This window comes from Pseudomonas serbiensis, assembly GCF_030580745.1.
GTDB classification, from domain to species: domain Bacteria; phylum Pseudomonadota; class Gammaproteobacteria; order Pseudomonadales; family Pseudomonadaceae; genus Aquipseudomonas; species Aquipseudomonas serbiensis.
Genome location: NZ_JAUQOO010000004.1, coordinates 172,537 through 230,207, shown reverse-complemented (window position 1 = coordinate 230,207; position 57,671 = coordinate 172,537). Strand labels below are relative to the sequence as shown.

The window sequence follows — 57,671 nt, the reverse complement described above, 5'->3', positions numbered from 1 at the left end:
GATCCATTTGGCGGCGTAGATACGATCCAGGGATCGGTCGTTGGAATCGTTGACTTCCTTGTAGGAGCCATAGCGGGTCAGGGCCAGATTGATATTGAACTTGTCGATGCTCCAGTCGCCGCCCAGGATCAGCTTGGTCTTGGGCTGAATACCGGTCACATCGTTGCGGGCCTCACGGTCCATCAAGTCATAGGAAGTACCCAGAATGGTGGTGGAAGCCTTGTAGCTGAGGATTTCGGTCTGGTTCCAGTTGAACGCCGCGGTCCACTTCACCGAACCGAACGCGCCCAGGTCCTGGCGGTAGTTACCGACCACATCCACGCCCTTGGTCCGGGTGTCGGCACCGTTGATGAAATACTGGCCGCCCGACGTCGAATTGATGCCGTTATCCAACAGCACTTGAGTGACTTCACTGCCCAGCAGCGTGCCGGTCAGGGTGATGCGGTCGCGAATGTTGATCACATAGGCATCGGCGGTGAGGCTCAGGCGCTCGGTCGGCGTCAGGGTGAAGCCCAGGCTGAAGTTGGTGGAGCGCTCAGGCTTGAGGTCTTCGGCCCCCAAGGCTCTGGCCGCGTCCGAGGCAACCGGCAGCACACCGAAGTTGATGGACTGATAGACGCCATTCACCACGCCATAAGTGGTCGAGCGGGCACTGAACAGGCTGTTGGCCAGCGAAGGTGCCCGGAAACCGTTGCTCACCGTCGCCCGCACGGCGAACTCGGGGGTGAAGTCATAACGGGTTGTCAGCTTGCCACTGCGGGTCGCGCCCACACCCTGGTTGTAGTGCTCATAACGCAACGCCGTGCCCAGATACCACTGTGGTATCGGGTTGAAACCGACGTCGACATAACTGGCGACGCTGTTGCGCGTGGCGCTGCTGGCTTCGTCAGGAGAAATACCGTTGGTGACCTGCGCGCCGGAAGAAGCGCAATTGCCTGGCGAGACGCAATATCCACCGTTGGCATAGGAAGCCCAGTCACCTTCCTGAACTTCATATCCATCGCGTCGATGCTCGAAGCCGTAAGACAGATCCAGAGGTTTTTGCAGACCGATATCGAAGCCGCGCTTGAAATCCAGATTGGTGGTCAGTTCGGTGGCAATCCAGGTGCCGGAAGTAAAGTTGTTGGGCGTTGCCTCGCCCAGGGACGGGTTCTGGTTGCGCTCGGTGCCCTGCTCGGCCTCGTTGCGGCCATAAGTCGAAGACAAGTCCCAGTCCCACTCGCCGACCTGGCCCTTGGCACCGAATGCCGCCTGGAAGTCTTCTTCATCGATGTACCAGATTGGCACATACCCGCCGGGGTATCCGTTGGGGCCGGTCGTGATGGTATTGGTGATGGTGGGCAGGCGAAAGTTCTGACCCTGCTCGGCCTTGCGACGCGAATAGGTGGTGAACGAATAAAGGCTGAGATCATCGCTGACCGGCAATTCGGCGTTATAGCCCAGGGTCAGCAGGTTGATCTTCGGTGTGCCGTAGCCGCCATACGTGGACTTGCCTGCCAGATCCAGCGCCTGATCATAGGTGTAGCCGTTGGCACTGGCCTTGTTGTCATCGTTCTGGCTGCGGGCATCGAGCGCGAGCTGCACGATGCCGCCATCGCCGATCTCGAAACCCTTGTTCAGACTCTGCTGAACCGTCTGCTTCTTGCCGTCATAACCAATACCCGCGTTGGTAACGGCAGTGCCGCTGGTATCGGCCTTGAGAATGACGTTGATCACACCTGCGATGGCATCGGAGCCATATTGAGCGGCAGCCCCGTCGCGCAGCACTTCAACGTGGTCGATGGCGCTGATGGGAATGAAATCCAGGTCGGCAGGTGCCGCGCCGGTATTGATACCGTTGATATTCAAGGTCGCACTGGTGTGGCGGCGCTTGCCATTGACCAGCACCAACACTTCGGCGGCACTCAGCCCACGCAAGTTCGGCGCACGGGCCATGCCGCTGGCGTCCCAGCCGGTTTTTTCCGGCAGGGTCAGGGATGGAATCACGGCACTCAAGGCCTCCATCAGGCCGGGTTTGCCGGTGCTTTGCAGTTGCCTGGCGCTGACCACATCGATCGGCACCGGGCTGCTGGTGACGGTGCGCTGCTCGGCACCACGATTACCGGTCACCACCACCGTAGACAGGGTATCGCCACTCTGGGACGAAGCCTCCTGTGCCTGAACCGCCCCGGCCAGCAACACGCTCCCCATAGCCAAGGCCAACGGGTTCAAGCGCAGACTGCGCCTGGACACATGAACATCCTGTAAGACTCTCTGCACATCCACTCCAAAGGGCCGCCATTGCAGCCCGCTCATCCAGATTGCGCGGTCGGGCACTCACGCCGTCATCGAGACAGCGAGCCATGCGTTTATTCGTTGATGCCGACATTCAGTCCCGGTGCTTGAAAACACCCGAAACGAAACGCGAGCTAACTGTGCGCAGCTGAACGAGCAGGAGGCTGGAATACTGCAGAGCGCCTGTCAGCGACAGGGCGAGAAGAACCCGGATAACGGGATTGAAGTGGCAACATACATCGAACTCCCTTCCAACGATCCTGCAACAGGGGTCAGTGGTGGATCACCCTGGCATGCCTTGCAAACTCAGGCTCCTGGCCTGTTTGCGCGATGGCATGCGCGCAGAACCTTGATCACGATTGGTACCATCCGAGGTGAGGGGTAGGCTGTCGAAACCAAACATAACGGAATCAATCGCTCAAAAAAACTTCTATTTGGCTATAAGCTAATATGATAAATATTGATTTTTAATTTGATACATAATCCAAAAAATGAATATAAGCAGGACCATGCGGGCGTAGGAGCGAATTCATTCGCGAGACGACATTGAAGGCGATGTCTTTCGTGGGATGTACCGGGCGGCATTGATGCAGGATTCTTCGCGAATGAATTCGCTCCCACACCGCAGAAAGCAAAAAAGCGACCCTAAGGTCGCTTTTCTGGTTGCTTCAAGGAGTTCAAGGGCCTTGAAGCTTAATATGGCGCAGCGGACGGGACTCGAACCCGCGACCCCCGGCGTGACAGGCCGGTATTCTAACCGACTGAACTACCGCTGCGCGTAACACTAAGAGAGAGATTGGTGGGTGATGACGGGATCGAACCGCCGACCCTCTGCTTGTAAGGCAGATGCTCTCCCAGCTGAGCTAATCACCCTTCACTCTCGGTGTGGCGCGCATTCTACGGAGCGACCCATACTCTGGCAAGCACTTTTTTAAATAATTTTTATAATCCTTCCAAAGGCTTAGCGCAGGGTTGGCCCGGACGGCCGAGCAGCGAATAATGCCCTCCTTTGTATGGAAGGAGAGATTCACCTCATGTGGTTCAAAAACCTGCTTATCTATCGCCTGACCCAGGATGTGCCTTTTGACGCCGAGGCGCTGGAAACTGCATTGGCGACCAAGCCGGCCCGCGCCTGTGCCAGCCAGGAGTTGACCACTTACGGTTTCGTCGCACCATTCGGCAAGGGCGAGGACGCGCCATTGGTACACGTCAGCCAGGACTTCCTGCTGATTGCTGCGCGCAAGGAAGAACGCATTCTGCCCGGCAGCGTGGTACGTGATGCATTGAAGGAAAAGGTCGACGAGATCGAAGCCGAACAGATGCGCAAGGTCTACAAGAAAGAGCGTGACCAGCTAAAGGATGAAATCATCCAGGCCTTCCTGCCTCGTGCCTTTATCCGTCGCTCGGCCACTTTCGCCGCCATTGCGCCGAAACAGGGCCTGATTCTGGTCAACGCTTCCAGCCCCAAGCGTGCCGAAGACCTGCTGTCGACCCTGCGTGAAGTGATCGGCTCGTTGCCGGTGCGTCCGCTGACCGTCAAGACCGCGCCAAGCGCAATCATGACCGACTGGGTCAAGACCCAGAAAGCCGCCGACAACTTCTTTGTACTGGACGAATGCGAACTGCGCGACACCCACGAAGATGGTGGCATCGTGCGTTGCAAGCGTCAGGACCTGACCAGCGATGAAATCCAGTTGCACCTGAACACCGGCAAGGTCGTCACCCAGCTCTCGCTGGCCTGGCAAGACAAGCTGTCGTTCGTTCTGGACGACAAGCTGGTGGTCAAGCGCCTGAAGTTCGAGGATCTGCTGCAGGATCAGGCCGAACAGGACGGCGGCGACGAAGCCCTGGGCCAGCTGGACGCCAGCTTCACTCTGATGATGCTGACCTTCGGCGAGTTCCTGCCTGAGTTGTTCGAGGCACTGGGCGGAGAGGAAATCCCGCAAGGGATCTGATTCCTCCGGCTGGACTGTAACAGGATGACGCCGCCTATATAGGCGGCGCCTCTTTTTCATGGATACAGGAAAAAGGAACAAGACATGCGGGCATTGGTAGCCTTGAGCCGTTTTGTAGGGAATACGTTTGCGTACTGGGTGCTGTTGTTCGCTATTCTGGCGTTCCTGTTCCCTCAGGTGTTCATCGGTCTTAAAGGCTGGATTGTCCCGTTGCTGGGGCTGGTCATGTTCGGCATGGGCCTGACACTCAAGCTTGAAGACTTCTCTGAGGTGGTGCGTAACCCGTGGCGCGTGGCGCTGGGTGTGGTCGCGCACTTCGTCATCATGCCGGGCGTCGCCTGGCTGTTGTGCCAGATTTTTCATCTGCCACCGGAAATCGCAGTGGGTGTGATTCTGGTGGGTTGCTGCCCGAGCGGCACCTCATCCAATGTCATGGCCTGGCTGGCCAAGGGTGATCTGGCGCTGGCAGTGGCCATCGCAGCCGTCACCACCCTGCTCGCTCCGTTGCTGACGCCCACCCTGATCTGGTTCCTGGCCTCGGCCTGGCTGCCGGTATCCTTCACGGATATGTTCTGGTCGATACTGCAACTGGTGATGCTGCCGATCTGCCTCGGCGTCGCCGCCCAGCGCCTGCTCGATGCCCGGGTCAGCCATGCGGTCGACGTACTGCCGCTGGTCTCGGTGGTCAGCATCGTGCTGATCGTCTGTGCCGTGGTGGCCGCCAGCCAGGCGAAGATCGCCGAGTCCGGCCTGCTGATCATGGCGGTGGTGATCCTGCACAACACCTTCGGTTTCCTGCTGGGTTACTTCACAGGCAAGGTATTCAAGCTGCCGCTGCCGCAGCGTAAATCCCTGGCTCTGGAAGTCGGCATGCAGAATTCCGGGCTGGGTGCTGCGCTGGCCAGCGCACACTTCTCGCCACTGGCGGCAGTACCCAGCGCGCTGTTCAGCGTCTGGCACAATATTTCGGGTGCCCTGCTCTCCACTTACTTCCGCAAGATGCCGGAAGAAAACACTCAACAGCCCGCTGACAAACCTGTCGCTCATTAAGGCCAGGCGTTCATCAATGCCCGGACTGTTTCCATAACCGTCCGGGCAACTAACCCCCCCTTATAAAACAGACCGTTTCCTTGACCCTGATCAAGGCAGCCTGGTTAGTTTTTGTCGGACAAACTATCCAGCGCAAAATAAAAATATAAAAAACGACCTCCCGCCTAAATCCCCAGTAACATGCGCCGACACATGTAACGCGAACTATAACGACCCCACTCTGTCGCGCGCCAAGATTTCACACATCAAGGGAGCTTCACAAAAATGCTCAAAAATGCACCGCTAAGGATAAAACTCTTATTGATTTTGCTGCTTCCCTTATTGGGCTTCCTGATATTGGCCGGAGTATTTGTTTCAAATAATTACAAAACTTTGAACGACATGAACAAGACAGTAACGGCCAGTGCTACAGCCCAGAAACTGAGCCGTCTTATCACGACGCTGCAACGCGAGCGTGGCGCCAGCGGCGTGTTCCTGGGCAGTCGCGGCACGACCATGGGCGACCGGCTTATCGAATTGCGCAAGGATTCGAATCTCACTATAGAGGCCGTACGCGAGTTATCTACATCCGGAGCCTCCGAACTCGACCCTGTACTTCGCGCACTCGACAGCGTGATACAAACTCGCACTAACGTCGACAAGCAGGCTATCAACAGTACCGAGTCGGGAGCACGTTATACCCAGGTCATTCAAACACTTATTGGTTATACCCACTCTCTGGAGGCCAGCGTCAATAATGCGACTATTGTTCACGCCCTCAGTGCGCTGAATCAATTCATCGAAATGAAAGAGCGAGCCGGCCGCGAACGTGTCGTACTTGGCCTGGTGTTCAATCAGGATCGTTTCGACGAAAAACTATTGTCGAGCTTCAGCCGTAATCTCGGAGAGTTCATCGCTTATTCCGAGTCATTCAGCCGCAAGGCGCCGACAGACTCTTTGAAGGAGTTCAATGAGAAAATGCAGGCCCCGGCAGCATTGGAAGTCGGCAAGTTGCAGCGTCTGGCATTTGATGTGCCGATGGGGCAAGCACTGGGCATCAAGCCGCAAGCCTGGTTTGAAACCTCTACGCGCCGTATCGACATGATGAGCGATATTGAAGAGGACCTGGGCCAGAGTGTCAGCAAGCTTGCCATGCATGAACGCAATGTCGCCAACCGCGCCCTGTGGCTGACCATCGGTGCTGCCATCGCCGCACTGCTTGCGGTATCGGCACTGTCGTATCTGATCATTCGCAATATCAACCTGGCGGTCAGTGATGTGAACAAGGTGCTGGACGACCTTGCCGGGCGTGATCTCACTGCAAGAGCGACCTACGAGAGCAAGGACGAGTTCGGCCAGATCTCACGTAACCTCAACCGGATGGCGCAAGAGATCCGAGATATCGTTCAGGAAATCGGCAATGCCACCGCACAGGTAGCGACCGCAGCCGAGGAGTGCTCCACCGTCACCTCAGAAACCAGCCGCAGCATCGAGCAGCAACGCCAGAGCACTGAGCTGGTAGCCACGGCGATCAACGAGATGAGCACAACCGTCAGGGAAGTGGCGCTCAGCACCAGCGATGCAGCGCAAATGTCCCAACAGGTCAACACCAGCACAACGCAAGGCCGTGGTGAAATCGAGAGCACCATCGAACTGATTCGCCAGTTGTCGGGGCAGGCCGAGCAGACAGCTTCCATTATTGGCGACCTGAAACACGAGAGTGACGCGATTTCTTCAGTGCTTGATGTCATTCGCGGGATTGCCGAGCAGACCAACCTGCTGGCCTTGAACGCCGCCATCGAAGCCGCGCGCGCCGGCGACCATGGCCGTGGCTTTGCAGTAGTGGCCTCAGAGGTGCGCACCCTGGCGCAGAAGACTCAGGAATCCACCGGCAGCATTCAGCAGATGATTACCAATCTGCAGACAGGTTCTGACCGGGCGACCACCTCGATGCAGGAAACCCTGGGCAAGGCGCAGTCCGGAGCTCTCAAGGTCGAGCGCGCTGGCGAACTGCTGACGGAAATCGCCGAAGGGGTGACCAGCATCAGCGACCGCAACATTCAGATCGCCTCGGCGGCGGAAGAACAGAGTGCGGTGTCCGAGGATATCAACCGCAACGTCAACGAGATCAACGATCTGGTCATTCAGGTCAGTGCCGGTGCTGAACAGACAGCCATTACCAGCCAGGAACTGGCGCGACTGGCCGAACACCAGCAGCGTCTGGTCAGCCGCTTCAAGGTTGCCTGACACTCGCATGCAAGGGGCGTATCGACCGCCCCTTGCATATCCTCTAGCGCCCAGCCCCTCTCAACGCTTTCACCTGCTCTCGCACATCGGCAGGTTTAGCTGCATCGGCCGCAATCGCAGCGCCTGCAACCAGCACCACTCTCGACCACAGGCGACGAAACAGCTTCTTGTCCGGCGCATAGCTGAAGAAGCTGCCCCACAAACCTTGCAACGCCAGCGGGATCACCGGCACCGGCGTCTCCTCGATCACACGGGTCATGCCGCCCTTGAAGCCACTGATTTCGCCATCGCGGGTCAGTTTGCCTTCCGGGAAGATGCAGACCAGTTCACCGTCCGCAAGGTATTGGGCAATCCGTTTGAACGCCTGCTCGTAGATTTCCAGGTCTTCGTTGCGCCCCGCAATCGGGATGGTACCGGCCGTGCGGAAAATGAAGTTGAGCACCGGCAGGCGATAGATCTTGTAATACATGACAAAACGGATCGGCCGCCGCACGGCGCCACCGATCAGCAACGCATCAACAAAGGACACATGGTTGCAGACCAGCAAGGCCGGGCCTTCTTCAGGGATCAGGTCAAGGTTGCGATGCTCGACGCGGTACATGGAATGGCTAAGCAGCCAGATCATGAAACGCATGGTGAACTCGGGGACGATCTTGAAGATGTAGGCGTTGACCGCGATGTTCATCAGCGAGATCACCAGGAACAACTGCGGGATCGACAGTTTGGCGAAGCTGAGCATCAGGATGGAAACGATGGCCGACACCACCATGAACAGCGCATTGAGAATGTTGTTGGAAGCAATGACCCGCGAGCGCTCCTTCTCCGGGGTTCGGGACTGGATCAGCGCGTACAGCGGCACGATGTAAAAGCCACCGAAAACCCCGATCCCGAGAATATCCAGCAATACCCACCAGGCCTGCCCATAGGAAAGCACGGCCAGCCAGTCGTTGGCCTGCACGTTCTGCGGGAATCCGCCCGAATGCCACCACAGCAACAGGCCAAACACCGTCAGCCCCATGGAGCCGAACGGCACCAGACCAATCTCGACCTTGTGGCCGGACATCCGCTCACAAAGCAACGAGCCCAGAGCAATACCGATGGAGAACACCGTCAGGATCAGTGTGACAACGGTTTCGTCGCCGTACATCCACTCCTTGGCGTAGGCCGGGATCTGTGTCAGGTAAATAGCCCCCACGAACCAGAACCAGGAGTTGCCGACAATCGAGCGCGACACCGCAGGTGTTTGCCCAAGCCCCATGCGCAAGGTAGCCCAGGACTGGGTGAAGATATTCCAGTTCAGCTTCATTTCCGGGGAAGCCGCTGGCGCTTTCGGAATGCCGTAACTGGCCACGAAACCCAGGCATGCCACCAGCACAATGGCGGCAGATACCACGAAGGCGTAATGACTGGAGGACATCATGATCCCGGCGCCGATGGTGCCCGCAAGGATCGCCAGGAAGGTGCCCATTTCCACCAGCCCGTTCCCGCCGACCAACTCGTTCTCACGCAGGTGCTGCGGCAGGATCGAATACTTGACCGGCCCGAACAGTGCCGAATGAGTGCCCATGGCAAACAGCGCCAGCAACATCATCCACAGATGATCAAACAGAAACCCGGCAGCACCGACCACCATGATGCCGATCTCCGCAAGCTTGATAAGCCGGATCAGCGCATCCTTGGGGTACTTCTCGCCAAACTGCCCGGCCAAGGCCGAAAACAGAAAGAACGGCAGGATGAACAACAAGGCGCACAAGTTGACGTAGATCGAACGGTCGCCGTCGATGCTCAGCTTGTAAAGGATGGCGAGAATCAGTGACTGCTTGAAGATATTGTCATTGAATGCCCCAAGGGACTGGGTGATGAAAAACGGCAGAAAGCGCCGTTTTCCGAGCAGGCTGAATTGTGACTGTTGGCTCATCGTCCGTGGTCCTGAATGGCTTGGCTAATTGGAAGTTCTGAATCCAATCCGGAGCACATTGAAGACGTAACGTTGCCGGATGTCGATAGGCCCGCTCCTGCAACCTGGAAATACGTCTCCTGCGACATAACACCACGCTCGACCTTGGTCGAGAAAGACGAACGCCAGGCATCGTGCGAGACTGCCGGTTCGAGATCGATACACTCTGGAAATTCATATGTCGCTGTCCAGCGGGCTGATTGCTGCCGTTGCCCTGACCTATATGGCCATCATGTTTGCCATTGCCTTCTATGGCGACCGGTACAGCGCCTCGCTGCGCCCGACCATGCGTGCCTGGGTCTATAGCCTTTCGCTGGCTGTTTATTGCACAAGCTGGACCTTCTTCGGGGCCGTAGGCCAGGCGGCCGAGCAATTATGGTCGTTCCTGCCGATCTATCTGGGGCCTATCGTATTGATGCTGCTGGCACCCTGGGTGTTGCAGAAGATGGTGCTGATCAGCAAACAGGAAAACATCACTTCGATTGCCGACTTCATTGCTGCTCGCTACGGCAAGTCGCAGCCGCTGGCGATCATGGTGACACTGATCTGCCTGATCGGGATGCTGCCGTACATTGCCCTGCAGCTCAAAGGCATCGTGCTGGGAGTCAATATCCTGATCGGTGCCGGCCCCGACTCAACCGGCACTCGCGCCCAGGACACAGCGCTGGTGGTCTCGGTGGTTCTGGCGCTGTTCACCATCGTGTTCGGTGCCCGCAACCTCGACGTCACCGAACACCATCGCGGCATGGTGCTGGCGATTGCCTTTGAAGCGCTGGTCAAGTTGCTGGCGTTCATGGCGGTCGGGGTGTTCGTCACCTTTGGCCTGTACGATGGCTTCGATGACCTGTTCAATCAGGCAAAGCTCGCCCCGCGCCTTGAGGAATACTGGAAAGAAACCATCAACTGGCCAGCGATGATTGTGCAGACCGGCGTGGCGATGATGGCGATTGTCTGTCTGCCCCGGCAGTTCCACGTCACCGTGGTCGAGAACATCGAACCCCAGGACTTGCACCTGGCCAAATGGGTATTCCCCGCTTATCTGGCCCTGGCCGCGCTGTTCGTGGTGCCCATTGCTCTGGCCGGGCAAATGCTGTTGCCAAGCTCCATGCTGCCCGACTCGTTCGTCATCAGCCTGCCGCTGGCCCATGCGCATCCATCACTGGCGTTGCTGGCATTTATCGGTGGTGCTTCGGCAGCCACCGGCATGGTGATCGTCGCCAGTGTCGCGCTGTCGACCATGATCTCCAACGACATGCTGCTGCCCTGGCTGCTGAGGCGCAAGAATACGGAACGGCCGTTCGAGGCGTTCCGCTACTGGATGCTATCGGTACGCCGCATCAGCATTGTGGTGATCCTGCTGCTGGCCTATGTCAGCTATCGCATGCTGGGTTCCACGGCGAGTCTGGCAACCATCGGCCAGATTGCCTTTGCCGCCATCACCCAACTGGCTCCTGCCATGTTTGGTGCGTTGTACTGGAAACAGGCCAACCGCCGAGGCGTATTCGCTGGTCTCGCGGCGGGGATTTTCATCTGGTTCTACACCCTGGTACTGCCGGTCGTGGCCCACGGCATGGATTGGTCGCTGGACAACTTCCCCTTGCTGAGCTGGCTGCACAGCAACCCCCTGGACTTGCCAATCACGCCAATGACCCAGAGCGTCGTGCTGTCAATGCTGGGTAACTGCACGCTGTTCGTCTGGGTATCGATGCTGTCGCGCACCCGCGTTTCGGAACACTGGCAGGCAGGCCGTTTCATTGGTCAGGAAACCCATGTGCGCCCTGGCAGCCGCCCGTTGCTGGCTGTTCAGGTCGAAGACCTGCTGAGCCTGTCATCGCGCTTTGTCGGCGAAGAACGAGCCCGGCAGAGTTTCATCCGCTTCTCCTATCGTCAGGGCAAGAGCTTCAACCCGAACCAGAACGCCAACGGCGAATGGATCGCCCATACCGAACGGCTGCTGGCCGGGGTGCTGGGCACTTCATCGGCCAGAGCCGTGGTCAAGGCGGCCATCGAAGGCCGGGACATGCAGCTTGAAGACGTGGTACGCATCGCCGACGAAGCGTCGGAAGTGCTGCAATTCAACCGCGCTCTGCTGCAAGGCGCCATCGAGAACATCACCCAGGGCATCAGTGTCGTCGATCAGTCCCTGAGGCTGGTGGCCTGGAATCATCGCTATCTGGAGCTGTTCAATTATCCGGACGGTTTGATCAGCGTCGGACGCCCGATTGCCGACATCATCCGCTACAACGCCGAACGTGGCCTGTGCGGGCCGGGCGAAGCCGAGGTCCACGTTGCACGTCGACTGCACTGGATGCGTCAGGGCCGGGCACACACATCAGAGCGGCTGTTCCCCAATGGCCGGGTTATCGAGCTGATCGGCAACCCGATGCCTGGCGGCGGGTTCGTGATGAGCTTCACCGATATTTCTGCATTCCGCGACGCCGAGCATGCCCTCAAGGGCGCCAATGAAAGCCTTGAACAACGAGTCGCAGAGCGGACCCACGAGCTGTCGCAACTGAATCTGGCATTGACCGAAGCCAAAGGAATAGCCGAGTCCGCCAACGAATCCAAGACTCGCTTTCTCGCCGCCGTCAGCCACGACCTGATGCAACCGCTGAATGCCGCCCGGCTGTTTTCCGCTGCGTTGTCTCATCAGGAAGAAGGCATCTCCAGTGACGCGCAGCAATTGATCCAGCACCTGGACAGTTCGTTGCGTTCTGCCGAAGACCTGATCAGCGACTTGCTCGATATATCGCGTCTGGAAAACGGCAAGATCACGCCTGATCGGCAACCTTTCGCCTTGAATGCGCTGTTCGACACACTGGGCGCAGAGTTCAAGGCGCTGGCTCAGGAGCAGGGTCTGAAGTTTCGGGTCAGGGGCAGCAAACTGCGGATCGACAGCGACATAAAACTGCTGCGCCGCGTCCTGCAAAACTTCCTGACCAATGCCTTCCGCTATGCCAAAGGCCCGATATTGCTGGGTGTCAGGCGTCATGGTGGCAACCTGAGCCTGGAAGTCTGGGACCGCGGCCCTGGTATTCCCGAAGACAAGCAGAAAGTGATTTTCGAGGAATTCAAACGCCTGGACAGCCATCAGACCCACGCTGCAAAAGGTCTGGGGCTTGGTCTGGCGATTGCCGACGGCCTGTGTCGAGTGCTCGATCACCCGTTGCAGGTCAAATCATGGCCGGGCAAAGGCAGCATGTTCAGTGTCACCGTTCCTCAGGCTCAACCACTGGCGTTGGTCCCCCACACACCAACCGAACCCAACCGTGTGGTGATGAACGGCATTCAGGTCCTGTGTGTCGACAATGAAGACAGCATTCTGATCGGCATGAACAGCCTGCTGTCACGCTGGGGCTGCCAGGTGTGGACCGCCCGCAATCGTCAGGAGTGCGAAACCCTGCTCAACAACGGCATTCGCCCGGAACTGGCGCTGGTGGACTATCACCTGGACGAAGGTGAAATCGGTACGGAATTGATGGCCTGGCTGCGTACCCGGCTGGGACAACCCGTGCCGGGAGTGCTGATCAGCGCCGACGGTCGCCCGGAGCTGATTGCCCAGGTGCATGCGGCCGGGCTGGATTACCTGCCCAAACCGGTCAAGCCTGCGGCCCTGCGGGCGTTGTTGAGCAGGCATGTGCAACTGAGTTGAATACTCAGGAGTAATGCGTTCAGTCAAGGTCATGAATAACTTTGTGGGAGGCAGCTTGCTGGCGACTTGAGCGTACAGACGCAGAATATCTGCCGGCTTCCAGGCCTCTTCGCCAGCAAGGCTGCCTCTTGTGCCTTAACTGATAGGCATTAGGCTGTAAGCGAATTCATTCGCGAATGAATTGGCTCCTGCACCGCCGATACGGGAACACATCGATCACCTTGCCGGCCCGAATCTCCGCTTGCAGCCCTTTCCAGTACTCGGCGTCGTACAGCTCGCCATGCAGGCTGTCGAACAGGCGGCGCTGTTGCAGGTCGGCAAACAGAAAAGGCGGAAACTCCTCGGGGAATACATCCATCGGGCCAATGGAATACCAAGGCTCGCAGGCCATTTCATCCTCGGGCGTACGCGGCGTCGGAATGCGGCGAAAGTTGGCTTCTGTGAGAAAGCAGATTTCGTCGTAGTCATAGAACACCACACGGCCATGGCGGGTTACGCCAAAGTTCTTGAGCAACATATCGCCGGGAAAAATGTTCGCTGCCGCCAGTTGCTTGATCGCCAGCCCATAATCATCCAGCACCTCGCGCATCTGTTCAGGGCTGGCCTGTTCCAGATAGAGGTTCAATGGAATCATGCGCCGCTCGGTCCAGCAGTGGCGAATCAACACTCTGTCCCCATCCTCCACCTCAACGGTGGAAGGTGCCACCTGCAACAGCTCGGCCAGGCACTCGGGCTCGAACTTGCTCAAGGGAAAGCGAAAATCGGCAAACTCCTGGGTATCCGCCATGCGCCCTACCCGGTCGACGCTTTTCACCAATCGGTACTTGTCGATTACGGTCATGCGATCAACATTCTTGGAGGGCGAAAACCGGTCCTTGATGATCTTGAACACCGTATTGAAACCCGGCAGCGTGAACACGCTCATGACCATGCCCCGTACTCCGGGGGCCATGATGAAACGGTCGTCGCTACTGGCCAGATGATGAATCAGTGCGCGATAGAACTCGGACTTGCCTTGCTTGTAGAAACCGATGGAGGTGTACAGCTCGGCAATGTGCTTGCCGGGCAGAATACCTTTGAGAAACCCTACGAACGCTGCCGGCACCGGTACGTCGACCATGAAATACGAACGGGTGAAGGAAAAGATGATCGACACCTCAGCCTCATCGGTGATCAGTGTATCGATCAGGACCCCGAGACCTTCGCGGTGTACCAATGCAATGACCAGCGGCCATTGTTCCTCGCGGGTGTAGACGCGCCCCACCAGATAGGCGCCCTTGTTGCGATAGAAGACCGATGAAAACAGTTCGACGCACAGCGTTGGGTCCTTGCACACCCAATCGGGCAGGTTTTCCCGCAGTCGGGCCTGTATTCGCTGTAGATCTGCGCCAAGATCCGCATAAGGCACCTCAAAGCGGTAATCGGCAAATATGCTCTCGAACATGGCCGCGATATCACCCAGCGGCCGGTAGCTGCGAATCTGCGCCATATGCTCATGAGCCTGTGCCGCAGGCCGTGTGCTATGGATGAACATGCGCTCGTCACTGATCAGGTCATGACTGAACAGGCCGAAGAAAACCGAGTTGAACCAGGTTTCAGACAGCTCATCGTCCAGTCGCGAATCGATCAGCTCGATATAGACACTTTTGACGTCAGGCCATGCCCTGACGTCCAGAGGCTGGGCACTGGCGATTGCGACAGCCTCCAGGCGCCCGATCACTTCGTTGACTTTCTGCTCATAGAGATTGATCCGCCCTGCCGAAGCGCTCTGGATCAACTGCCATTGCGCACGCTCGAAACGCTCCCGGGCACCGGCGGTTATCTGCCGGAAGTGCTCACGGTAATCATCGAAGCCGTCGAGGATCAGACGGGCAATAGCGATAGCGGACATGGACGAGCCTCACGTCGAGACACTCAAAGCCTAGCCCAGTCACTCAAAAGCCTGACCCTGCCTTGCGTCAATGGCAAAAACCATAGCTGTGTTACACAAGACCATGTCGAGTGCAGCCCGGAACCCATACAGGCTCTGGCACCACTTAACGGGGACATAGCCATAAATCCGCCATCATTTATAAACCTGCGATCCTCGCATCCCGATAACATGATGGCTCGAAGATATTACTCATACCTTCTCCCACTCAAAAAAAACAATCAGGGAGTTTTTACGACACAAGGAGCGGTCAATGTTTATCAGAAACATGCGTATTGGGATCAGAGCCTGTCTCGGCTTTGGATTAGTGGCTGTCTTACTCGCATTTGTAGGAATCTTCTGCCTGGGCAAAATGGCAGAACTGCGCTCAAGTGCAGAAATCATAGAACAGTCCTGGATGCCGGATATCGAGAACATGCACGATGCGGGCGCTGCTATCGCGTCCATTCGTATGGAGTCCCTTCGGCTGATCGCCATGCCGGCACCTGACAGCCAGTTACGCAGCAAGAAAGTCATCAACGACGCCAGAGGCGAACTGTTCACCCGCCTGCAAAGGCAAAAAGCCAAAACCACCGACAGCCAGGAAACCACGTTGCTGGGCGACCTTGAAAGCAGCGCGACACGCTACCTGACACTGGTGGACAAGATCATCGCGCAAATAGACAGTCAGCATTTCGATGACGCCAGGGCGATCCTTACCGACGAACTCACACCTCAGGGCCGCCTACTCGATGCCAGCCTGGAAGCCATGATCGGTTTCAGCCAAAAAGGCGCCGACAATGCTGCCAACGAGGCAGCCGAACTGTATGACTCCACGAAAACCATCGTGTCCCTGATCATTTCCGTCGCCTTGCTGGGGACCGTGTTGCTGGCATGGCTGCTGACCCGCAGCATCGTCAAACCGATCAGCGAAGCATTGGCTGTTGCGCAGACCATCGCCCAAGGCAACCTGCGCGCCTCGATCCAGATTGAAGGCTCGGATGAGCCGGCACAGTTGCTGAAGGCATTGTCGGCCATGCAGACCAACCTGCGCTCGACCATCCAGAGCATCAGCGAGTCGTCATCACAACTGGCCTCGGCAGCCGAAGAGATGAGTTCGGTCATGGAGCAGAGCACACGCGGCCTGCAGGCACAGAATGATGAGATCGAACTGGCGGCCACTGCGGTCAACCAGATGAGCGCTGCGGTGGATGAAGTGGCCAGCAACGCCGTATCGACCTCACAAGCGTCCAAGGCCTCGGATGCCGACAGCCAGCATGGTCATCGTCAGGTTGCCGAAACCATCGAGTCCATCGAAGGGCTGGTCACCGAAGTGCTGGGCGCATCGGAACAGGCACAGGAACTGGCGACACAAGCGCAGGACATCACCAAGGTACTGGAAGTCATCAGGGGCATCGCCGACCAGACCAACCTGCTGGCACTCAACGCAGCCATCGAAGCCGCACGAGCCGGTGAAGCCGGTCGGGGGTTTGCAGTAGTCGCCGATGAGGTGCGCTCGCTGGCCAAACGCACGCAGGACTCGACGCAGGAAATCGAGCAGATGATCAGCAGCATTCAGAACGGCACCCATCAGACAGTCGGTGCCATGCAGAACAGCGCACAACAGGCCGGACAAACCCTCAAGCGTGCCAGCAGCGCAGGTCAGGCCCTTGAGAAGATCACGGCGGCCATTTCTGAAATCAACCAGCGCAATCTGGTGATCGCCAGCGCTGCTGAACAGCAGTCGCTGGTAGCGCGGGAAGTGGATCGCAGCCTGGTGAGCATTCGTGACCTGTCTACACAAACCGCCGCAGGAGCGACCCAGACCTCGGCAGCCAGCCATGAACTGTCACGCCTGGCCATTGGCCTGAATGGCTTGGTAGCGCGCTTCGCGTTGTAACAGGCAACCCCGGTAGGAGCGAATTCATTCGCGACCCGTCTCGCGAATGAATTCTCCTACCGATAAGGCATTCGGCTTATCCGAACAGCCATTTCCATAGCAAGACTGCCACCACCACAGCCAGCACCGGGCGCATGACGCGGTAGGCCTTGGGGTTCTGGCGTTTGAACTGTTTGACCTTGCCGCTGAAGCTGTCGCTGAAACGCTTGCTGAAGGCATAAGCCCGGTTGATGCCGCCTACGCGCTCGTCATCCAGGTTCTGCGGCGCGGTGGCGCGGCCAAGGAAGGCGCTGACACTGCGGTTGATACGGGTCATGAAGCCATTGGTCAGCGGGCGCTCCACGTCACAGAACAGGATCACGCGCGTGGTCTGTGTTTCGTTCTTGACCCAGTGTACGTAGGTTTCATCGAACATCACGTCTTCACCGTCGCGCCAGGAATACTCCTGGCCATCGACGAAAATCCGGCAGGCATCGGAGTTGGGCGTGGACAGGCCCAGGTGATAACGCAATGAGCCGGCAAACGGATCACGATGCGGATTGAGATGACTGTCGCCCGGCAGCAGCGCAAACATTGCGCCTTTGACATTCGGAATGCTGTTGACCAGGGCCACGGTTTTCGGACAAAGGGTTTCGGCAGACGGCAGCGCCTTGTCGTACCACTTCAAATAGAAACGCTTCCAGCCTTTCTTGAAGAACGAACCGAAACCGGCGTCGTTGTTCTTCTCGGCCGCCCGGATATAGCCCTCATCGAACAGATGCATGGCTTCATCGCGAATGGTCTCCCAGTTGTCCTTGAGGATATCGAGCTCAGGAAACTTGCTGCGGTCCAGATACGGCTTGGACGGCACGCGGGAAAACAGGTACATCAAGGTGTTATAAGGAGCAAAAAGCGCCGAATGGTTCACGAACTGACGCAACAGAGGCAATCGCGCCTTGCCACGTAAATGCACATACAGCGTGCTGCACAGAAACAGCATCAGGATCGATGCCTTGGCAGCAAATGAAAGGGTCATGAAACTCTCCTAGTAACGGACAGGTAGCTGAACTGCCGTCATGTCAGGGGGCGCTCAGTAGCCGGGCATCATAAACACTTGTCGACTCAGTACAAAGTCGACAAGGCAAAGATACGTTTACTGTTGCAATTCCTGCTCGGTGAACAGATCGCTGAACAGCATGCTCGACAGATAACGCTCGCCGGAGTCTGGCAGAATCACGACGATCGTCTTGCCCTGCATCTCGGGCTTTTCCGCCAGACGCACCGCAGCCGCCATCGCCGCACCGCAGGAAATGCCGCACAGAATGCCCTCTTCCTGCATCAGCCGCCGCGCCATGGCCTTGGCTTCCTCATCGCTGACCCGCTCGACCCGATCAATGAGCGACAGGTCCAGGTTGCCGGGAATGAAACCGGCGCCAATACCCTGAATCTTGTGCGGGCTGGGCTTGATCTCTTCGCCAGCCAGCGCCTGGGTGATGATCGGCGATACATCCGGCTCGACCGCGACAGACTGGATAGGCTTGCCCTGAGTGTTCTTGATGTAACGGGAAATACCGGTGATCGTACCGCCCGTCCCCACGCCTGCCACCAGCACATCAATGGCGCCTTCGGTGTCTTCCCAGATTTCAGGACCGGTGGTCTTTTCATGGATTGCCGGGTTGGCCGGGTTATCGAACTGCGCCGGCATGAAGTATTTCTCGGGATCGCTGGCCAGAAGCTCTTCGGCCTTGGCGATAGCCCCTTTCATGCCCTTGGCCGGCTCGGTCAGCACCAGTTCTGCTCCAAGCGCCTTGAGCACCTTGCGGCGCTCGATGCTCATGGATGCCGGCATGGTCAGCGTCAGTTTGTAGCCACGGGCAGCGGCAACGAACGCCAGGCCGATCCCGGTATTGCCCGATGTGGGCTCAATGATGGTCATGCCGGGCTTGAGCTTACCGCTGCTTTCAGCGTCCCAGATCATGTTGGCGCCAATCCGACACTTCACCGAATAGCCCGGATTGCGCCCTTCGATCTTGGCCAGAATCGTTACACCCCGCGGCGCGATACGGTTGATCTGCACCAGGGGCGTATTACCGATTGAATGGGCGTTATCAGCATAAATACGGCTCATGATCGTGTCCTTGTACGCATGCGTTAAAAACTCAAAGCCTATGCTTACCGCCAGTGCGCGTCCAGTTACACCGAACGGATGCAAGCCTTGGGAGTCAACCATTCAACAAATCCAGAGGCTCAGGCCATGAAACCTCGCTACCGCTGGCTGCTATGGATACTGGCCACTGCTGTCGTATTGCTGGTCGTCATCAATGCCGCCCTGCCCTATATGGTGCGTAACTACCTCAATGAAAAACTTGCGGACATGGGCGATTACCGTGGCCAGATCGCCGATGTAGACATCGCCCTGTGGCGCGGAGCCTACAAGATCAACGGGCTGAATATCGTCAAGGTGGATGGCAAAGTCCCGGTTCCGTTCGTCAAGGTGCCGGTCATCGACCTCGCAGTGAGCTGGCATGCCCTCTGGTATAACCATGCGGTGGTGGCCAGGATGGTGTTCATCGAACCGGAGCTGAACTTTGTCGACGGCGGTAATGACAAGCAGGCTTCGCAGACAGGTCAGGGCACGGACTGGCGCACGCAACTGAATAAACTGCTCCCCATCACACTCGATGAGGTCCGCATCGAGAGTGCCCGCATCACCTTCAACAACTTCACTTCCAGCCCCAAGGTCAAGATCGAGGCCGACAGGATCAATGCCAGCCTCTATAACCTGACCAACGTGGTCGATGTCGAGGGCAAGCGCGACGCACGTTTTGAAGGCAAGGGCCGGTTGCTGGGCAGTGCCGCCGTAGAAGCCACCGCCACCTTCGATCCGCTGAGCGACTTTCAGGATTTCGATTTTCGTCTGCGCGCTACAGGCATCCATCTGCGGCGGCTCAATGACTTTGCATCGGCCTACGGCAAGTTCGACTTCAACGCAGGCAATGGCGACCTTGTGATCGAGGCCCAGGCCACCAACGGCCAGCTCAGTGGCTATATCAAGCCGCTGCTGCGCAATGTCGATGTCTTCAACTGGCAACAGGATGTGGAGAACCAGAACAAGGGGTTCTTTCGTTCGATCTGGGAAGCGCTGGTGGGTGGCGGCACAACCGCTCTGAAAAACCAGCGACAGAATCAGTTCGCCACCCGGGTCGACCTCAGTGGCAGTGTGCGCCAGCAGGACATCAGTGGCTTCCAGGCCTTTATACAGGTGCTGCGCAATGCCTTTGTCCAGGCCTTCAACACACGCTACGAGAGCAATGAAGGCTCCTGAGCCCGCCCCGACCCTGTGAGCACAATCCTTCATTCAATGACTGAATGAGGCATCTGCGTTCACAGTCGGCGATCCTGCGCGCTATAGTCGTCACATTCCTTGCACCCATTGAGCCGCGCCAGCCAGAGGCTGCGCGTCACGTTAGAGGATTCACCGATGAAGTTCGAAGGTACTCACGCATACGTCGCCACCGACGACCTCAAGCTTGCAGTCAACGCTGCCATCACTCTGGAGCGACCGCTGCTGGTCAAGGGTGAACCCGGTACGGGCAAGACCATGCTGGCCGAACAACTGGCCGAGTCCTTCGGTGCCCGGCTGATTACCTGGCACATCAAATCCACCACCAAAGCCCATCAGGGCCTGTACGAATACGATGCGGTCAGCCGTCTGCGGGATTCACAACTGGGTGTCGACAAGGTTCACGACGTACGCAATTACCTGAAGAAGGGCAAGCTCTGGGAAGCCTTCGAGTCCGAGGAGCGGGTGATCCTGCTGATCGACGAAATCGACAAGGCCGATATCGAATTCCCCAACGACCTGCTGCAAGAACTCGACAAGATGGAGTTCTACGTTTACGAGATCGACGAAACCATCAAGGCCAGAAAACGCCCGATCATCATCATTACCTCCAACAACGAGAAAGAACTGCCGGATGCGTTCCTGCGCCGCTGTTTCTTCCACTACATCGCCTTTCCGGATCGCGCCACCCTGCAAAAGATCGTCGATGTGCATTACCCCGACATCAAGAAGGATCTGGTCAGCGAAGCGCTGGATGTATTTTTCGATGTTCGCAAAGTGCCGGGCCTGAAGAAAAAACCTTCGACCTCAGAGCTGGTGGACTGGCTGAAGCTGCTGATGGCCGACAATATCGGCGAGGCAGTGCTGCGTGAACGCGACCCGACCAAGGCAATCCCGCCGCTGGCTGGCGCACTGGTCAAGAACGAGCAGGACGTGCAGTTGCTGGAGCGCCTGGCATTCATGAGCCGTCGCGGTAATCGCTGACCGTCTTTATCCACCCTGCCACGAAAAAGGGCGACAGCCATGCTGCTCAACCTGTTCAACGAAATGCGTGCGGCAAAAGTGCCGGTGTCATTGCGTGAATTGCTGGACCTGATCAACGCGCTGAAACAACGGGTCGTCTTCGCCGATATCGATGAGTTCTACTTTCTGGCGCGTACCATCCTGGTCAAGGACGAACGCCATTTCGACAAGTTCGACCGGGCGTTCGGCGCCTATTTCAACGGACTGGAAAACCTCGACGATCACTTGCAGGCCCTGATCCCGGAGGACTGGCTGCGCAAGGAATTCGAGCGTTCACTGACTGAGGAAGAGCGCGCCCAGATCCAGTCTCTGGGCGGTCTGGACAAGCTGATCGAAGAGTTCAAGAAGCGCCTGGAAGAGCAAAAGGAACGCCACGCCGGGGGCAATAAATGGATCGGCACCGGCGGAACCAGCCCGTTCGGCTCGGGAGGCTATAACCCCGAAGGCATCCGCGTCGGTGAGGCCGGTGAGCGCAGAGGCAAGGCGGTCAAGGTCTGGGATCAGCGCGAGTACAAGAACCTCGACGATCAGGTGGAACTGGGCACACGCAACATCAAGGTCGCCTTGCGCCGCCTGCGCAAGTTCGCCCGTCAGGGCGCTGCCGATGAGCTGGATATCGACGGCACCATCGACCATACCGCTCGCGATGCAGGACTTTTGAATATCCAGATGCGCCCTGAACGGCGCAATACCATCAAGCTGCTGCTGTTATTCGATATCGGCGGCTCGATGGATGCCCATGTGAAAGTCTGCGAAGAACTGTTCTCGGCCTGTAAAACCGAGTTCAAGCACATGGAATATTTCTACTTTCATAATTTCATTTATGAATCGGTCTGGAAGAACAACCTGCGCCGTGGCTCGGAACGCACCTCAACCCAGGACCTGCTGCACAAGTACGGCGCCGACTACAAAGTGATCTTCATCGGCGATGCCGCCATGGCGCCCTATGAAATCACCCAGCCGGGTGGCAGTGTCGAACACTGGAACGAAGAGGCAGGCTATGTGTGGATGCAGCGCTTCATGGCCAAATTCAAGAAGATCGTCTGGATCAATCCCTATCCCAGAAATGCCTGGGACTACACATCTTCCACTCACATCATCCGTGATCTGATCGAAGACCAGATGTATCCCCTGACCTTGCGCGGCCTGGAAGAAAGCATGCGCTACCTGGCCAAATAAACCCTCTTTGCCTTTCGTCAAAGCCAGTCATCGACTGGCTTGTCGAAGGCGACCAATAACAGCGCCCTTTCAGCCTGCCAGACTAGCCTTGTCAATGCGGCACCCACCAGCAGTCATCACAACCACTCAGTTGTATCCCTGACTACTCCTTCGGCTAAAACGCCGTCGTCGAGACTTCGTGGGTTCCCCATGACCACTACACTGGGCATCATGCAGCCCTATTTCTTTCCCTACCTCGGTTACTTTCAACTTATCGCCTCGGTCGAACAGGGAATCCTCTTCGATATCGTCAAATACAAACGCAAGAGCTGGATGAATCGAAATCGAATGCTGGATGCCAAGGGTGGCTGGCAATACATAACCGTCCCCGTGAAAACCAGCGACGGCATGTTGATCAAGGACACAATGGTCATCGATCACGCCAGCACATTGAAACGCATCCGCGGTCAGCTTGAGCACTACCATGGCAAGGCCCCCTTCTTTCAACAGACCTTGCAACTGATTGACCTGACATTGAACCCCGCCCGCTCAAACAGCATTGGCGACCTGAATGCCTTATCCATGAAAGTCGTATGCGACTACCTCGGCATGGAGTTCAACTGGACACCCTGTTCAGAAATGCAACTGGAGTTGCCCGCCATTGAACATCCCGGCCAATGGGCACTGGAAATCAGCAGCCTGCTGGGCGCCCGACGCTACATCAACGCTCCCGGCGGACGCGAAATATTCATCCCCCGTGAATGGCACGAGCGGGAAATAGAACTGCGATTCCTGCAGCCCTCGGTACTGAGATACCCAACCGGCCCCTACACCTTCGTAGAGAATCTCTCCATCCTGGATGTACTGATGTGGAACGAGCCAGGGGCTATCACGGAGTACATAAGGTACAACACGGAGTGTGTGGTTTAAGAGCAGGCATCATGTTTATTTATAAACACCTTGTTGACAACGGTTCTTACCAGTGATTACGTCCTGACGATCAGTTGATAAACAACTGTCTGTCAGACGCCCTCAGTGCTTCTGTCTTAATTATTTTTGATATTTACAGCCTTACAGGCTGGGGACTTCGACGCCTCGACAATAGCGGCTGTGCGATATAAGGAATTTGTAAAATGGATATTTTCAAGAAAAAGGCCTTGATCATGGCACTGGTTTTTTCGGGGTTTAATATGAACCCGGCAAATGCCATGACAGATTCAAGCACGCCTGCAACCGCGCAAGTTATTGAGTTACCGGACAAACTCAATACGATCATTGATAGCCTCGCCAATGACGCTGACGTCAAGCATTACTCATTCACGGCAATTCGAGGACAAAGGGTACTGATCAACCAGATCGACCCGGAAAACTCGCCCTGGCTGCTCGAATATAAGGAAAGTGACACATGGAAAACCAAACATGGCGATGACGCTTATGCAACGCCAAATATGAATCCCGGGCAACAAGTCCAGCTAAGGGTGTCGAAAAAATCGCACCGTAACATTAAAAAAGATGAGCGCTACAAAATACTGTTCGGCTCGGCACCTCGCCTTGCCGACACAGAGGTGACCGGTGATGTCGAGCACTTCAATACACAATTTGGCAAACACAGGGCCTATCGAGTCTTGAACTGGCAAACGCGGGTTGTCGATTATAAGGGGCACCCACTTGAGGGAGTGCGGCTCACGCTTGAGCTAAATATAAATCAAGACCCAAATTCAAAACATAAATTATCTCAAGGCATCAGTAACAAGAGCGGCTTTTTCAGAACATCGCTCTCACTACCCGAATGTCAGGGGAGAGATAGAACCGAACCTTTCTGGCTATGGCAATACGGCTTCAGGACAAAATGGCAGTTGACCTATAACACAGGCTACTGGTTCGCTTACCCCGACAGCCATGAAGATGGCGGTGCAGGCAGTAAAACCGGGATCAAGACTCCGTTCGTACATATCTGCACCCAAAAAATAATCCGCTGAGAGTGATTGGCTTAACCGCTAACGGGTCTGTAGCCCGTTAGCCTTAAATCAGCTCTCTATTTCCTCTGGCACAAGATATCGCGCGTAAGGTGCATCCCACCCCTCCACCGTAAAATCCACCAGACTGAAAACCATCCGAACATATTGGCGAGCCATTTCCCTAAGGTCTTCGTCTTCATTCAATAGTTTTGTAAAAACACTGTCCACTTCTTCATGGGGCTTTCCAGATACAGAAGCCGGCTTGAATTCTCCCTTTTCATTTATCGAAAAGTTCAAGTCCTGTTCGTTAAAAGCTACCCCCGAAGCTTTTAGCTTTTCCTTGACTCCCTCAACAGCATCATTGATGTTCTTCGATAGCGACTCAGCCGCATAGACCCTGGCGTTAATTTTTGCTTGCTCATAGCTATCTCTAAGGGTCCAGCACTTGAAATAAGTACCCCCCGTATCCGAGACCCTGTTGCTGCTGACCATACTTGACTCATGGTAAATTGCAGCCGGTGGTGGACTATTGAATTCCTCCTGGCAAGCCGCCTCTGTTATTTCATCCAGCGTGCCGTCCTGCCTGGCTTTATCGTAGGCAATTTTCAATGCTTCCCTGTAGCTAAGGTGCTGCTCGACGGTCAAAGTAATATTCATGGGCATGGCCTCTTCTTGCTGTTGTCATCCCTGTCTATGACGGCTGACAACAGAAAAATCCGACCTGACTTCAAAGCATGAAAAGTCTGAGCACGTTGAGTGAAATGAACTACAAGCCCGCATAAAAAACCGGCTGTTCAACTTAACCTGGGGAACACACTCAACTGACTGGCATTACACAGTAGGAGCGACCGGGGTGATGCCGATCAACGCCACTCCCTGTTCAACTTTGGCTTGCGCCGGCCACCCGTCACCACCCAGCCCAACAGCAGGAAGAAACTTTCGATCAGCAGCGCCAGCAGCAATGCCGAGATGATGCCCCAGGCAATGACTTCAGGCGCCAGCAGCACTTGCCAGGTGTAGCCATTGAAGGTTTCGCGGCGGATATCGGCATCCGCGGAGGTTGCTACATACAAGGCTCTGGAATACCACGCGCCCTGCAAGCCTAGCCATTGGCGCTCAAGCGTGTGAGTGCGGGTCAACAATGTGCTGATAGTGTCGGCATCGCTGCGAAACACAGGGTCTTCGCTGTTGCGATAGTGCTGGATCAACGCCTGAATATCGCCCTTGAAGAACTGCTGCGCGGTCGCGTTGTAACCCTTGATGGCTTGTTGAGCCTCGATCAGATGCGCTTCGACTCGCTTGCTGTAGTCACTGATGAAACCCGGAACCTGAACCCCTACCAGCAGGCCAGTCGTGAACAAGACCAATCGCAGATAACTTCGCAGCATTTAGATCCCTCTTGTTGGTTAGGCAAGCTTCATACCGGAGTATCGGTTGAACCCTGGGTCACGCATTCGCCTTTGCGCCACAAGCTCCACTGGCCCGGCTCATAGCGATTCCAGGTTTCGTTCTCGGTCAACGGCTCGGTGGCAATGACAGTGACCACGTCATGGGGCGTGGTTTCTGCCTGAAAGTCGACGATCATGTCGACATCCTTCAAGCGGGCCGGACCAAAGGGCGCACGACGGGTAATCTGTACCAGTTTGGTGCTGCAGAAACAAAACAACCAGTCGCCATCACTGAGCAGGCAGTTGAACACGCCTTTGCCACGGTATTCGGAACACGCCTGAATCAGGGACGGCAGTATCTGTTCGATTTCCACCGGCTCCGGGAAAGCTTCGCGAACCCGGTTGAGCAGATCGCAGAACGCCGCTTCACTGTCGGTATCGCCCACAGGACGATAAAAGGTAGCACGCGGGCTGAAATCGGCCAGTTGGCCGTTATGGGCAAAGCACCAGTTGCGTCCCCAAAGCTCGCGTACGAAGGGATGGGTGTTGGAGAGGCAGACCTTGCCGACATTGGCCTGACGGATATGGCCAATGACCACTTCGCTCTTGATGGGGTAACGCTGTACCAACTGGGCGACTTCCGATTCGCTGCTGGCCGCCGGGTCCTGAAACAGGCGCAGGCCGCGTCCTTCATAGAAAGCGATCCCCCAGCCATCGCGATGCGGACCGGTGCGCCCGCCCCTCTGCATCAGCCCGGTAAAGCTGAAAACGATATCGGTCGGGACATTGGCGCTCATGCCCAGTAGTTCACACATGCTCAGGTTCTCGCTTCAATACGTGCTGCACGCTTGCCAACGAAGCGGGTTCTTACAAACGAGGTTCGACTCGCCCACGACTCACGGTGCTGGCTGGCGCTGCCGGCCGACGACCGTAGCGGTCGTCACTGGCAAAGGGCTCGTCATCGGCTTCTTCAGGCTCAGCCACCGGTTGTCTTGACTCACGGGCCTTGCGGTTTTTCTCGACAGGCCAGCGCACCAGTACGAAGACCAGATAGGCAACGAAGGCAAACATGCCATAGGTGGACAGATCGATGAGCGCGCTCCAGACGTTGCTGCCGACCTTGAACAGCAGGTCCAGCGCAGTAACGGCCACGGCAGGCGCGAATAATTCCTTGGCAGGATCGACGATGGTCGGCGTGAACAGCAGCACTGCGCCAATCACCCGCAGCGGCTCTTTCAGGTAGCGCCACATCCAGCGGGTCATCAGAAACCACACCAGCAGGCAGCCCAATGCTGCGAATGCATAGAGGCCCCAGGCGATCAGATAGTCGTTCTCGGTCATGACGTCCGTGGTAAGGCAAGTAAATAGGCGCTTATGATAACGACTTTTCACTGGCCCGGCTCGCCCGGCTTCAGTAATAGGTGCGCCATACTTGCAGCCACCGATACTTCAATGACCCGATGCCTTTAAAGAGAGCCCCGCATGTCCTTCTCGAATGCCACCTCCAGCGCCCCGATCGCTCGCAAGGCCGACGGCTCCGATCCCTATGCATGGCTACAGAATCGCGACAGCGATGAGGTGCTCGATTACCTCAAGGCGGAAAACGACTATCAGGAACAGCAACTGGCCGATCAGGCACAGTTGCGAGAAACCCTGTTCCAGGAAATCAAGGCCCGTATTCTTGAGACCGACCTGTCGCTGCCCTCCCCTTGGGGCCCCTACCTGTATTACACCCGCACCACCGAGGGCGATGAATATGCCCGGCACTATCGCTGCCCTCGCCCGGCAGACGACTCGAACACGGTGGATGAAAGCCATGAAGAGCTGTTGCTGGACCCCAACGTGCTGGCCAATGGCGGCTTTTTCTCCCTGGGCGCTTTCAGCATCAGCCCTGACCATCAGCGTCTGGCCTACAGCCTGGATACCACCGGCGAAGAGGTTTATCAGCTTTACGTCAAGGAACTGGGCACAGGCGAAGTCAGCAGCCTGCCGTTCGAGGATTGCGACGGCAGCATGACCTGGGCCAACGACAGCCAGACACTGTTCTTCGGTGAACTGGACGACACCCATCGTCCGCACAAACTCTATCGCCATCGCCTGGGCAACGACTCGGCCGACCTGGTGTTCAACGAACCGGACGGCCGCTTCTTCCTGCACTGTTTTCGCAGCAGTTCCGAGCGCCAACTGATTTTACTGCTCAACAGCAAGACCACCAGCGAAGCCTGGGTGCTTGATGCCGAGCATCCCGAGCAGGCCTTTGTGTGCATGGCCGAGCGGGTAGAAGGCCATGAATACTTTCCGGACCATGGCCAGCTCGATGGCGTCTGGAGCTGGTTTATCCGCAGTAATCAGAGCGGTATCAACTTCGCGCTGTATCAAGCCGCAGAAAAAGCCACGGGAGTGCCTACTCGCAATGAATGGCAAACCCTGGTCCCGCACAACGATTCAGTGATGCTTGAAGGTGTGAGCCTCAATGCCAAAAGCCTCACGTTGAGCCTGCGCGAAGGCGGTTTGCCGATCATTGAGGTTCGCCCACAAGGCCTGCCGGTCTATCGCGTGCAATTGCCTGATGCGGCCTACAGCCTGTATGTGCAGGACTCACTGGAATTCGACAGCAACAGCATTCGCTTGCGTTACCAGTCCCTCAATCGCCCCCCGCAGGTTCGCCAATTGACGCTGGCCACCGGCGAACAGTTGGTGCTCAAGGAAACGCCGGTGCTCGGTGAGTTCGATGCCGATGCCTACGTCAGCCAGCGTCTCTGGGCAACCGCCAGCGATGGCACGCAAGTACCCATCAGCCTGGTGGTCAAACGCGAGTTGCTGGGCCAGGCGACGCCGCTTTACCTGTATGGCTACGGCGCCTATGGCGAAAGCCTGGACCCATGGTTCTCCCACGCTCGCCTGAGCCTGCTGGACCGTGGCGTGGCGTTTGCCATTGCCCATGTCCGCGGTGGCGGCGAACTGGGTGAAGCCTGGTATCGCAATGGAAAACAGGAGCACAAGCAGAACACCTTCGGCGATTTCATTGCCTGCGCCGAACACCTGATCGATCAGGGCCTGACCCGTGCCGATCAATTGGTCATCAGTGGCGGCAGCGCCGGGGGCCTGCTGATAGGCGCCGTGCTCAACCAGCGCCCCGAGCTGTTCAAGGCAGCTATTGCCGAAGTGCCGTTCGTGGACGTGCTCAACACCATGCTCGACCCTGAGCTGCCGCTGACCGTTACCGAGTACGACGAATGGGGTAACCCGCAGGAGCCAGATGTTCATGCGCGCATCAAGGCTTATGCGCCTTACGAGAACGTCACGGCTCAAACCTACCCCGCCACACTGGTAATTGCGGGTTACAACGACAGCCGCGTGCAGTATTGGGAAGCCGCCAAATGGGTCGCAAAGCTGCGTGATACCAAGACTGACGACAACTTGCTTCTGCTCAAAACCGAACTGGGTGCCGGTCATGGCGGCATGAGCGGTCGTTATCAGGGGCTGCGCGATGTAGCGCTGGAATATGGCTTTATCTTCAAGGTTTTGCAGCTGGACTGAACTTGGCTGTAAAAGTCTGTCTTAGTAGCATCGGGGAGCACGGACCTGCTCCCCTCTTACTTGCACAAGATCGAACCATGTCAGAACAACTGTCACACCTGAACAATGCCATACGCGACATGCTGCTGGACTGCGGCCTGTTCGACACCCTGCTGCCCGCCGATTACCTGACCGTAGCGGGTTATTTCAGCATCAGTGATATCCCGCAAGGCCAGAGCATTTTCAACGAGGGCGATGCCGGAACCTTCATGTGTATCATCGACCGCGGCACGGTTTCGGTACAGAAACTCAACCCCGAAGGCCAACAGGTGGAAATCGCCACGCTGCGTCGGGGTCGGGCATTTGGCGAGATGGCGGTGCTCGATGGCGAACGCCGTTCGGCCAGTTGCATCGCTGCATCGGATTGCCAGTTGCTGAACCTGGGCCGGGACTCGCTGGACAAGATGCTCGACGAAGCGCCGAAAATCGCGGCGAAGATCATTCGTGCCCTGGCCATTTCCCTGTCCAAACGCCTGCGTATGGTCGACGGCCAACTGCTTTCCCAACAGGTGTGAGTTTCGTCATCTGGCGCTAAACTTGTGCGCATTCCCGCTATCAATGCGCACACGACACAGGTGACACCATGAGCACGGCCAACCCTCCTTCCAACACGTCCAAGCTGGACCGTATCCTGGCCGACGCTCAGCGCGACCGTGAAATGGGTTATCGCGACAAGGCCTTGCGCATGTACCCTCATGTCTGCGGCCGTTGCGCACGCGAATTCGCGGGCAAGCGTCTGAGCGAACTGACCGTTCACCATCGCGACCACAACCACGACAACAATCCTCAGGACGGCTCCAACTGGGAATTGCTGTGCCTGTACTGCCATGACAACGAGCACTCGCGCTACACCGACCAGCAGTATTTCTCCGACAGTTCCCTCAGCACCCCGAAAACCGCCAAGGCGACCCATAACCCGTTCGCGGCGCTGGCCGGGCTGATGAAAAAGGAATAACGCCCGATTCGCGGGGCGGGGTTTGCAACCTGACTGAAATGTAATCACCCGCCCTGCCCCGTTATGGCATCGTCCCGTCAGACAAGCACGCAACTGACTGGATACAACCTCTGCATGCACTCCAAGACATCAAGACGAACCTTTGTGAAGGGGCTGACTGCCGGCAGTCTGCTGGGCGGTATGGGGCTTTGGCAAAGCCCTGTCTGGGCCATCAACGGCGCGGATGAACCCAAGGTGCTGGCGGGGACCGAGTTCGATCTTTTCATCGGCGAAATCCAGGCCAATATCACCGGCACACCAAAAACGGCCATGGCCATCAACGGCGGCATCCCCGGCCCACTGCTGCGCTGGCGTGAAGGCGACACCGTGACGCTGCGGGTGAAAAACCGGCTCAAGGAAAACACTTCCATTCACTGGCACGGCATCCTGCTGCCCGCCAACATGGACGGCGTTCCGGGCCTCAGTTTTCAAGGCATCGAGCCTGATGGCATGTATGTCTATCGCTTCAAGGTCCGGCAGAATGGCACTTACTGGTATCACAGCCATTCGGGCTTTCAGGAGCAATCGGGGGTGTATGGCCCGCTGGTGATCGATGCCAGAGAGCCTGAGCCTTTCCAGTACGAACGCGACTACGTGGTAATGCTCACGGACTGGACGGATGACGATCCGGTCAAGCTGATGAAGAACCTGAAGAAACAGTCGGACTACTACAACTACAACAAACGCACGGTGGGTGATTTCATCCACGATGTCAGCGAAAAAGGCTGGGGCGAGGCGGTTGCCGATCGCACGATGTGGGCCGGGATGAAGATGAACCCGACCGACCTGGCCGACGTCAGCGCTGCGACCTACACCTACCTCATGAACGGCAAGGCACCGGACAGGAACTGGACAGGCGTATTCAAAGCGGGCGAACGGATTCGGCTGCGCTTTATCAACGGCTCGTCCATGACCTACTTCGACGTGCGGATTCCCGGCCTGAAAATGACCGTGGTCGCTGCCGATGGCCTGCACGTCAAGCCGGTCAATGTGGATGAGTTGCGCATCGCCGTTGCCGAGACCTTCGATGTCATCGTCGAACCGACCGAAGAGGCTTACACCCTGTTCGCCCAGTCCATGGACCGCAGCGGCTTTGCCCGAGGCACGCTCACTCTAAAAGCCGGTGCAACGGCACCTGTGCCGCCTCTCGACCCGCGCCCGCTGCTGAGCATGGACGATATGGGAATGGATCATGGCGGCATGGATCACGCAAAGATGGCCGCGATGGATCACAGCAACATGGCAGGCATGAATCACCATGACATGTCAGGCATGGGCAACATGCAGTCCCACCCGGAAACGGAGAAGAACAATCCGCTGGTGGACATGCAGGCCATGAAAACCACTCCAAAGCTGGACGACCCAGGCATCGGCCTGAGAAACAACGGCCGCAGGGTCCTGACCTATGGGGATCTGCGCAGCACCTTCGAGGACCCGGACGGGCGCGAGCCTGGACGCACCATCGAACTGCACCTCACCGGTCACATGGAGAAGTTCGCCTGGTCTTTCAATGGCGTGAAGTTCTCGGATGCCGAGCCACTGAAGCTCAAATATGGCGAGCGCATCAGGGTCGTGCTGGTCAACGACACCATGATGACTCACCCCATTCACCTGCATGGCATGTGGAGCGATCTCGAAGACGAGAACGGGCAGTTCATGGTCCGCAAACACACCATCGACATGCCGCCCGGCTCAAGACGCAGTTATCGCGTCACCGCCGACGCCCTTGGGCGCTGGGCCTATCACTGCCATCTGCTGTACCACATGGAAATGGGCATGTTCCGTGAAGTGCGTGTGGAAGAATGAGAACCTCATGATGAACAGAATCTTTCACCCTTCGCGCCTGTCCGGCCTGCTTGTGGCGCTGGCTCCCTTGATGGCAACGCCTGCTCTGGCTTCCGACATGAGCGGCATGGATCATGGCAGCCACGCCATGCACCATGACCACGCGCAGCCCGTGCAATCCACCTCAGACCAGAGCCGTACGCCAATCCCCGAACTGACGGATGAAGACAGAGCGGCCGTTTACACCAGCCATACGGGCCATATGGTCCACGATGCCGCCATCAACACCTTCGTCCTGGCCGACAAACTGGAATGGCAGGACGCAGACAAAGGCAGCACCCTGGCCTGGGATGTCAAAGGCTGGGTCGGCGGTGATATCGATCGTCTGTGGATACGCTCCGAAGGCGAGCGCACCAATGGCAAGACAGAAGATGCCGAAATCCAGGCGTTGTGGGGTCATGCGATCAGCCCATGGTGGGATCTGGTCGCGGGTGCCAGGCAGGACTTCAAGCCCGGCGATCCACAGACCTGGGCCGCATTCGGCATTCAGGGCATGGCACTTTCCAGCTTCGAGGCCCAAGCCACAGCCTTCATCGGCGAAGCTGGCCAGAGCGCCGCACGCCTTGAGGGCGATTACGACCTGCTGCTGACCAACCGGCTCATTCTGCAGCCCACGGCCGAACTCAACGTCTACGGCAAGAACGATCCACAAAGAGGCATTGGTTCTGGCCTGGCCAACACCGAAGTCGGCCTGCGGCTGCGCTACGAAATCCGCCGGGAATTCGCGCCTTATATTGGCCTGAGCTGGAACCGGACTTACGGCAAGACGGCTGATTATGCTCGTGAGGAAGGCGAAGACCGTAGCGAAGCGAAGTTGGTGATGGGTATCAGGATGTGGTTCTAGCGCTTTTACGTTCTGCCGTATACTTGCGCGTTTTACCCAGAGCATCCTCCAAGTGGCAAATAAACGGTACGCCTGCATCGGTCTTTACAACCCGAAATCTCCGGAAAACGTCGGCTCGGTGATGCGGGCGGCGGGTTGTTATGGCGTGGCTTCGGTCTTCTACACTGGCAAACGCTATGAGCGCGCGCGGGACTTCATCACCGACACCAAGAAGATTCATCAGGATATCCCGCTGATCGGCATCGAAGACCTCAAGAGCATTCTGCCGCTGGGCTGCATTCCGGTCGCGGTGGAACTGGTGGACGGCGCGCGCGCCCTGCCCGAATACACTCACCCGGATCGTGCCCTGTATATCTTCGGCCCGGAAGACGGCTCGCTGGATCAGGAAATCCGCGACTGGTGCGAAGACGTGGTCTACATCCCGACCGAGGGCTGCATGAACCTGGCGGCGACCGTCAACGTCGTGCTCTATGACCGCATGGCCAAGGGCGTGAACACCCGTTCCGGTCCACAATTCGGCCGGGAAAAGCTCGACCGCTGATGAAAATGCAGTGAACAGTTTCATCGATGGGCAGTCAGTTTCGTTGAAGCCGACTTATCACATCATGGAGAAGCATCATGAGCGACACCCCGATCATCGATAGAATCGACACCCCGCGGCTGCACAACCATCCACAGCAGAACGTCCAGGGCTGGGAGCGTGTAGGCTCTCTGGCGGGCGGTGTGACACTGATGGGCAAGGGACTTCGCCGTGGCGGCATCCTGGGCCTTGTGCAACTGGCCATCGGCGGTGCCGTGCTGGCACGCGGCATCACAGGACACTGCTCGGCCAAAAGCCTGATCGAAAAAAGCCGCAGCAACCTGCACAGTGCGCGCTCGGATATCGAACGCGCGGGAGCTGAGTTGAGACAACTCAAGGACAATGCAGAGCGGGCCGCCAGAAGCACGGTCATCAACGGCATCGATGCCTTGAAAGATCCGAAAACCGACGTCTGAACCCCTTAGCCGGCGCGGAAAATCAGATAGTCCTCCCAGTCTTCCTCGGGCACGCTGTTCTCACTGAGCATGCGGCCCGACTGGGAGATGCGCTCGTGATGCACAGCTTCGCGATCACCGCACACCAGATGGTGCCAGAGCGGTAGATCCTTCCCTTCGCTGACCAGACGATAACCGCAGGTGGGTGGCAGCCATTTGAACTCATCGGCCTGCCCGGCGGTGAGCTGGATGCAGTCAGGTACAGACGCCCGACGATTGCTGTAATCGGAGCACTGGCAGGTTTTCAGGTCCAGCAACTTGCAGGCGATTCGCGTGTAGTAAACGCTGTTGTCGTCTTCATCTTCCAGCTTTTGCAGGCAGCACAGGCCGCAGCCATCACACAACGACTCCCACTCGTCCTTGTCCAGTTGTGCGAGTGTCTTGCGTATCCAGAAGGGTTCAACTTTAGCGGCCATGGTTCGGACAACGGTATCAGCAATGAAAAGGCCGCCAGTCTAGTGTCACATTGGGTGCGGGCCAAGCAATTGCGACTACCGGTATCCAACAACTTCACTTGTCAGCCATAAAACAAAACAGTAGCGTTAAGGCGATTTTGACGGCTCAAGACGATGCCTGCCGACCACGGCCCATACGTCAGGCTCACTTCAACCCCTCGTAATGACAGGATGTTCATGAGCATTAATCCACGCATCGCAGACCATACCATCGCCCCACAATTCACCAATCGCTGGTCGCCTCGCGCCTTCACCGGTGAAAGCATTTCACAGGAAACACTGCTGAGCTTCTTTGAAGCCGCACGCTGGGCACCTTCGGCTTACAACTCGCAGCCATGGCGCTTCCTGTACGCTCGTCGCGACACGCCAAACTGGGAGCGTTACCTGGGCCTGCTCAATGAGTTCAACCGCAGTTGGGCACAGAGCGCTTCGGCACTGGTGATCGTCATCTCCAAGACAACCTTCGCCGCACCGGGCGCAACCGAAGAAAGCCCGGCAACCACACACGAATTCGATGCCGGTTCCGCGTGGGGATACCTTGCCCTGCAAGCGAGCCTGAGCGGCTGGTACACCCACGGCATGTCAGGCTTCGACAAGGAACTGACCCGCAAGGAGCTGAACATTCCAGAAGGCTATGCCCTGCATGCAGCCGTGGCCATCGGCAAGCTGGGCGACAAGGCGATCCTGCCCGAATACCTGCAAGGCCGCGAAGTCCCAAGCCCGCGTAAGCCAGTGACAGAGCTGGCGGCTGAGGGTGATTTTTCGCTCTGAAAATCCCGCTCCTGCAGAGCGATCCTGCAGGAGCGGATTTATCCGCGAAGACGGCAGAACTGACGATAAATATGCCGTGAATACACTACCTCTTCCCGGATAAATCCGGTCCTACACTGCGCTCGCTTCAATACCCCCGCGAAAAGTCCACTTCTCCGCGCAGCGGCTCACCCGCCTGAAATGCCTTGAGGTTATCGACGAACAATTCGGTCATGGCCACCGGCGATGTCGGTGCCGAGCTGTGGCCGGTCAGCAACAGGCCATAGGCGGTCCAGAAAGGATGACGCTGCGGCAACGGCTCCTGACGACAAACGTCAATCACCGCACCCGCCAGATGCCCTTCCTTCAAGGCCTCCACCAGATCCGCATCGACCACCGCCACACCGCGCCCGACGTTGATGAACAACGCCGAGGGCTTGAATGCCGCGAACAGTTTCGCGTCGTACAAATCGTGGGTTTCGGGTGTGTTGGGCAGCAGATTGATCACGTAATCCATGTCGCCAACCATCTGTTCCAGATCCGCCAGGGCACCGACTTCAATGAACGGCTCCTGCGTTCGTGCCTGTGAGGCGACGCCGTAGACCTGAACACCAAAAGGCACGAGGAACTGCGCGACACGCTGGCCGATATCTCCCGCGCCAACGATCAGTGCCTTGCGACCGAACAGGCTCTGGCCCGGACGGTTGTCCCATTTGCGCTCGACCTGGCTCATCAGGCGAGCCAGCACTTCACGTTCGTGACCGAGCATGTAGGTCAGCAGAAACTCAGCCATGACCTGACCGAAAATACCGACCGCCCGCGTCAACCGATAATCCCTGGATACGCCTTCAGCCAATAACGGAGTAATCCCCGCCCAGGTCGATTGCAACCATTGCGGCTTGTGGCCCTGACGTAACAGATTGGCCAGCAGATCAGGCTGTCCCAGCCAGACCTCGCACTCACCGGCCATGCGAGACAGCTCGGCCGAGTCGCCGCTGCTCATGATTTCAACTTCAGGCGCTACCTTGCGCAACAGTTGGGTGTAGATAGGGTAATCGTGTTCGGCAATCAGAACGCGCATGTTTCAAAAACCTTAAAAACGGGACAAACAACCTGCAACAGTCATGGGCCGGGCAAAGCCGGCGCCACCGTGCGGCACAACGGATCAGACAGGATCGTTGCGACGCAACAACTCTTCGGGCAAATGCTGGATGTATTCCTCTTCGGCAGGCGGCATCTGCAAGTGATAACCCTGCTTGTCGAGGTTCTCCAGCACTTTGTTGATATCTTCACGAGCCAGCGCACGCTCGGGGCTGAGCACCAGGTCGAAAGCATGCTGAGGCGTGCCGAACGCAGTCAGTAACTCTACCGGCACACGCTTGAGCACATCGCTCTTGAGCACATACAGGTACATCTCGTTCTTTTTCGGACTGCGATAAATGGAGCAAATACGTTTCAAGGCTGTTCTCCTGCATTGGCCAGGCTGTCGAGCAACGCCTGTCCCATTAACTCGCGGCGCCAGCCACGCAGCGAGTCTGGCAATGTATAGGGACCATCGGGGTAGCCGCTCTTGAGCAGCACTTCGAGAGTCTTCTTGCGCAGCATGACCTCGGGGGCAATATCCAGTTGCTCGGCGTACTGCTGACCGATGGCCCGCAAGCTTTTCAGAATGCCGGAAGCCTCGATCGGCAGCGGCTCGGGCAACGCCGCAGGCCATTGATCCGGCGGCAGGCTGCCGGACTTCCTGATCAGTTCCAGCAGGAACTCACCATCCTGACGCACCGTACGCGGATGCATGTCTTCGATTCTGGCCAGCGCTCCAAGGTTGTCTGGCTGAGTCCTGGCCAGCGGCCACAATGAGTGCTCACGCACAATGCGATTGCGCGGCAGATTGCGCGAACGCGCCTGTATCTCGCGCCACGCACACAGCTCACGCAATACCGCCAGTTGAGCACGCGACAACTTCCAGGCCAGCTTGGCGTCACGGTAAGTCTCGTAAGGATCGACTTCACGGCGCAGATTGGCGACCAGCTCCGCACCATCCTCAAGAACCCAGAGGTATTTGTCGTCCGAAAGACGTGGCCTCAGCAGAGTGAAAAGCTCAGCCAGATGCACGGCATCTTCTGCCGCATAGCTGATCTGGGTTTCCGACAATGGGCGTTGCAGCCAATCGGAGCGGGTTTCGCCCTTGGGCAAGTCGATGTTCAACACCTCCTGCACCAGACGCGAATAGCCCATGGAAAACCCGATGTTCAGGTAAGCGGCCGCCAGTTGGGTGTCGAACAGCGGAACCGGCAGGCTGCCCGTCAGGCGCAACAGGACTTCCAGGTCTTCGCTGCAAGCATGAACCACCTTGATGACGTCGGGGTTTTCAAGCAATGCGGACAGAGGCGTCCAATCGCTGATGAGCAGCGGATCGATCAGCCAGGCGCTGGAACCGTCGCCGATCTGTAGCAGCGCGGCAATAGGGTAAAAGGTGTCGACCCGCATGAACTCGGTGTCGAGCGCGACAAATGGCAGCGACTGCCACTGCGCGCACTGTCGGGCGAGGCTGTCGTCGTCGCGAATCCAATGAATATCGATGGCCACACGGCTCTCCCTTGATCAATGGCGCGCAGTATATATCGCCATAGGAGGTTTATCGCGCATCTGCCCTGAAACTCTTGGATATCTTCACCCAGATCGCCGACAAACAGCAGGTCGGCCATCCTGGCCGACGATGCGCTTCGGGCCGCGCCCTGCACCGCCATGTTCTTCACAGCGACTACCCGCGCCTCACGATCAGGGATATTGATTACCTGTTATCGGCCACACCATTACCGATCGAACTTCTGCAACCGGAAAACATATCAAGGCTCGGGTCATAGACCTTGGTGTCGACCTTCAACAAACCCAGCATGGAGTGAAAGAGATTATCCTGGCTCAGTGGCGCATTCCGCTCTTTTGCCAGGCATTCCGGATTGACGGCAAAAGACTTCTGATAGTTATCGGACAGCCACACCATCATCGGTACATGCTTCTGTTGATCCGGCGCCAACATATAAGGAGTGCCGTGCAGAAACAGATTATATTCGCCCAACGACTCACCATGATCCGAGAGATACAACATGGCGGTATCGACTTTATCCTGACGACTGCGCAATATATCGATCAATGTGGACAGCACGTGATCGGTATATAAGAGGGTATTATCATAACCGTTGACAATACTCTCACGGCTGCAGTTGTTCAGCGCATTGCTTTCACAGACAGGCGTAAACTTCTCGAACGCCTTTGGGTAACGCTTGAAATACTCCGGCCCGTGGCTGCCCATCTGGTGCAGTACCAGTACGGTGTCTTTATCCAGACTGTCGATAAACGTGTCGAGCCCTTGCAGCAGGATCTCGTCCCGGCATTCATTGTTGGCGCACAGTAACGGGTCCTTGAGGTTGCTGACATCCTGGAAAGCAACGCGGTCACACGTGCCTTTACAGCCAGACTGGTTATCGCGCCATATCACTTCAAGACCTGCACGTTTCAGCACATCCAGCAGCCCTTCCTGATTGCGCGCCCTGGTCGCGTTGTAATCCTTGCGTCCCATATTGGAAAACATGCAAGGCACCGACACTGCCGTCTCGGTGCCGCACGAATACACATCGGTAAATGCCACCAGACCGCTCTGTTTATTGAGCTTTGGCGTGGTATTGCGGCCATAGCCCAGAATGCCGAAATTCTCCGCCCGGGCACTTTCACCCACCACCAGGACCGTCAGGGATTTGCGAGTATGCGTCGACCAGTCCGGCGAGCGCCTGGCATCTTCGCCAATTGCCAGAAACGGACGCCGGGACGAAATGATCTGCTCGCTCAGATAGCCAACCGAGGCACCAATATAGTTGCTCGGCACGACCATCAGGCGCAGCTCATGGTGATTGCGAAACAGCGACGACAGCCCCTGATAATTCGCCAGCGCGACCCCACCAATCGACACCGAGCAGATAAAACAGACCAGCACCTTGCTGAACAGCTCACGGTGCCAGCGGCGATAGTTGATCGGGGTTTGCCACAGCAATACTGACGGCAGAAGCCCCAGCAGGACGATGTAAATCACCAGTTTCAGGGACAGCAGGCCTTGAACTTCGGTAGGATTGGTTTCCGCAAAGTTACGAAACATGCCGGCATCAATCATGACGCCGTATTCGCTCATGAAATAAGAAACAGCAGCACTGGCAAAAAACAGAAAAACCAACACCGGCTTGAGTACACGTCTGAATGAAAACAGTGTCAGAAAAACATTGAACACGCAAAAGATCATCACACCAAAAGCAATGCGCATGGCAATACCTTTACTGCTCCCTCCCGTGATTTCAAAAAGATGCTGCCAAAGATTGGCGTTATAACCGAACAACAAAAAGGCACTGGCAATCAACGTAACAACTTCTGGACGTACAGCCTTGATTTTCAGCATTGACAGTCTGCTTATATAATTTTTTATCGAGTATAGATTGAACCAGACGGCCCATCCATGCGCAGACTTTAGGCGGCATCCTATCAATTTTTTGTGAAAAGAACGCGAATAACTGGTCGAATTAAACTTATTTCATTGTAGGAAAAAACCTTCAAGAAACCCGCACCATAATCCCGGCATAAAAAATGGCCCTTCACGAGCACGCTCGCGAAGGGCCATTCAGTAGTAACGCTTACTGTCAGACGGAGCGACGACGGTAGCCGCGATACTCAGGCACCCAGAAGTTACGCTCGATGGCCTCCAGCAGTACTTCATCCGACGTCTCAAGGGCCAGACCTTCAGCCTGAGCCTCCTTGGCCACAGCCAGAGCGATCTTGCGGCTGACCTGCTGGATTTCCTTGAGCGGCGGCAGAACCGCATCGCCAAGCCCGGACACCATCGGCGAGCATTCGGCCAATGCATTGGAAGCCGCCATCAGCATCCGGTCGGTGATACGCGAAGCCTTGCAAGCCACCACACCCAGACCGATGCCCGGGAAAATGTAGGAGTTGTTGCACTGCGCGATATGCACGGTACGACCATTGATCTCCACAGGCGCGAACGGGCTGCCGGTGGCAACCAGCGCATTGCCATCGGTCCAGCGCAGGATCTCTTCTGGCGTGGCTTCGACTTTGGAAGTCGGGTTAGACAACGGCATGACCAGCGGCTTGGAACAATGCTTGTGCAATTCACGGATCACTTGCTCAGTGAACAGACCACGCTGGCCCGAAACACCGATCAGAACCGTCGCACCGGCGTGCGTCACCACATCGAGCAACTGCGGGAAAGCTTCACCGCCAGTAGCCCAACCCGCAACATCACCCGCCTTGTGAGCCAGGCGCTGCTGGAAGTCCAGCAGATTATCCATGCCCTCGGTCAGCAGGCCGAAACGGTCGACCATGAAAATACGCTGACGCGCTTCGCTTTCGCTCAGGCCTTCGATCTTCATCGCAGCAATGATGTGCTCGGCAATCCCGCAACCGGCAGAACCCGCGCCCAGGAACACGACCTTCTGCTGGCCAAGGGTCTCGTTCTTGGCCTTGCAGGCAGCCAGCAAGGTGCCCACGGCCACCGATGCAGTGCCCTGAATATCGTCGTTGAAGCAGCACAGCTCGTCGCGATACTTCTCCAGCAGCGGCATGGCGTTGGACTGAGCGAAATCCTCGAACTGCAACAACACATCCGGCCAGCGACGCTGCACGGCCTCAATGAACGTTGCGATGAAATCGTCATATTCCTTGCCGGTCACCCGCTCATGACGCCAGCCCATGTACATCGGGTCGTCGAGCAATTCGCGGTTATTGGTACCGACATCCAGCACGATCGGCAACGTATAGGCCGGGCTGATGCCACCACAAGCGGTGTACAGCGACAGTTTGCCGATCGGAATGCCCATGCCGCCGATCCCCTGGTCGCCCAGACCCAGAATGCGCTCGCTATCGGTGACAACGATGATTTTGATGCGGTCTTTGGTGGCGCTGCGCAGGATGTCGTCGATGCGGTCGCGTTCAGGGTAGGAAATGAACAGCCCGCGGTGCGTGCGGTAGATCTTGGAGAATTCCTGACACGCCTGACCGACCGTCGGGGTGTAGATAATCGGCAGCATCTCGTCCAGATGCGAGTCCAGCAGGCGGAAGAACAGAGTCTCGTTGTTGTCCTGGATCGAACGCAGATAAATATGCTTGTCCAGGTCGCTGGCGCACTGCTTGTACTGGCTGTACACCCTGGTGACTTGCTCTTCGATCGTCTCTACGTTCTGCGGCAGCAGCCCGATCAAATTGAATTCGACCCGCTCTTGCGGGGTAAAAGCACTCCCCTTGTTCAGAAGGGGCATTTCCAGCAGCGAGGGGCCGGCATAGGAAATGTACAAAGGTCGCGAAGTGTTGGTCATTTTTTCTAATCGCCTTTTTTCGTCTACTCATTAATTCTGGGTATCGACCGGGGCGGGCAGCCTGGCTCTCTGTTTCTTGTTCTTCTTCTGGTTGCCAGTTTTCTATCAGGCCATTCCGGGCATAAAAATCGAATGGCCCATATTACCTGCGATAGAGCCGGTTGCGGCATTTTGTCGCGCAAAACATGGCCAAATGATGTCTCAATGTAAAAAACAGACCTCGCTTTCTGACCCGCAAAGGGCATGATTCACGGGTGCACAAGAAGAAATAGTCCCCATGCTGATTCAGTCAGCTCCAAACAAAAAGCCCCGGAAATACCAGGGCCATTCTGCATTTCAGTGGGTCACTTTCGCGCAATGAGCCCGATGGTGAAGCCATCGACAGCGGCAATCCTGCCGCGCCACAGCACACCCGCATCGCAGATAGGGCTTTCATCGGTCGAGTACGTTCTGCAGTCCTTCAGATGGATGAAGTGGAACGCTGGAGTATCTTCATTGGACTCACCCGGCTTGAACGACAGGATCATCTCCTTCATCGACTCGTCAGTACCATTATTGAACTGGGTGAAAGGTGCAGAGATATCTGCGGCCAGTTGCTCAAAGTAGGCATCGTGGGAAATCAGATGGCCGGAAACGAGATTCCCGCCTACCGACAGGGTAATCCCCAACTCCACCTTGGTGTTTGCAACGAATTTGACAAGCCACTGAAGCAGCCAGTCGATCTGCTTGCCCTGCCACTTGAATTGGGCGATTACATCATCATGACTTTGGCTGGGAGACGGTTGCGATTGCGCCTGGTTTACGTCCGACATCTGATAGCTCCTTGCACCACAAAACGTGAGATTTGGCTCTACCACACCTTAGCTGAAAAAAAGTAAAGGAGCGGTGGGTGGGCGGGATTTTTCTGGGATTGTGAACGGGTGCTGATGTGCGGACCATCCCTCGCCTCTCAAACATCAATACACAGAAGCCTCATGGCTAAACACAAGACAAGGCCTTGTTTTCCAGGAAAAACACAGTTAATTATTTAATATTTAGGGACTGAGAATCGATTTCAGAAAGAGATAGATAATGATTTACCCATTTATTCGGACTGCGTAGATACTGAACAAATATTACAGGACTATCCGGTGTACTCTTCGCCCCACTAAAATCAACTAACTGCACCTCCATACAGTAGGGCTCGCGCCTAACAATTTCTGCGGCCAGGTAGAGATATTTTTGGTGTGCTTTGAGTTCAGGTTTGAGATATTCAGGAGAGATTGCACCATCAAGGATAGGAGCTAGGTTTTGTTTGTACTTGGGCGCAAAAGGGAAAGCATCTGGAATCGAGAGCGACTCCAACCTATAAGATGCAGGAGGACTAACTACCTGTTGATAGTCGATACTTCTACCAGCAAGCGTCTCCATAACAGATAATCTAGTAGTCTCAGGACACCGCAGGCCAAAATAAACGCTTTGGATCGCTCTGAAATCATGTTCGTGCATGCCATGCGGAGTAGTGACAACACGCACTTCTTGCTCATAGCTCCATGGGTTCGATTTGACACCTAATATTTTCTGTAATAATTTTTCTGGCGAGTCTTGATCTATCAAATCGTCGAAGTCAATTTGAGGCGCAGAATCACCGTAACTCACGTCTATGCAATAGTGAAGCTGCGGATCGAACTCCAGTAACTTTTTTAGATCGTAACCAACGCAAAATCCTTGATGAGAACCGCCATAGTGCGACCAAATCAGCTCATTAAGCGGATTGTAGCTAAGCGAAAAAACCCCACTCTTGTCCACATATCCCAATAGCTCGTTTGCCGCCAGCGAAACAGCATCGAAGGACGCCATCACACTTGGAATAAATTTAGAGCCTAGAGCGCTCAGCCCAGCTAACCTGCCGTCCAGGACCGTTCGATCAAAGCGTCCCTCGAATGGGTCATTCAGACAATCTCGCGGAGCAGCGTAGAAAGTTGCATCTCGTAGTGACTGAAGATCTCGTGAAAGCGTATTTTCATCACCACTCCGATATTTAAATGCAAGCTGTGACAAAGAATTGTTCTTAAAATGCATGGCTACGCCCATAACATGTCAGCAGATTATAAATCTCATGCATATCTCAGAAAAAACCTTATTTATTACCTTGATAAAAATTCGGCTCACTACAAAAGCACTTTGCACAACCGCCACTCAATAAGAAGGGCTACCTATAATTACTCGATCATAAAACTCTTTCCCAAAGCTGTTCCGCCCAAACTTAAAATTCTGACTAAATGATAAATTAGGAGAAAGCTCATCAACTTCTACCTCAATGAGACCATAACCCTCTAATAGCCTTGCTACCGAAAGACTAATATCTATATCTTGAGCCTCGTAAAACCGCTTCATCTGCCGTAAAACATAAGGATTCATCACCCTTACAACATGACAATATAAATCAAACTCATCTCTACTTATATCACCCCGCATTAAAAGCGCAAACGTTCTTCCTAACATTTTTGCAAGACATGGATAATCGAGTTTATCTAGAATCATCAGAGTGACCTCACCAACGCTTTCGACCCCCTCCTCATCTGCACAGTTTTTATCTAAAAACTCATCTCGTGTTGCTACGGGAACACTATCTACCTCAAGAAGAAAAGCCAACATCTTTTTGGCAAAAAAATAAGCTGCTACATTATTTCCAGCTTTATAGAGACTGACCGCTACATTCAAGATCGGAATATCTTTTAACACTCCATCAACACCAAATTTTCCAGACAGAACAGCATCAATGGCAACCTCCCCTAGATCTTTACCCAGATCTAGAGCTTGATCGCTATTCCTGATCGTCGTAAGAAATCCCCTGACAATATTCATACACCTCCTTCATTCCATTTATTATTTAACTCTGTATCCGTCAGTGAATCCAAATATCACTTTCCATCGCCTTGGAATTGAGATAATTGGTGATCGCGTCACTATGATAAGCCGAAGGTTTACAGTGACAGCCGAGAGTCTTACCTCTGAGCCTTTCGATGTTCTCATCAAATTTTTCGGGTAATTTCAAAAATAGCTTATCAAAATCATGCGCAAATTTGGCTATTGCTTCTTCTTAAAAGTAAAGGAGCGGGCGGGCGGAGGCGGGATTTCTTGAAGATCCGTGAAGCGCACCCCAGAAAACAGAAAAGCCCCGTAGACAGAATCTACGGGGCTTTTCAATGTAATGGCGGAGAGATAGGGATTCGAACCCTAGGTACCGGTGAAGGTACAACGGATTTCGAATCCGTCCCATTCGGCCACTCTGGCATCTCTCCAACGGCGCGCATGATAACAGCATCGGCGCGTAAGGCGAAGCCCTTTACGCTAATTTTTTTCGTGCTATCAAGCGCTTGCGTAACTTTTGCCTTAAAGCGGGACGCCCAGGCGGTTTGCGACTTCTTCGTAGGCTTCGATGACGTCACCCAGGCCCTGGCGGAAGCGGTCCTTGTCCATCTTCTTGCGAGTGTCTTTATCCCACAGGCGGCAGCCGTCAGGGCTGAATTCGTCGCCCAGGACGATCTCGCCGTGGAATACGCCGAACTCGAGCTTGAAGTCGACCAGCAGCAGGCCTGCGTCGTCGAACAGCTTGCTGAGGACTTCGTTGACCTTGAGCGACAGCTCTTTCATGCGGACCAGTTGCTCGGCAGTACCCCAGCCGAATGCCACGACGTGGGATTCGTTGATGAACGGGTCGCCCTTGGCGTCGTCCTTGAGGAACAGCTCGAAAGTGTACGGATCGAGTTTGGTGCCTTCTTCAATGCCCAGGCGCTTGACCAGGCTGCCAGCGGCGTAGTTACGCACGACGCATTCGACCGGGATCATGTCCAGCTTCTTGACCAGGCACTCGTTGTCGCCCAGCAGCTTGTCGAATTGAGTCGGAACGCCCGCCTCTTCCAGCTTCTGCATGATGAAGGCGTTGAACTTGTTGTTCACCATGCCCTTACGGTCCAGTTGTTCGATGCGCTTGCCGTCGAACGCCGAGGTGTCGTTACGGAACAGCAGGATCAAGCGGTCAGCGTCGTCGGTCTTGTAAACCGACTTGGCTTTGCCGCGGTAGAGTTCTTCACGTTTTTCCATGATGGGCTCCGCTTGCTAAGTAGTTGGGCTAGGCGATATGTCGCCAGTCGAGCCCTGAATCTTGATCGGCCAGCTCCAGCCAGTCCGGGTCACACCCCAGAGTGTCGGCAAAACATTGCCGGGCCAGATACGGCAGGTTGTTCTTGCTGCTGAGATGGGCCAGCACCAGATGCTGCAAATCCCTCCACCCCAGTTCGCTCACCAGGTTTGCAGCCTGATGATTGTTCAGATGTCCCGTTTCGCCTCCCACCCGCTGCTTGAGAAAGACCGGGTAACGGCCTCGGGCAAGCATGTCGCGGCAGTGGTTGGCTTCAATCATCAAGGCATCCAGGCCATGATAGCTTTGCAGCACTTTCGGGCAGTAAGACCCAAGGTCGGTCAGCAGGCCAAAGCGTCGGCGCCCGTCATTGAAGACGAACTGGGTAGGCTCCAGCGCATCGTGAGAGACAGACACCACATCGATGCCCAGCGACCCCACCTGCAGCTTTTGACCACCCTCCACCACCCCGGCGGCTTCGACCGGCTTGCGCATCCCGCGCAAGGTCCCGCGACTGAGATAGACCGGCACATTGTACTGCCGAGACAGCAAACCCACGCCATGCACATGATCTGCATGTTCGTGGGTCACCAGAATGGCACTCAACTGTCTGGCGCTGACTCCCAGTCGCGCCAGACGCCGTTCGGTTTCCCGCAGGGAGAAACCGCAATCGACCAACACGTACGTATCGTTGCTTGCGACCAGCGTGCCGTTGCCACGGCTGCCGCTGCCCAGTACAGCGAAACGCACTTAACCCAGGTTGTCTTGAATGACACTCAAGACCCTGCGAGCGACGTCGGCCGGCGCAACGGTATTGATGTTTTTCTCGACAGTAACCTGCACGCTGTCACCCACCTTGCTCAGGCGGACCTGATAGCGCTCGGCACGGGCTTCGATTTCTTCCTTGCTGGACTTGCTGCCAAACAGGCGACCGAAGAAACCAGGCTCGTTCGCAGGCGTATTCGCCTTTTCTGCCAGGTTGATGTAGTACAGGCCGAGGCTGCGGTTGATGTCTTCAACGCGCCATTCGCCCTGATCCAGAGCACGACCGACACTCGACCATGCGCGATCCAGATCGGCACCCACGCTCAGGACCGGGTTACCGCTGCCATCTTCACTCAGCGCTACACGGCTCGGCGTATCGTAGTCACGTGCGGCCACGAGGGATACGGAACCACCCTTCTCGGCGTTACGGCTCATGCTGGCCAGCAGATCGTCGGTCAGTGCGGCATCGAGACCGATATTGGTGGTGCGGGGCGGGAAACCGACATCGGCAGTGCTGCCAGCCGGACGCTCGACGCTGACCACATAGACTTCACTGGTATTGCGCTGCACACCCGGCTCGATACGAACCCGCACGCGGGTTTCGGAACCGGCCGATACACCACTGGCCGTCAGGCGCTTGGCAACCGACGCGGACAGCTCGTCCAGACGCTGCCAGGTGGTGCTGAATTCACCGGTCTGCGGACGCTCTTCAGCGATACGGAAACCGTTGTCTTCAAAGTACTGATGCGCCACCGGCCAGACTTCGGCAGGTGGACGCTGAGCCAGAACCCAGTGGTTATCGCCGCTCTTCTGCAAGCTGAAATCGCTTGATTCGGAGGCTACCGACAGAGGCAGCGGACGAGGCACCTTGTACTCGCCCTTCACGGTGCTGTCAGCCACATTACGAGGAATCGGCAGCAGAGGGTCCAGACGCTTGGCGCTGGAGATGTCGGCAGGCACCTGCATCGGTGCTGTCTGGGATGCTTCCAGATAATCGCTACCGCGATCACGGAAGTAACCATCTTGCCCCCACAGCCAACCGCAACCACTGGTGCTGGAGATAATCAAGGCTAGTGCGGAAAGTCCGGCCAGTCGCTTCATTGCGTAATGCTTCCTCAATTAAACCAATACGCCGGACTGGCGCATGGCCTGACGCAGCGGTTCGTGACAGGCTTCGCTGAGCCAGGTGAGTGGCAGACGGATACCGTCCGGCATCAGACCCATTTCATGCAGAGCCCATTTCACGGGAATAGGGTTGGATTCGATAAACAGGGTGTTATTGACCGGCATGAGCTTTTCATGGATGGCCCGTGCCGTTTCGGCATCGCCACGCATCGCGGCAGCACACAGCTCGCTCATGGCGCGCGGAGCGATGTTGGCGGTCACGGAAATGTTGCCCTTGCCGCCCAGCAGCATCAGCTCAACGGCCGTGGCGTCATCGCCGGAGTACAGCAGGAAATCGCTGCTGACGCCTGCAAGGATGTCCTTGGCGCGTTGCAGGTTACCCGTGGCTTCCTTGATGCCGATGATGTTCTGGACCTTCGACAGGCGCACGACAGTCTCGGGCAACATGTCACAAGCTGTACGCCCAGGCACGTTGTAGAGGATCTGCGGGATGTCGACTGCCTTGGCGATGTGGCTGAAATGCTGGAACAGGCCTTCTTGCGTAGGCTTGTTGTAGTAAGGCGTTACCAGCAGGCATGCATCGGCGCCTGCGGTCTTGGCGTTGGTCGTCAGTTCGACGGCTTCGCGCGTGGAGTTCGCACCAGTACCTGCAATGACAGGGATACGCCCTGCAACCTGAGTGACCACACGACGAATGACTTCGATGTGTTCGCTCACATCGAGTGTCGCCGACTCACCTGTAGTGCCGACGGCAACAATGGCGTTGGTGCCCTCTTGCAAGTGGAAGTCCACCAGTTTGCTCAGGCTGTCCCAGTCCAGACGACCTTGTGCATCCATAGGTGTGACCAGTGCCACCATACTGCCCGCAATCATGCAACCGCTCCTGCCGGAAAAAGAGAGCCGTAATGGTACTGGCGCCATCAGCCTTGTACAAGCGAAGTACCGCACTGTGAGCATTCCCCTGAGCGATGGTTTTCGCTACCCTTCGTCCTTTGATCGGTACTGGTCATCTGCGCACCACGTTCAATCGATCGTTTTTTGCCGCCAACCCCCTTGCGCCAGCGCGTTGCAGCCCTACCATGGCCATGCCATGCAGGCGTACGACGACGCAGCCCGGGTTGGTGTCTTGCAGTCACGATCGTCGAAACAGCCCGGCAGAGCCCAAAAAGTACCGACCGCTCATCGTTTAGGAATGCTGCATGTCGTCCACCCCCACAGTTCGCGAACAATTCCTTGTTATCAGTGCCCTTGGCGCAAACCCTATGGAGCTGACCAACGTCCTGTGCCGCGCCAGCCATGAAAACCGCTGCTCGGTCGTCAGCTCACGCCTGACCCGCCACGGTGAATGCAGCGCGCTGATCCTTCAGGTCTCTGGTAGCTGGGATGCCCTGGCCCGTCTTGAGACAGGCCTGCCGGGGCTGTCGAAAAAGCACGCCTTCACTATCAGTGTCGTGCGCAGCGCCACGCTTGAGAGCCGCCCGGAAGCCTTGCCGTACGTGGCTTACGTCAGCTCGGCCTATCGCCCGGACATCATCAATGAACTGTGCCAGTTCTTCATCGACCACAACGTCGAGCTGGAAAACCTGATCTGCGATACCTACCAGGCACCGCAGACCGGCGGCACCATGCTCAACGCCACTTTCACGGTCACGCTGCCGGCAGGTACGCAGATCAGCTGGTTACGCGACCAGTTCCTGGACTTCGCCGACGCACTGAACCTCGATGCGCTGATCGAACCATGGCGCCCGCAAGCCCCCATGTAAGGAGTTCTCATGGCAGTTGCAGTAGATCAATCCGTTCCCGATTTCCAGGCGCCCGCCACCAGCGGGCAGGCTGTCAGCCTTTCCGGGCTAAAGGGCCAGCAGGTCGTCATTTATTTCTACCCCAAGGACAATACGCCGGGCTGCACCACCGAAGGTCAGAACTTCCGTGACAGCATTGCGCAGTTCCAGGCGGCCAATACCGTGGTCTTCGGCGTATCGCGCGACAGCCTCAAGACCCACGAGAACTTCAAGGCCAAACAGGAGTTCCCGTTCGAGCTGATCTCGGACAAGGACGAAGCCCTGTGCCAGCTGTTCGACGTCATCAAGCTCAAGAAGCTGTATGGCAAGGAATATCTGGGCGTTGATCGCAGCACCTTCCTGATCGACAAGAACGGCGTACTGCGCAAGGAATGGCGTGGCGTGAAAGTCCCGGGCCACGTGGACGAAGTACTGGCAGAAGCTCAGGCCCTGAACAAGGCCTGATCATCCGGCCACCTTGCTGCGGCGCGCAATGCGCCACAGCAAGCGCTACAACATCGGCGCTACGCTCGGCTCATTGCGCGGCCAGGCGTCGAGAACGGCCTTGAACAGGGTCGCCAGCGGAATCGCGAAGAATATCCCCCAGAACCCCCACAGCCCGCCAAACAGCAGCACTGCGCAGATGATCGCCACCGGATGCAGATTGACGGCCTCCGAGAACAACAGCGGCACCAGCACGTTGCCATCCAGCGCCTGAATGATGCCGTGTACCATCATCAGATAGATGAACTGATCGCCCCAACCCCACTGAAACAGGCCAATCAGTGCCACCGGCACCGTCACCACGACAGCCCCCACATAAGGCACTACAACCGACACGCCCACCAGCATCGCCAGCAGCGCGGCGTAATTGAGGCCCAGCGCCACGAACGCCACGTAGGTCACACCGCCGCAGATAAATATCTCGATGACCTTGCCGCGAATGTAGTTGGCGATCTGGCGGTTCATTTCCTCGGCAACCCGAGTCAGCAATGCCCGCTCACGAGGCAGGTAGCCGCGCACCCAACGACCGATCATCTGTCGGTCCTTGAGGAAAAAGAACACCAGGATAGGCACCAGCACCAGATAGATCATGAGATTGACCAGCAAAGGCAGGCTGGACAGGGAGAACGTCAGCGCCAGTTGGCCGATCTTGCCGATTTCGCCACGAGCCGCTTCGATGGCTTGCAGCACTTGCACGTCCGAAACCAGATGCGGGTAACGCTCCGGCAGCAACAGCAGGAGTGACTGCCATTTGGCGAGCATGCCCGGCAGCTCGTTGAACAAGGTGATCAACTGATGCCAGAGCAGCGGGACCAGCACCAGCAGGAAAACCAGCAACACCCCCATGAACAGGGTGAATACCAGACCGACCGCCCCCACTTCCGGCATGCGCAGGCGCTCCAGAAAGTTGACCACGCCCTGCATCAGGAAGGCCAGAACCAACCCGGCAAGAACAGGAGCCAGCATGCCCCCCAGAGTCAGGACGATGGTGAACGCCAGAAACAGCAAGACCGCCAGTACAACCGCTTCCTCATCGGAAAAATAAAGCTGCACCCAATTGCGAAGCACCTTGAACATCAAACATCCTTTTTAGGAGAAAAACGGGCAATGATTTACGCCTTGCGCAACCAATAGCTGTAGATGCCGTCATTGGCCTCTTCATGCAGCAACACATGCCCTGCCAGTTTGGCAAAGGTTCTGAAGTCACGCTGCGATCCCGCATCGGTCGCCGTCACTTTCAATACCGCGCCACTGGGCAGACGGTTGAGCTCCATCTTGGCCTTGAGCAACGGCAACGGGCAATTGAGGCCACAGGCATCGAGTTCTGCATCACAGGCTTCGGGCCGCATTACAGCGTCAGACATCGTTTCTCTCCAGGCGGACACATTGAATTGAAAAGTACTCGAAAAAACACATGCGGACATTTCAGACAGGACGGCAAGAATACCTCACTCTGGTCAGCACGCCATTGAGCCAGCTACAGTAAGGGTTCTCCAGCTCAGAGCCTCGTGCATGAATTTTTTGCGTCCTACACTGCTCACGCTTGCCTGCCTGTTCGCCACACCGAGCATGGCTGATGACTTACCGTCCCTGGGCGACGCCAGCTCTTCCATCGTTTCGCCCGAACAGGAACACCAGTTGGGCCGTGCCTGGCTGGGCATGCTGCGCGCCCAGGTGGGCCAACTGTCCGACCCGCAGCTCAAGGATTTCGTCGAAACCTCGGTCTATCGTCTCGCAGAAACCAGCCAGGTCCAGGACCGGCGCCTTGAGTTCATCCTCATCAACAGCCCACAACTGAACGCCTTCGCCGCTCCCGGCGGGATCATCGGAGTCAACGGCGGGCTGTTTCTCAACGCCCAGACCGAAGGCGAATACGCCTCGGTCATGGCCCACGAACTAGCTCACCTGTCACAGCGCCACTTCGCCCGTGGCGTCGAAGCCCAGCAGCGCATGCAGGTCCCCGTAATGGCGGCCATGCTGGCCGGTATCGTCATGGCCGCAGCAGGCGCCGGTGACGCAGGCATCGCAGCCATTGCCGGCTCCCAGGCCGCTGCAATCCAGGAGCAGCGCCGCTTCTCGCGCCAGAACGAGCAGGAAGCAGACCGTATCGGCATCCTGAACCTGGAAAAAGCCGGTTACGACCCTCGCAACATGCCAACCATGTTCGAGCGTCTCATGCGTCAGTATCGGTTCGATGCCAGGCCACCGGAATTCCTGCTGACTCACCCGGTCAGCGAATCGCGGATCGCCGACACCCGCAACCGCGCCGAACAGGCAAAGGCCGGCGGCAAGGAAGACAGCCTTCTCTATCAACTGATGCGTGCACGGGTCGCGCTGATCTATGAAGAAACCCCTGGCATATCCGCCAAGCGCTTCCGTGCCCAACTGGTTGAAAACCCCAACTCCGACTCGGCACGCTACGGGCTGGCAATCGCGCAGATCAAGGCCGGACAACTCAATGAAGCCCGTGAAGAGCTCAAGCCGCTGCTGGCCAAGACCCCCAACGACATCACTTACAACCTGACGCAGATCGATCTGGACATTACCAATAACCGCCTGGCAGATGCCCAGCAGCGGGTTGACCGGATGCTCACACTGTATCCGAACAACTATCCCCTGAACGATGTGCGAATCGACGTACTGCTCAAGCAGAACCGTACCGCAGAAGCTGAAAAGGCACTGGAGTCACTGCTCAAGACCCGATCCGACGATCCGGACATCTGGTACGTAGTGGCAGAAACCCGCGGTTTGAATGGCAACACCATTGGCCTGCATCAGGCCCGTGCCGAATATTTCGCCCTGGTCGGCGACTTTCGACAGGCTATTCAGCAACTGGAGTTCGCCAAACGCCGCGCCAGCAACAACTTCCAGCTGGCCTCACGCATCGATGCCCGGCAGAAGGACTTGATCGAGCAGGAACGAATGGTCAAGGACATGATGAACTGATCGTTCACCGCAACATGAAAATCCCGGCTCGATGGCCGGGATTTTCATTTCAGAAATACCTGTCAGGCATTGCCAGCCTGTTTCATGCGTGCCGCCTGGGTAAAGTCCAGCATGCGCTGCAAAGGACGCACAGCATGGGGGATCAGCGCAGGATCGACGAAAATCTCGTTGCCGCCCTCTCGCAGGCACTGCAAGGTACGCTCCAGGGTGTTCATCGCCATCCATGGGCAATGAGCGCAACTGCGGCACGCGGCACCATTACCGGCAGTTGGTGCCTCGATGAATATCTTGTCCGGGCACAACTGCTGCATCTTGTAGAAGATGCCTCGGTCGGTGGCCACGATAAAGGTCTTGTTCGGCATGCGCTGGGCAGCAGCAATCATCTGGCTGGTGGAACCCACGGCATCGGCCAGGGCAATGACTTCTTCAGGCGACTCGGGATGAACCAGCACGGCAGCTTCCGGATAAAGCGCCTTCATGTCTTGCAGTTGCTTGGACTTGAACTCCTCGTGAACGATGCAGGCCCCGTCCCACAGCAACATGTCGGCACCGGTTTCACGCTGGATATAACGCCCCAGATGCTTGTCCGGCGCCCAGATGATTTTCTCGCCGTTATCCATCAGGCTTTCAACGATCTCCAGGGCACAGCCGGAAGTTACCACCCAGTCGGCACGGGCTTTGACCGCTGCCGAGGTGTTGGCGTAAACCACCACGGTACGGTCCGGGTGCTGATCGCAGAAAGCGGAAAACTCGTCGACAGGACAGCCGACATCCAGAGAACAGGTGGCTTCAAGCGTCGGCATGAATACCCGTTTTTCCGGATTGAGGATCTTGGCGGTTTCGCCCATGAAACGAACGCCAGCCACCAGCACGGTACTGGCTGAGTGGTTATTGCTGAAACGGGCCATTTCCAGAGAGTCGGCCACACAGCCGCCGGTTTCTTCAGCCAGGGCCTGGATGACCGGGTCGCAGTAATAATGGGCAACCAGCACCGCATCCCGAGCCTTGAGTTCGGCAGCGATCTCGGCGCGGTAATGGGCTTGTTCTTCAATACTCAACGCTTTGGGCTGCTTGGCATCAAGGTGAGCCTGTACCAGAAAGCGTTCGGAAATCTGCGTCATTTTAGCGGGACCTGAATGCACTTGAGCGCGAGCGGCAAGTTTACACCGGAAAGGCATTCAAGAAAAAAGCCGAAGTAGCTGATTTTCAGGGGTTGTCCAACTTTTCAGTTATCACTCTCAGAGACTGCAAGCGACTGATTTCCCGTTGGTTTGGCAGTGGATTTCAATAACAAGAATCATTCACATAAATAATTCATGTCATGCCCGTCAAATAACTTGGCTCAATAACGACAAGTAAGGCCTGACCTCGGCCATTCATTAAATGAACGCCATAAAAAAACGCCAGTCGAAACCGGCGTTTTTTCATTTACATGCCAACTTACTGCGGCTTGCGACGCCCAAAACCAGGACGCTGACCGGAACCGGCCGGTGGACCACGGCGCTTGCCCGATGGAGCATCATCGTCGACCAGCTTGATACCTGCGCGCTTTGGCGAAGGCTTGGCTGGACGCTTGCTCACGTCACCTGGACGCTCGGCAACCGGCGTACCACGGCCGTTATCGGCAGGACGCGGCGAACGCGAACCTGGTTTACCCGAGTCCTTGCGTGGCGGACGCTGGGTGGAATCGCCACGAGGACGATCACGATCGCTGCCAGTGACCTGCGGCTGACGCGGTGCGCGCTCGCCGGTAGCCGGTGCGCCATTGGCCGGACGCAGGGTCCGCACACGCTCGCCCTTGCCCAATGGACGGGACGACTGGCGCTGCAAACGCTCCAGCTTGTCTTTGGTCTTGGCGTTCATCTGCGGCTGGGCCACAGGCGTAAGGCCGACTTCGGCAGCCAGGATATCGACTTCCTGCTGACTCATTTCACGCCAGCGGCCCATCGGCAGGTCCGAGTTGAGAAATACCGGCCCGTAACGAACGCGCTTCAGACGGCTGACCACCAGCCCCTGGGATTCCCAGAGACGACGCACTTCACGGTTACGGCCTTCCATCACCACGCAGTGATACCAGTGGTTGAAGCCTTCACCGCCCGGCGCCTGCTGAATGTCAGTGAAACGTGCAGGACCGTCTTCAAGGATCACGCCGTTCTTGAGGCGCAACAGCATGTCGTCATCGACTTCACCACGGACACGTACCGCGTATTCGCGGTCCATCTCGAAAGACGGGTGCATCAGGCGGTTGGCCAGCTCACCGTCGGTGGTGAACATCAGCAGACCGGTGGTGTTGATGTCCAGGCGACCGATATTGATCCAGCGGCCTTCCTTCGGGCGCGGCAGGCGGTCGAACACCGTTGGACGGCCTTCCGGGTCGTCACGGGTGCAGATCTCGCCGTCCGGCTTGTTGTACATGATGACGCGGCGTACCGTTTCGGCCGCCTCTTCGCGCTTGATGACGCGGCCGTCAACGGTAATGGCGTCATGCAGGTCTACGCGCTGACCAAGGGTGGCGTCACGGCCATTGACCTTGATGCGGCCCTGGCTGATCCAGGCCTCGACGTCACGGCGCGAACCGACGCCAATACGTGCCAGAACCTTCTGCAGTTTTTCACCTGCGGGTCCGATTTCCTGGCTGTCCTGCGTGTCTTTTTCACTCATCTGGGCACCTCCCGGTGTGTCGAATCAGGGATTGCCGAGGACCGGCAAGACCTGCTGCCGTGCGCGCTGTGGATAGCCGCAAGGCGAAATACTTTGAGCCTGGGCGAAGCGGATTCGCCAAAGGGTCGCGAATCATACGCTCATGCAGCCGGTTGCGCATCCAAGGCTAGTCGAAAATCTGCCGGTCACTTCTTCTTTTTACGACCGGTGGTCTTCAGCTTCGCCAGACGCATGGCCGATTCGGCAAGCACGGTGCGCTTGTCGTCCTTGTCGAGTTTCTTCCAGGCCTTGATCTCCCGCTTGCTGCGACCGCATCCCAGGCAGATGTCGTCGTCAAACTTGCAGAGGCTGATACAGGGGTTCTTGGTACTGCTCATAGGGTCTTTTCGCGAATGAATTCAACCGTCAAACGTCGTCTTCAGGCTCTTTATCGGGTTGTTCGACCAACAGATCATCGAAGTCGGTCTTCAGACCCTGCTCCATGGAGTCGAGTTCAAGCAACAGGCTGCGGAAGCTGGTTTCATCCCGTGGCGCTTCAGGCTCATCCTCATCGACATCCAGGCTGGCATCGGCCAGGGCCTGCAAATGCGCCGGGACCGGCGCATCGTCGAACTCAAGCACCGGCTCGGTCTCCATCTCGCGCAAATCGGCCAGCGGTGGCAGCTCTTCAAGACTCTTGAGGTTGAAGTGATCGAGAAAGCCCTTGGTGGTCGCAAACATGGCGGGTTTGCCGGGCACGTCGCGATAACCCACGATTCTGATCCACTCGCGCTCCAGCAGCGTCTTGACGATATGGCTGTTGACCGCCACGCCACGCACATCCTCGATTTCGCCACGGGTAATCGGCTGACGATAGGCAATCAGCGCCAGGGTTTCCAGCATGGCGCGGGAATAACGCTGCGGGCGCTCTTCCCATAAACGCCCGACCCAGGGTGAAAAACGCTCGCGAATCTGCAAGCGATAGCCTGAAGCAACCTCCTTGAGCTCGAAAGCCCGCCCGTCACAGGACTTGCTCAGCACCTGCAAAGCCTTCTTGAAGACCGAGGGCTCCGGGCGCTCGCCTTCCTCGAACAGCTCGTACAAGCGCTCCAGCGTCTGCGGCTTTCCAGAGGCCAGCAGAAATGCTTCAAGCAACGGGGCCAGTTCGCGGGGTTCATTGAGGTTCATGATTCAGTTCTTGCTCTACTCGGCTCGCGCCCGGACATGGATCGCCGCAAAGGGCTCGTTTTGGACCAGCTCGACCAAGGATTCCTTGACCAGTTCAAGCACAGCCATGAAGGTCACGACCACGCCAAGGCGCCCTTCTTCTGCAGTGAACAACTCGGCAAAAGGCACAAAACCGCCGCCCTTGAGCCTCTCCAGCACATCACTCATGCGCTCGCGGGTCGACAATGCCTCGCGGCTGACCTGATGGCTTTCAAACATGTCGCCCCGATGCAGCACCTCGGCCATGGACATCAGGACCTCTTCCAGACTCACGTCCGGCAACAGCTTGCGCGCCCTCGCTTCGGGCGCATCGAGTTTGGGCACTATCACATCGCGCCCAACCCGCAACAAGCCATCGATCCCTTCAGCAGCGGCCTTGAAACGCTCGTACTCCTGGAGGCGACGGATAAGCTCGGCACGCGGGTCCTCTTCATCCTCTTCCACTTCTGCCGAACGCGGCAGCAGCATCCGCGATTTGATCTCGGCCAGCATCGCGGCCATCACCAGATATTCCGCGGCCAGTTCCAGGCGCACGGTTTTCATCAGCTCGACATACCCCATGTACTGACGGGTGATTTCCGCTACCGGGATGTCGAGGATATCGATGTTCTGTTTGCGGATCAGGTACAGCAGCAGGTCGAGCGGGCCTTCAAACGCCTCAAGAAAGACTTCCAGAGCATCAGGCGGGATATAAAGGTCCAGCGGCATTTGCGTGACCGCCTGCCCGTAGACCAGAGCGAACGGCAGCTCCTGCTGGGCATCGGCCTGGCTGTCTACCGTTTCCAGGTTCGTCATTACGCTTCTTCACCGAACGGCGTGGGATCACCACAGCCGACACGCACGATCTGTGGCTCGCCGTCAGCCAGGCTGATGACCGTGGAAGCCGAAATGCCGCCCATGCCGCCATCGATG

General features: G+C 56.7%; 52 protein-coding genes and 3 tRNA genes (2 of these 55 only partly in view). 21 read left to right on the top strand and 34 right to left on the bottom strand.

All coding sequences use genetic code 11. The features are described from left to right. From Q6A51_RS07690 to Q6A51_RS07680, 3 genes are all read right to left on the bottom strand, one after another. Nucleotides 1-2,190, bottom strand: the 5' portion of a protein-coding gene (locus tag Q6A51_RS07690; RefSeq protein ID WP_304574525.1) for a TonB-dependent receptor plug domain-containing protein. 189 nt of this gene lie to the left of the window's left edge; only the first 2,190 of its 2,379 coding nucleotides appear in the window; it begins with the start codon at nt 2,188-2,190; the stop codon falls past the left edge of the window. Nucleotides 2,191-2,973: 783 nt separating this feature from the next. Further along, nucleotides 2,974-3,050, bottom strand: a tRNA-Asp gene (locus Q6A51_RS07685). 21 nt (nt 3,051-3,071) lie between these two features. Beyond that, nucleotides 3,072-3,147, bottom strand: a tRNA-Val gene (locus Q6A51_RS07680). 161 nt (nt 3,148-3,308) lie between these two features. Between Q6A51_RS07680 and rdgC the strand changes: the two genes are divergently transcribed. The 3 genes from rdgC to Q6A51_RS07665 all read left to right on the top strand — a co-directional run bounded on the left by rdgC (nt 3,309) and on the right by Q6A51_RS07665 (nt 7,505). Continuing rightward, nucleotides 3,309-4,229, top strand: coding sequence for a recombination-associated protein RdgC (gene rdgC, locus Q6A51_RS07675; protein WP_117164134.1), 921 nt, complete (start codon nt 3,309-3,311; stop codon nt 4,227-4,229). A gap of 84 nt (nt 4,230-4,313) precedes the next feature. After that, complete coding sequence (locus tag Q6A51_RS07670; RefSeq protein ID WP_304574474.1) at nt 4,314-5,279, top strand: bile acid:sodium symporter family protein; 966 nt, start codon at nt 4,314-4,316, stop codon at nt 5,277-5,279. 264 nt (nt 5,280-5,543) lie between these two features. Further along, complete coding sequence (locus Q6A51_RS07665) at nt 5,544-7,505, top strand: methyl-accepting chemotaxis protein (RefSeq protein WP_201019319.1); 1,962 nt, start codon at nt 5,544-5,546, stop codon at nt 7,503-7,505. Between the two features lie 43 nt (nt 7,506-7,548). Here the strand turns inward: Q6A51_RS07665 and Q6A51_RS07660 are convergent, their stop codons facing one another. Beyond that, nucleotides 7,549-9,423 (bottom strand): MFS transporter, encoded by a 1,875-nt coding sequence (locus tag Q6A51_RS07660; RefSeq protein WP_201019320.1) that lies wholly within the window; start codon nt 9,421-9,423, stop codon nt 7,549-7,551. 217 nt (nt 9,424-9,640) lie between these two features. On the opposite strand from Q6A51_RS07660, the gene Q6A51_RS07655 reads away from it, so the two are divergent. Further along, complete coding sequence (locus tag Q6A51_RS07655; protein ID WP_304574473.1) at nt 9,641-13,114, top strand: hybrid sensor histidine kinase/response regulator; 3,474 nt, start codon at nt 9,641-9,643, stop codon at nt 13,112-13,114. Nucleotides 13,115-13,280: 166 nt separating this feature from the next. Here Q6A51_RS07655 and aceK read toward each other — a convergent pair whose 3' ends face one another. Further along, nucleotides 13,281-15,005, bottom strand: a complete 1,725-nt coding sequence (gene aceK / locus Q6A51_RS07650; protein ID WP_304574472.1) for a bifunctional isocitrate dehydrogenase kinase/phosphatase — start codon at nt 15,003-15,005, stop codon at nt 13,281-13,283. A gap of 292 nt (nt 15,006-15,297) precedes the next feature. Here aceK and Q6A51_RS07645 point away from each other — a divergent pair, with 292 nt between their 5' ends. Next, entirely contained in the window at nt 15,298-16,923 is a 1,626-nt protein-coding gene (locus Q6A51_RS07645; RefSeq protein WP_201019323.1) for a methyl-accepting chemotaxis protein, read from the top strand. A 76-nt stretch (nt 16,924-16,999) separates the two neighbouring features. On the opposite strand, the gene Q6A51_RS07640 is transcribed toward Q6A51_RS07645, so the two are convergent. Together Q6A51_RS07640 and cysK are read right to left on the bottom strand one after the other, a co-directional pair. Beyond that, entirely contained in the window at nt 17,000-17,938 is a 939-nt protein-coding gene (locus Q6A51_RS07640; RefSeq protein ID WP_201019324.1) for an aspartyl/asparaginyl beta-hydroxylase domain-containing protein, read from the bottom strand. 117 nt (nt 17,939-18,055) lie between these two features. Further along, nucleotides 18,056-19,030 (bottom strand): cysteine synthase A, encoded by a 975-nt coding sequence (cysK, locus tag Q6A51_RS07635; RefSeq protein ID WP_200999830.1) that lies wholly within the window; start codon nt 19,028-19,030, stop codon nt 18,056-18,058. Nucleotides 19,031-19,156: 126 nt separating this feature from the next. Between cysK and Q6A51_RS07630 the strand changes: the two genes are divergently transcribed. The 5 genes from Q6A51_RS07630 (at nt 19,157) to Q6A51_RS07610 (ending at nt 24,405) form a co-directional block, all read left to right on the top strand. Continuing rightward, complete coding sequence (locus Q6A51_RS07630; RefSeq protein ID WP_304574471.1) at nt 19,157-20,227, top strand: DUF748 domain-containing protein; 1,071 nt, start codon at nt 19,157-19,159, stop codon at nt 20,225-20,227. A gap of 156 nt (nt 20,228-20,383) precedes the next feature. After that, nucleotides 20,384-21,229, top strand: a complete 846-nt coding sequence (locus Q6A51_RS07625; protein WP_304574470.1) for an AAA family ATPase — start codon at nt 20,384-20,386, stop codon at nt 21,227-21,229. 39 nt (nt 21,230-21,268) lie between these two features. Next, on the top strand, nt 21,269-22,447 hold the full coding sequence (locus tag Q6A51_RS07620; protein ID WP_201019327.1) for a vWA domain-containing protein: 1,179 nt from the start codon (nt 21,269-21,271) through the stop codon (nt 22,445-22,447). Nucleotides 22,448-22,636: 189 nt separating this feature from the next. Continuing rightward, entirely contained in the window at nt 22,637-23,356 is a 720-nt protein-coding gene (locus Q6A51_RS07615) for a WbqC family protein (protein WP_304574469.1), read from the top strand. Between the two features lie 203 nt (nt 23,357-23,559). Further along, nucleotides 23,560-24,405, top strand: coding sequence for a hypothetical protein (locus tag Q6A51_RS07610; protein ID WP_304574468.1), 846 nt, complete (start codon nt 23,560-23,562; stop codon nt 24,403-24,405). Nucleotides 24,406-24,453: 48 nt separating this feature from the next. Here the strand turns inward: Q6A51_RS07610 and Q6A51_RS07605 are convergent, their stop codons facing one another. From Q6A51_RS07605 to Q6A51_RS07590, 4 genes are all read right to left on the bottom strand, one after another. Continuing rightward, nucleotides 24,454-25,041 (bottom strand): hypothetical protein, encoded by a 588-nt coding sequence (locus Q6A51_RS07605; RefSeq protein ID WP_201019330.1) that lies wholly within the window; start codon nt 25,039-25,041, stop codon nt 24,454-24,456. 206 nt (nt 25,042-25,247) lie between these two features. Next, nucleotides 25,248-25,772, bottom strand: coding sequence for a DUF2937 family protein (locus tag Q6A51_RS07600; RefSeq protein ID WP_304574467.1), 525 nt, complete (start codon nt 25,770-25,772; stop codon nt 25,248-25,250). Nucleotides 25,773-25,801: 29 nt separating this feature from the next. After that, nucleotides 25,802-26,587: a class II glutamine amidotransferase gene (locus tag Q6A51_RS07595; RefSeq protein ID WP_304574466.1), complete on the bottom strand. Its 786-nt coding sequence runs from the start codon at nt 26,585-26,587 to the stop codon at nt 25,802-25,804. Nucleotides 26,588-26,639: 52 nt separating this feature from the next. Continuing rightward, on the bottom strand, nt 26,640-27,113 hold the full coding sequence (locus Q6A51_RS07590) for an MFS transporter (protein WP_201019333.1): 474 nt from the start codon (nt 27,111-27,113) through the stop codon (nt 26,640-26,642). A 141-nt stretch (nt 27,114-27,254) separates the two neighbouring features. Between Q6A51_RS07590 and Q6A51_RS07585 the strand changes: the two genes are divergently transcribed. The 7 genes from Q6A51_RS07585 to Q6A51_RS07555 all read left to right on the top strand — a co-directional run bounded on the left by Q6A51_RS07585 (nt 27,255) and on the right by Q6A51_RS07555 (nt 34,030). After that, nucleotides 27,255-29,312 (top strand): S9 family peptidase, encoded by a 2,058-nt coding sequence (locus Q6A51_RS07585; RefSeq protein ID WP_201019334.1) that lies wholly within the window; start codon nt 27,255-27,257, stop codon nt 29,310-29,312. A gap of 77 nt (nt 29,313-29,389) precedes the next feature. Continuing rightward, nucleotides 29,390-29,866 (top strand): cyclic nucleotide-binding domain-containing protein, encoded by a 477-nt coding sequence (locus tag Q6A51_RS07580; protein ID WP_201019335.1) that lies wholly within the window; start codon nt 29,390-29,392, stop codon nt 29,864-29,866. Between the two features lie 68 nt (nt 29,867-29,934). Beyond that, nucleotides 29,935-30,306, top strand: coding sequence for a YajD family HNH nuclease (locus Q6A51_RS07575; protein ID WP_200999840.1), 372 nt, complete (start codon nt 29,935-29,937; stop codon nt 30,304-30,306). Nucleotides 30,307-30,420: 114 nt separating this feature from the next. Beyond that, a complete protein-coding gene (locus Q6A51_RS07570; protein ID WP_304574465.1) occupies nt 30,421-32,151 on the top strand; it encodes a copper resistance system multicopper oxidase in 1,731 nt (576 codons plus the stop codon). Between the two features lie 10 nt (nt 32,152-32,161). After that, on the top strand, nt 32,162-33,034 hold the full coding sequence (locus tag Q6A51_RS07565; RefSeq protein ID WP_405046132.1) for a copper resistance protein B: 873 nt from the start codon (nt 32,162-32,164) through the stop codon (nt 33,032-33,034). A 52-nt stretch (nt 33,035-33,086) separates the two neighbouring features. Then, complete coding sequence (locus tag Q6A51_RS07560; RefSeq protein WP_200999842.1) at nt 33,087-33,575, top strand: RNA methyltransferase; 489 nt, start codon at nt 33,087-33,089, stop codon at nt 33,573-33,575. 77 nt (nt 33,576-33,652) lie between these two features. After that, nucleotides 33,653-34,030, top strand: coding sequence for a YgaP family membrane protein (locus Q6A51_RS07555; protein WP_200999843.1), 378 nt, complete (start codon nt 33,653-33,655; stop codon nt 34,028-34,030). Nucleotides 34,031-34,035: 5 nt separating this feature from the next. Here the strand turns inward: Q6A51_RS07555 and Q6A51_RS07550 are convergent, their stop codons facing one another. Then, complete coding sequence (locus tag Q6A51_RS07550; RefSeq protein ID WP_201019337.1) at nt 34,036-34,485, bottom strand: YcgN family cysteine cluster protein; 450 nt, start codon at nt 34,483-34,485, stop codon at nt 34,036-34,038. Nucleotides 34,486-34,701: 216 nt separating this feature from the next. Between Q6A51_RS07550 and Q6A51_RS07545 the strand changes: the two genes are divergently transcribed. After that, on the top strand, nt 34,702-35,295 hold the full coding sequence (locus Q6A51_RS07545; RefSeq protein ID WP_304574463.1) for a nitroreductase family protein: 594 nt from the start codon (nt 34,702-34,704) through the stop codon (nt 35,293-35,295). A 127-nt stretch (nt 35,296-35,422) separates the two neighbouring features. Here the strand turns inward: Q6A51_RS07545 and Q6A51_RS07540 are convergent, their stop codons facing one another. The 14 genes from Q6A51_RS07540 to dapA form a co-directional block, all read right to left on the bottom strand. Continuing rightward, nucleotides 35,423-36,355 (bottom strand): D-2-hydroxyacid dehydrogenase, encoded by a 933-nt coding sequence (locus Q6A51_RS07540; RefSeq protein ID WP_304574462.1) that lies wholly within the window; start codon nt 36,353-36,355, stop codon nt 35,423-35,425. Between the two features lie 84 nt (nt 36,356-36,439). Continuing rightward, a complete protein-coding gene (locus Q6A51_RS07535; RefSeq protein WP_304574461.1) occupies nt 36,440-36,733 on the bottom strand; it encodes a YcgL domain-containing protein in 294 nt (97 codons plus the stop codon). After that, complete coding sequence (gene rnd, locus Q6A51_RS07530) at nt 36,730-37,863, bottom strand: ribonuclease D (RefSeq protein WP_304574460.1); 1,134 nt, start codon at nt 37,861-37,863, stop codon at nt 36,730-36,732. Before rnd ends, Q6A51_RS07535 begins: the two co-directional genes overlap by 4 nt. Nucleotides 37,864-38,068: 205 nt before the next feature. Then, nucleotides 38,069-39,718, bottom strand: a complete 1,650-nt coding sequence (locus Q6A51_RS07525; protein ID WP_304574459.1) for a phosphoethanolamine transferase — start codon at nt 39,716-39,718, stop codon at nt 38,069-38,071. A 238-nt stretch (nt 39,719-39,956) separates the two neighbouring features. Beyond that, nucleotides 39,957-41,648 carry an NAD-dependent malic enzyme gene (locus tag Q6A51_RS07520; RefSeq protein WP_304574458.1) on the bottom strand — a complete coding sequence of 564 codons (1,692 nt, stop codon included), beginning with the start codon at nt 41,646-41,648 and terminating at the stop codon, nt 39,957-39,959. A 344-nt stretch (nt 41,649-41,992) separates the two neighbouring features. After that, the gene (gene gvpU / locus Q6A51_RS07515) at nt 41,993-42,460 is read right to left on the bottom strand and encodes a gas vesicle accessory protein GvpU (protein WP_263964087.1); all 468 of its coding nucleotides are present in this window, start codon (nt 42,458-42,460) and stop codon (nt 41,993-41,995) included. A gap of 211 nt (nt 42,461-42,671) precedes the next feature. Further along, complete coding sequence (locus Q6A51_RS07510; protein WP_304574457.1) at nt 42,672-43,709, bottom strand: DUF2971 domain-containing protein; 1,038 nt, start codon at nt 43,707-43,709, stop codon at nt 42,672-42,674. Nucleotides 43,710-43,826: 117 nt separating this feature from the next. After that, nucleotides 43,827-44,495 (bottom strand): hypothetical protein, encoded by a 669-nt coding sequence (locus tag Q6A51_RS07505; protein WP_304574456.1) that lies wholly within the window; start codon nt 44,493-44,495, stop codon nt 43,827-43,829. Nucleotides 44,496-44,535: 40 nt separating this feature from the next. Then, on the bottom strand, nt 44,536-44,721 hold the full coding sequence (locus Q6A51_RS07500) for a DUF4326 domain-containing protein (protein ID WP_304574524.1): 186 nt from the start codon (nt 44,719-44,721) through the stop codon (nt 44,536-44,538). 121 nt (nt 44,722-44,842) lie between these two features. Continuing rightward, nucleotides 44,843-44,932, bottom strand: a tRNA-Ser gene (locus tag Q6A51_RS07495). Nucleotides 44,933-45,023: 91 nt separating this feature from the next. Beyond that, nucleotides 45,024-45,734 carry a phosphoribosylaminoimidazolesuccinocarboxamide synthase gene (gene purC, locus Q6A51_RS07490; protein ID WP_122320392.1) on the bottom strand — a complete coding sequence of 237 codons (711 nt, stop codon included), beginning with the start codon at nt 45,732-45,734 and terminating at the stop codon, nt 45,024-45,026. 28 nt (nt 45,735-45,762) lie between these two features. Continuing rightward, nucleotides 45,763-46,521 (bottom strand): MBL fold metallo-hydrolase, encoded by a 759-nt coding sequence (locus Q6A51_RS07485; RefSeq protein ID WP_122320391.1) that lies wholly within the window; start codon nt 46,519-46,521, stop codon nt 45,763-45,765. Beyond that, a complete protein-coding gene (gene bamC / locus Q6A51_RS07480) occupies nt 46,522-47,637 on the bottom strand; it encodes an outer membrane protein assembly factor BamC (protein WP_304574455.1) in 1,116 nt (371 codons plus the stop codon). Nucleotides 47,638-47,655: 18 nt separating this feature from the next. Next, complete coding sequence (dapA, locus tag Q6A51_RS07475; protein ID WP_095067464.1) at nt 47,656-48,534, bottom strand: 4-hydroxy-tetrahydrodipicolinate synthase; 879 nt, start codon at nt 48,532-48,534, stop codon at nt 47,656-47,658. Between the two features lie 326 nt (nt 48,535-48,860). Between dapA and Q6A51_RS07470 the strand changes: the two genes are divergently transcribed. Beyond that, entirely contained in the window at nt 48,861-49,424 is a 564-nt protein-coding gene (locus Q6A51_RS07470; protein WP_200999852.1) for a glycine cleavage system transcriptional repressor, read from the top strand. Between the two features lie 9 nt (nt 49,425-49,433). Beyond that, the gene (locus Q6A51_RS07465; protein WP_304574454.1) at nt 49,434-49,907 is read left to right on the top strand and encodes a peroxiredoxin; all 474 of its coding nucleotides are present in this window, start codon (nt 49,434-49,436) and stop codon (nt 49,905-49,907) included. 45 nt (nt 49,908-49,952) lie between these two features. Here the strand turns inward: Q6A51_RS07465 and Q6A51_RS07460 are convergent, their stop codons facing one another. After that, on the bottom strand, nt 49,953-51,023 hold the full coding sequence (locus Q6A51_RS07460; protein ID WP_200999854.1) for an AI-2E family transporter: 1,071 nt from the start codon (nt 51,021-51,023) through the stop codon (nt 49,953-49,955). A gap of 35 nt (nt 51,024-51,058) precedes the next feature. Then, nucleotides 51,059-51,310 carry a sulfurtransferase TusA family protein gene (locus Q6A51_RS07455; protein ID WP_201019342.1) on the bottom strand — a complete coding sequence of 84 codons (252 nt, stop codon included), beginning with the start codon at nt 51,308-51,310 and terminating at the stop codon, nt 51,059-51,061. Nucleotides 51,311-51,458: 148 nt separating this feature from the next. Here Q6A51_RS07455 and Q6A51_RS07450 point away from each other — a divergent pair, with 148 nt between their 5' ends. Beyond that, complete coding sequence (locus Q6A51_RS07450; RefSeq protein ID WP_304574452.1) at nt 51,459-52,892, top strand: M48 family metalloprotease; 1,434 nt, start codon at nt 51,459-51,461, stop codon at nt 52,890-52,892. A gap of 62 nt (nt 52,893-52,954) precedes the next feature. Here the strand turns inward: Q6A51_RS07450 and nadA are convergent, their stop codons facing one another. From nadA to Q6A51_RS07420, 6 genes are all read right to left on the bottom strand, one after another. Continuing rightward, nucleotides 52,955-54,013 carry a quinolinate synthase NadA gene (gene nadA / locus Q6A51_RS07445; protein ID WP_200999857.1) on the bottom strand — a complete coding sequence of 353 codons (1,059 nt, stop codon included), beginning with the start codon at nt 54,011-54,013 and terminating at the stop codon, nt 52,955-52,957. Nucleotides 54,014-54,332: 319 nt separating this feature from the next. Next, on the bottom strand, nt 54,333-55,553 hold the full coding sequence (gene rluB / locus Q6A51_RS07440; RefSeq protein WP_200999858.1) for a 23S rRNA pseudouridine(2605) synthase RluB: 1,221 nt from the start codon (nt 55,551-55,553) through the stop codon (nt 54,333-54,335). A gap of 185 nt (nt 55,554-55,738) precedes the next feature. Then, entirely contained in the window at nt 55,739-55,930 is a 192-nt protein-coding gene (locus Q6A51_RS07435; RefSeq protein WP_200999859.1) for a DUF1289 domain-containing protein, read from the bottom strand. Nucleotides 55,931-55,958: 28 nt separating this feature from the next. After that, nucleotides 55,959-56,720 (bottom strand): SMC-Scp complex subunit ScpB, encoded by a 762-nt coding sequence (gene scpB / locus Q6A51_RS07430; RefSeq protein ID WP_201019344.1) that lies wholly within the window; start codon nt 56,718-56,720, stop codon nt 55,959-55,961. A 15-nt stretch (nt 56,721-56,735) separates the two neighbouring features. After that, on the bottom strand, nt 56,736-57,434 hold the full coding sequence (locus tag Q6A51_RS07425) for a segregation and condensation protein A (protein WP_176767540.1): 699 nt from the start codon (nt 57,432-57,434) through the stop codon (nt 56,736-56,738). Between the two features lie 119 nt (nt 57,435-57,553). After that, nucleotides 57,554-57,671 carry the 3' end of an L-threonylcarbamoyladenylate synthase gene (locus tag Q6A51_RS07420; protein ID WP_200999861.1) on the bottom strand. 512 nt of this gene lie beyond the right edge of the window, so 118 of the gene's 630 nt are visible here — the last part of the coding sequence; its start codon lies beyond the right edge, outside the window — the gene reads right to left on this strand; the stop codon is at nt 57,554-57,556.

Excerpts from the sequence above, each read along its gene's own strand:
- rdgC (WP_117164134.1), top strand. The coding sequence starts at position 3,309 with ATGTGGTTCAAAAACCTGCTTATCTATCGCCTGACCCAGGATGTGCCT.
- Q6A51_RS07670 (WP_304574474.1), top strand. The coding sequence starts at position 4,314 with ATGCGGGCATTGGTAGCCTTGAGCCGTTTTGTAGGGAATACGTTTGCG.
- Q6A51_RS07665 (WP_201019319.1), top strand. The coding sequence starts at position 5,544 with ATGCTCAAAAATGCACCGCTAAGGATAAAACTCTTATTGATTTTGCTG.
- Q6A51_RS07660 (WP_201019320.1), bottom strand. The coding sequence starts at position 9,423 with ATGAGCCAACAGTCACAATTCAGCCTGCTCGGAAAACGGCGCTTTCTG.
- Q6A51_RS07655 (WP_304574473.1), top strand. The coding sequence starts at position 9,641 with ATGTCGCTGTCCAGCGGGCTGATTGCTGCCGTTGCCCTGACCTATATG.
- aceK (WP_304574472.1), bottom strand. The coding sequence starts at position 15,005 with ATGTCCGCTATCGCTATTGCCCGTCTGATCCTCGACGGCTTCGATGAT.
- Q6A51_RS07645 (WP_201019323.1), top strand. The coding sequence starts at position 15,298 with ATGTTTATCAGAAACATGCGTATTGGGATCAGAGCCTGTCTCGGCTTT.
- Q6A51_RS07640 (WP_201019324.1), bottom strand. The coding sequence starts at position 17,938 with ATGACCCTTTCATTTGCTGCCAAGGCATCGATCCTGATGCTGTTTCTG.
- cysK (WP_200999830.1), bottom strand. The coding sequence starts at position 19,030 with ATGAGCCGTATTTATGCTGATAACGCCCATTCAATCGGTAATACGCCC.
- Q6A51_RS07630 (WP_304574471.1), top strand. The coding sequence starts at position 19,157 with ATGAAACCTCGCTACCGCTGGCTGCTATGGATACTGGCCACTGCTGTC.
- Q6A51_RS07625 (WP_304574470.1), top strand. The coding sequence starts at position 20,384 with ATGAAGTTCGAAGGTACTCACGCATACGTCGCCACCGACGACCTCAAG.
- Q6A51_RS07620 (WP_201019327.1), top strand. The coding sequence starts at position 21,269 with ATGCTGCTCAACCTGTTCAACGAAATGCGTGCGGCAAAAGTGCCGGTG.
- Q6A51_RS07615 (WP_304574469.1), top strand. The coding sequence starts at position 22,637 with ATGACCACTACACTGGGCATCATGCAGCCCTATTTCTTTCCCTACCTC.
- Q6A51_RS07610 (WP_304574468.1), top strand. The coding sequence starts at position 23,560 with ATGGATATTTTCAAGAAAAAGGCCTTGATCATGGCACTGGTTTTTTCG.
- Q6A51_RS07605 (WP_201019330.1), bottom strand. The coding sequence starts at position 25,041 with ATGAATATTACTTTGACCGTCGAGCAGCACCTTAGCTACAGGGAAGCA.
- Q6A51_RS07600 (WP_304574467.1), bottom strand. The coding sequence starts at position 25,772 with ATGCTGCGAAGTTATCTGCGATTGGTCTTGTTCACGACTGGCCTGCTG.
- Q6A51_RS07595 (WP_304574466.1), bottom strand. The coding sequence starts at position 26,587 with ATGTGTGAACTACTGGGCATGAGCGCCAATGTCCCGACCGATATCGTT.
- Q6A51_RS07590 (WP_201019333.1), bottom strand. The coding sequence starts at position 27,113 with ATGACCGAGAACGACTATCTGATCGCCTGGGGCCTCTATGCATTCGCA.
- Q6A51_RS07585 (WP_201019334.1), top strand. The coding sequence starts at position 27,255 with ATGTCCTTCTCGAATGCCACCTCCAGCGCCCCGATCGCTCGCAAGGCC.
- Q6A51_RS07580 (WP_201019335.1), top strand. The coding sequence starts at position 29,390 with ATGTCAGAACAACTGTCACACCTGAACAATGCCATACGCGACATGCTG.
- Q6A51_RS07575 (WP_200999840.1), top strand. The coding sequence starts at position 29,935 with ATGAGCACGGCCAACCCTCCTTCCAACACGTCCAAGCTGGACCGTATC.
- Q6A51_RS07570 (WP_304574465.1), top strand. The coding sequence starts at position 30,421 with ATGCACTCCAAGACATCAAGACGAACCTTTGTGAAGGGGCTGACTGCC.
- Q6A51_RS07565 (WP_405046132.1), top strand. The coding sequence starts at position 32,162 with ATGAACAGAATCTTTCACCCTTCGCGCCTGTCCGGCCTGCTTGTGGCG.
- Q6A51_RS07555 (WP_200999843.1), top strand. The coding sequence starts at position 33,653 with ATGAGCGACACCCCGATCATCGATAGAATCGACACCCCGCGGCTGCAC.
- Q6A51_RS07550 (WP_201019337.1), bottom strand. The coding sequence starts at position 34,485 with ATGGCCGCTAAAGTTGAACCCTTCTGGATACGCAAGACACTCGCACAA.
- Q6A51_RS07545 (WP_304574463.1), top strand. The coding sequence starts at position 34,702 with ATGAGCATTAATCCACGCATCGCAGACCATACCATCGCCCCACAATTC.
- Q6A51_RS07540 (WP_304574462.1), bottom strand. The coding sequence starts at position 36,355 with ATGCGCGTTCTGATTGCCGAACACGATTACCCTATCTACACCCAACTG.
- Q6A51_RS07525 (WP_304574459.1), bottom strand. The coding sequence starts at position 39,718 with ATGCTGAAAATCAAGGCTGTACGTCCAGAAGTTGTTACGTTGATTGCC.
- Q6A51_RS07520 (WP_304574458.1), bottom strand. The coding sequence starts at position 41,648 with ATGACCAACACTTCGCGACCTTTGTACATTTCCTATGCCGGCCCCTCG.
- gvpU (WP_263964087.1), bottom strand. The coding sequence starts at position 42,460 with ATGTCGGACGTAAACCAGGCGCAATCGCAACCGTCTCCCAGCCAAAGT.
- Q6A51_RS07510 (WP_304574457.1), bottom strand. The coding sequence starts at position 43,709 with ATGCATTTTAAGAACAATTCTTTGTCACAGCTTGCATTTAAATATCGG.
- Q6A51_RS07505 (WP_304574456.1), bottom strand. The coding sequence starts at position 44,495 with ATGAATATTGTCAGGGGATTTCTTACGACGATCAGGAATAGCGATCAA.
- purC (WP_122320392.1), bottom strand. The coding sequence starts at position 45,734 with ATGGAAAAACGTGAAGAACTCTACCGCGGCAAAGCCAAGTCGGTTTAC.
- bamC (WP_304574455.1), bottom strand. The coding sequence starts at position 47,637 with ATGAAGCGACTGGCCGGACTTTCCGCACTAGCCTTGATTATCTCCAGC.
- dapA (WP_095067464.1), bottom strand. The coding sequence starts at position 48,534 with ATGATTGCGGGCAGTATGGTGGCACTGGTCACACCTATGGATGCACAA.
- Q6A51_RS07470 (WP_200999852.1), top strand. The coding sequence starts at position 48,861 with ATGTCGTCCACCCCCACAGTTCGCGAACAATTCCTTGTTATCAGTGCC.
- Q6A51_RS07465 (WP_304574454.1), top strand. The coding sequence starts at position 49,434 with ATGGCAGTTGCAGTAGATCAATCCGTTCCCGATTTCCAGGCGCCCGCC.
- Q6A51_RS07460 (WP_200999854.1), bottom strand. The coding sequence starts at position 51,023 with ATGTTCAAGGTGCTTCGCAATTGGGTGCAGCTTTATTTTTCCGATGAG.
- Q6A51_RS07455 (WP_201019342.1), bottom strand. The coding sequence starts at position 51,310 with ATGTCTGACGCTGTAATGCGGCCCGAAGCCTGTGATGCAGAACTCGAT.
- Q6A51_RS07450 (WP_304574452.1), top strand. The coding sequence starts at position 51,459 with ATGAATTTTTTGCGTCCTACACTGCTCACGCTTGCCTGCCTGTTCGCC.
- nadA (WP_200999857.1), bottom strand. The coding sequence starts at position 54,013 with ATGACGCAGATTTCCGAACGCTTTCTGGTACAGGCTCACCTTGATGCC.
- rluB (WP_200999858.1), bottom strand. The coding sequence starts at position 55,553 with ATGAGTGAAAAAGACACGCAGGACAGCCAGGAAATCGGACCCGCAGGT.
- Q6A51_RS07435 (WP_200999859.1), bottom strand. The coding sequence starts at position 55,930 with ATGAGCAGTACCAAGAACCCCTGTATCAGCCTCTGCAAGTTTGACGAC.
- scpB (WP_201019344.1), bottom strand. The coding sequence starts at position 56,720 with ATGAACCTCAATGAACCCCGCGAACTGGCCCCGTTGCTTGAAGCATTT.